Genomic DNA, 57,671 nt, shown 5'->3' with positions numbered 1-57,671 from the left:
GGCACCGCTCCCAATTCATTGCAACTTTATGACGACGACGGTACTTCTTTTGATTATGAAAAAGGGCAGTATTCATTCACAAAATTAGCTGTTACAAAAACGACCGACGGAAAACTTAGAGGAGAAATAGCGACTCCTCCTACGGGCAAACCTTTTGGTTATACCAAAGAAATCAAATGGGAATTTATGACTTCCCCTACTAACTAAATTTTCTCTAAACCTTCTTCATGTTTATAATGAAATCCATTTTTTCTCTCATCTTATGGTGTTTAGTTATCCAACTAAATGCCCAGAATCCGGGCCTTTCACGCTATGACAAATTGGCGACGGTCGATTGGCTAGTGACGCCTATGACCCAAAAAGCCGAAGTCATCACTGAAGGTAAAAACATCATTTTGTATAATGGCTTGGTAAAACGCGTATTCAGAATTGAACCCAACGTAGCATGTATTGACTATAAAAACCTTTCCAATGGACAACAGCTCCTTCGAGGGGTGAAACCCGAAGCACGTATCACTGTCAACGACAAAGAATACAGTATAGGGGGCCTTGTCGGGCAAAAAGAAAACGCTTATCTCCTTCCTGAATGGCTAGATAAAATGACCGTAGGGCCCGAAGATTTTCTATTCGTTTCTCACACAGTGTCAGACATCAAGCCCTTTATCAATTTCAAGGCTAAAACGTGGGGAATCAATCAAAAACAACCTACTGGTAAACACGTTGCCTTTAAATACAAAGCCCAAGCCGATGCCGTCAAAGGTCTTGAAGTCACCGTCAACTATGAATTGTACGACGGTATTCCGTTGATTGTGAAGTGGGTTTCTATCGAAAACAAAAACAACCAAGAACTAAAACTAAGCCGTGTCGTCAATGAGGTTTTGGCATTGGTGGAAGAAGAAAGCGCGGTGGTGGGTAAGCCCGAAGAAATGAAAAAGCAGCAGGGGATTTATGTTGAGACCAATTATGCCTTTAATAATGCCATGCGCTACGACATCAGCGACCAAACGACCCACTGGAAAATAGATCGTACTTATACATCGCAGGTTAATTATAACTACGAAACGCCCTGTTTGCTAGAAGTATATCCCGAAAAAGCACCCGGGATTGACCTTCAACCCAACGAAATTTTCAAATCCGTCAGAACACACGAATTGCTGATGGATAGCTACGACCGTCAACGACGAGGATTGATGATTCGCAAAATGTACCGCACAGTGGCTCCGTGGACTACCCAAAACCCTATTTTCATGCACTTAGTGAGTCGCAACGATGAGCAAGTACGCAGTTGCATCGACCAATGCGCCGCTACGGGTTATGAGGCGGTTATTTTGAGTTTTGGAAGTCACCTCAATATGGAAGATAGTACTGCCAAAAATATCCAACGTTGGAAAGAACTCGCCGACTATGCCCACAGCAAAAACATCTTGTTAGGAGGATATTCGCTTTTTAGTAGCCGACGTATCAGCGACGAAGATGACGTGGTTGACCCTAAAACTGGCAAACCGGGAGGTGCTTTTTTTGGTCATGCACCTTGTTTTGGAAGTAAGTGGGGATTGGCTTATCGCAACAAAATCAAATATTTTTTCGAAAAAACCGGCTTTGACATTTGGGAAAACGACGGCCCTTATCCAGGCGATGTGTGTGGCTCGACCTCTCATCCTGGCCACAAAGGACTAGATGATTCGCAATGGCGACAAATGGAAATCCAAAAAGAACTGTACCGCTGGCTCAACGAACACGGAGTGTATATCAATGCCCCTGACTGGTATTTTTTAGATGGCGCTCACAAAATAGCGATTGGATATCGTGAGGTAAATTTTTCGCTTTCCAGAGAACAACAGCGCATCCTCAATCGTCAAAACATCCACGACGGCACTATCGAAAAAACAGCCTCTATGAGCTGGGGTTTTGTACCTCTGACGCGTTATCAAGGAGGAGGACCTGAGGCTATCTTAGAGCCACTTAGTGAGCACCTCAAAGACTATGAGCAGCTGATGATGCAATATTATGGAGCGGGTGTACAGGCCTGTTATAGAGGACCTCGCCTGTATGACACCGAAACCACAAGACAGCTAGTGTCTAATACCGTAAGTTGGTACAAACAATACCGCGATATTTTGAATGCTGATATGATTCAACTCCGCCGCGCCGACGGTCGCGATTGGGATGGCCTTATCCATGTCAACCCCCAACTCAAACAAAAAGGATTTGTGATGCTCTATAATCCCACAAAAGAGAAAATGACCCGAACTATCAAAGTGCCGCTTTATTATACGGGTTTGACAAGCGCCGCTACTTTTAAAGAAAAAGGGAAAGTTGCTAAAAAATACCAGCTTAACCGAAACTATGAAGTAGAACTCACCTTCACGATTGAACCCGAAAATTACACTTGGTTTACGGTGGAGTAACCAGTGCTAGGTAGTATCTTCCAAAGAGAATATATAGGAAACAGAAGCTCAAAATTTGTAATAAAAAAGGTTAGGGTTTGACTTCTCCGAAGTCTTTGATATAAAACTAACACCTTGTGCTACTACAAAAATTGAGCTTCTCCGAAGCTATTTTTTCATACAAACCTTGCCTCGAAGAGACGTGAGGTTCGGAATAGCTTAGGCGAGCTTCTGCCCCAACAACTGATTGACAACTTTGGGGTCGGCGCTGCCTTTTGATTTTTTCATGACTTCGCCCACAAACAAGCCCATTAAGCCTTTTTTGCCTTTTTTGAATTCTTTCACCTTATCAGGCATCGACGCTAGTACCTCATCTACAATGGTTTCCAAAGCGCCTGCGTCGCTGTTTTGAAGCCAGTTGTTTTGTTGGGCTATCTCAAGCGGTGATAAAGACGGATTTTCGAGTAAAATAGGCAATAGCTTTTGTGAAGCGGTGGTGTGGCTCACTTGGTTGCTTTCTACCAATTTAATCACCTCGGCCAATTGAGCGGGCGAAAGCGGGAACTGTTCGGCCGTTGCGTCGTTGTTTTCATTAAGAAAAGTCTTTACAGGACCTAGCACCCAATTGGCGGCAGCTTGGTAATTGCCACAAGCGGCCCCGAGTGCTTCAAAATAAAAAGCGACATCCTTGGTATCTACCAACGTGGTCGCGTGTCCCGTAGAAAGGCCGTATTGAGCGGTGAATTTTTCCAATAAGACGCGTGGAAGTGGAGGCATTTCGGCTTGGATTCGCTGCATCCATTCGTCCGAAATAAACACAGGAGCCAAATCAGGCTCAGGAAAATAACGATAATCGTTCATGGTTTCTTTCATCCGCATTCCCGACGTTTCACCCGTTTCGGGGTCAAACATGCGCGTTTCTTGCAAAATTGTTTCGCCATTTTCAACAATTTCTACTTGGCGACGAAACTCCGTTTCCACGGCTTTCATTACATTGCGGATAGAGTTCATATTTTTGACCTCTACTTTAGTCCCCAACGTAGTAGCTCCTTTCAAACGGACTGACACGTTCAGATCGCAGCGGAGCGAACCTTCTTCCATATTGCCGTCACAAATGTCAATAAAACGGACTAGCTGACGAACGGCTGTCAAAAATGCTCCTGCTTCTTCGGCTGAACCGATGCAAGGATCAGTAACCATTTCAATCAGCGGCGTTCCTGCGCGGTTGTAGTCAAGCAAGGTATCCGTAGCGGCGCCATCGTGTACCGATTTTCCTGCGTCTTCTTCTAAGTGAATGTGGTGAATTTTCACCGTCCGTTCCACGGTTTTTCCTGCTTTGTCTTTGAACGAAACAGGAATCCCGCCGCCTACGCAGATAGGTGCTTTGTCTTGCGACAATTGGTAGCCTTTGGGCAGGTCGGGATAGAAATAGTTTTTACGGTCAAAAATCGTATGGGGAGTGATTTCACACCCACAGGCAATCCCCATCCGAACAGCGTACTCAACGGCTTTTTTGTTCAATTTGGGAAGCGTACCTGGGTGTGCCAACGTAATGACACTGATATTGGTATTGGGGTCGCTACCAAATTGGTTGGCATCGGCCGCAAAAATCTTGGTTTGGGTCTGTAACTGACAGTGTACTTCTAAGCCAATCACGATTTCGTATTTGGCGAGTACTTCGGGCGATAGTGTAAGCGTTTCGGTCATTTATCTTCAGAATAGCCTCCCGTCACTTTTCGGAAGGCGTCGATGATTTCTACAAAGTGGAGATTATCTGTATGCAAAATTAGAGAGTTTAGATAAACTATATCAGAATAGTCATCAATAGTGGCATCTACTTTAACAAATTGGCCATGTTTAAATTCTTCAAACCATGCCCCAAATTTCCTTGCTCTTGCCCGATGACGAGTGTCGGCAGTGTCACAGATGTAAACTATGATTCGTTGTTTATCTGAAAAAAAATGGTAGAATATTTCCGCAATTGTACGTTTAACCTTCTTGTCGAACGGAACTAGTGTCTTAGAGCTTTTTTCAATTACCTTGATAACTGATTCAAAAACGTTTTCGGCAAAAGGATATGATGTCTCAAATAAATAAGGAGTTGGTCGAAAACTTACTTCATAGATAAAGCCATTACTCGTTTTAAAAAAGTAATAGGTGTATTCCACTGTTTCTGAATAAAAGGCATAGTACTGAGACATAGAAATATTACATTTTACGAATTTGGCTCACCAATTCCCTGACTTTAGGGTTGTTTTTAACATCGTCGTCCATTTTTTTCTCCAATTCTCGTTTGCTTGCCAACATTCTCTTCGCCCAGGCGACTGCCCGCTCTTGGCGCAACTGCTCCTCTGTTTTTGCGATAGTTTCCATGCTCGTTGTTTTTTTTACAAAGATAGTAATTCAGGGTGTAAAAATTTTTAATAGTATGCTTGCATACTATTTTTGTTTCTCCTAATTTTGTTCAACAAGCAGAAACATAACATAATTCCTAAGACCATGATATCCGTAGAAAATCGTGCCAGTATTAAAGGAGGCGAATTCCTGATTAAAGACACTGATGCTTCTCAAGTATTTATACCCGAAGAGTTTACCGAAGAGCAATTGATGATTGCACAGTCGTGCCGTGATTTTTTAGCCACAGAAATTTGGCCGCGTTTGGATGAAATTGACCAAGCAAAATCGCCCGAACTCATGTCATCTTTGATGGACAAAGCAGGTGAATTGGGCTTGCTCGGAACCGCCGTACCTGAAGAATATGGCGGCTTTGGAATGAGTTTCAATACCTCTATGCTGGTCGCGGAGGCTACAGGAGCGGGACATTCTTTTTCGGTAGCGTTGTCGGCTCATACGGGTATCGGTACCTTGCCTATCTTGTATTATGGCAACGAAGCTCAAAAAAACAATTACTTGCCCAAATTGGCTTCAGGCGAATGGAAAGCTGCTTACTGCCTAACCGAGCCTGATTCAGGGTCTGATGCCAATTCAGGAAAAACCAAGGCTATTTTGAGCGAAGATGGAAAAAGCTACATACTCAATGGCCAAAAAATGTGGATTACCAACGGAGGTTTCGCCGATTTATTTATTGTTTTTGCCAAAATCGAAGAAGGCGGAAAAACCGATAAAAACTTAACAGCCTTTATCGTAGAAAAAACCTTTGGCGGAATTACCATGAATGAACCAGAACACAAAATGGGCATCAAAGGATCTGATACGCGTCAGATTTTCTTCAATGACTGCCACGTTCCGGTAGAAAATATGCTCTCTGAGCGAGGAAATGGATTTAAGATTGCCGTCAATATTCTTAACGTCGGTCGTATCAAATTGGCAGTAGCCGCCGTCGGAGGAGCCAAAGAAGTCGCATCCCAAGCCATTCAGTATGCCAATGAGCGCAAGCAATTTGGAGTGGCGATTAGCACTTTTGGAGCTATCAAACATAAGCTAGCCGAGATGGCCGTGAAACTATACGCTTCCGAATCAGCTGCTTATCGTGCTGGTCAGAATATTGATGATGCCATCGAAGACCTAAAAGCCAAAGGATTGAGCGATGCCGAAGCTAAACTCAAAGCCTTAGAACAGTTTGCCATCGAATGTGCTATCATGAAAGTGCATGGCTCAGAGGTACTTGATTATGTGGTAGATGAAGGTGTTCAGGTATATGGAGGAATGGGCTTCTCAGCAGATGCTCCTATGGACCGTGCTTACCGCGATAGCCGCATCAATCGGATTTTTGAAGGAACCAACGAAATCAACCGTATGCTGACGGTCGATATGCTCCTCAAACGTGCCATGAAAGGCGAACTTGATTTGATGGGGCCTGCAATGGCCGTGGCGAAAGAAATCATGTCGATTCCTGATTTTAGCGCTACAGACGATGAAGTACCTTTTGCGGCGGAGAAAAAAGTCATCAAAAACTTGAAAAAAGCGGCCTTAATGGTCGCAGGTGCTGCTGTACAGAAGTTTATGATGAAACTTTCGGACGAGCAAGAAATCCTGATGAATGTAGCCGATATGGCGATTGAGATCTATGCAGCCGAATCGGCGATTTTGCGTACCGAAAAACTAATCGGTATCAAAGGCGAAGCTGCTTGTGCATTACAAAAAGACTTAGCGATGTGCTATTTGCACGAAGCCGTAGAAAAAGTAAACAGCGCAGGCAAATCAGCGATTATGTCGTTTGCCGAAGGCGATGAACTTCGCGTAATGCTCATGGGCTTGAAACGCTTCACGAAGATTGAGCCTTTCAATACCAAAACCGCCCGTCGTCGCGTAGCAGAAGTGATGATTGCCGACAATAAGTATACATTTTAGTTACCACGGATTTGAATTAAGAGTGTCTCTAAAAGTGCTCACTAATCAAGTCTTTGAATATAGGCTAACAACCGTTTAATAAGTAGGAGGTATCGGAAGCCGCTTGTCACTTGGCAAGCGGCTTTTTGTATTGTAATTTTATATTTCTCTTTCTGCCCAGACAAATATGAAATTATTAAAATTTGCCCTTAGTATCGTAGTCATTTTAACTGGGATACAGTCATTTGCTCAAAACTATACGCGACAGCGTGATTGGGTGATAGCACCTATGTATGGTCTTGGGGCTGTGATACCTCCCAGTGTTAGGCTCATCAGTGGCACCGAAGCACCCAAACCCGCTTTTGGGGTTTCTTCTTATCAAGGCGAGTTAGTCAAAAGCGACGGTACGGTTTACACACGCAATTATCGCACAAATTTGTGGGGATTCGAGACCTATTATCGTTGGAAAGAGCGTGGCTCCGAAAACCGATGGGCCATAGGAATAAGTGCGGCTTGGCAACGCCAAGTTTTCAAATTAGAACACCCTTTTAGTTTTTCTTACAAAGGGCATAATTTGGTTTCTACCGTCTGGAATTTTAACTATTTACGAACAGGCCTTATCGTCCGGCGCACTTGGATGAAAGATTGGAGTGGGATTTATGCCCAAGTTGCGGGCTATTATTCAAACCTTTTTTATATGAATACCGCCGAGGGCCGTCAAAAAATCGAAGAACGTACTGGAGGCTACCTAGAAGGTGGCACAGGCTACCGAACCAAAACGTATAACCTCAAAGATGGAGTGCCGCTCATCGTACCCGAAATTGGGATGCAAATAGGAGAAAACAGCGGTGTAGAGCTAAGTTTGGCTTACTATCACCCCTTGACACCTTTGCTCCAAACAGAAAGTACTTTTTATAGAAACAGCCAAGAAGTGGGTGTTAGTCGAATCAATATTACTCAAAATGTGCTGATGCTTAATCTCAAATTACCCATCACTATTAGTCACAATCGAGAAAACATTAGAAAAAATCGGGCTAAATCAGAGCCCAAACCGAAAAAAATCAAAACACCAAAGGTAAAGAAAACCCCACCGCCACCTACTCCTCAACCTGAACCTAAAGTCACGACAACGACCACTCCTTACGATGGCGTAAAACTCAATAACTCAATCGTATTAGAGAATCTATATTTTGAACTTACGAAATCTGATTTATTGGAAAGTTCGTATCGTGAACTTGACCGGGTAGTGGAATGGATGAATGCCAATCAGTCTGTCGAAATCCGGCTTGAAGGACATACCGACAAGATTGGAGATGCCGACAAAAACCTCATTCTTTCGCGCGACCGCGTCAATGCTGTTCGTGAATACCTTATCAAGAAAGGAATAAGACCTATCAGAATTACGACCAAAGGATACGGAGATACCCGTTTGGTATGTAAACCTAGCCCTTGCGAAAAAAATCGCCGCGTAGAAATGGTAATTACGAAGAGGTGAAATAAGACAAGCAGAAGCTCAAAATAAGAATAGGTTTGACTTCTCCGAAGTCCTTTGTTTTTTTGTGGAAACTAGCTACAAACGTTACGCCTCTCCGAAGCAGAAGTAATATACTATTGTGAAAAAATAACTTCGGAGAAGCTTAACCTTTGTAGCACGAGATTTTTATCTTCGTACCGAGGACTTCGGAGAAGTCAAACCCAAGTAGTGTTTAGCTGTAAATCTTAAGCCTGTTATGCTGCTAGCTAATCTTCGGGTTGACTTAGCGCACTCAATGCTTTTTCTATTACTGCTGGATAATGCTTGTGTTCTAAGACCTGCACTTTTTGGGCTACATCTTCTGGAGTATCCGCCGAAACCACGGGGCAAGAAGCTTGGAAAATAATCCCCCCTTCGTCATAATGCTCATTTACAAAATGAATGGTAATACCCGATTCTGTTTCGTGAGCCGCGACTACCGCTTCGTGTACAAAATGCCCATACATTCCTTTACCGCCATATTTGGGAAGCAAAGCAGGATGAATATTGACCATTTTTTGGGGAAATGCCTTTACCATTTCTTCTGGAATTAGCATCATAAAACCCGCCAGTACAATCAAATCAATATGTTGATTTTGAAGCAATTCCGTGATTTTATTGGTTTCATAAAATGTTTTGCGATCAAATAAAACCACTGGTATCTGAAACTTCCGAGCCCGAGCAATTACCCCCGCTTGAGGATTGTTAGAAAGAATCAGACTTACTTCAATCGTAGGATGATTTGTGAAATATTCGGCAATCTTTTCGGCATTAGAGCCTGAGCCTGAAGCAAAAATGGCAATTCGTTTTTTGGTCATTACAGAAAGAATGTTGGGCTTGTAAAGTCACAAAGTTAGTTTTTTATGAAACTGAATACTTCATAATCCCCCAGAAACCTATAATTTCGCTCCTCTTTCATCGCCCATTTTTTGTTGAGCTGCTGCTCAAGACCCAATATTTGATTGATATGCAAATCGTAGAAGTAGGTACCGACCCACATCGACAACGAGAATTTTTGATGCTTCCCGTGAGGCTTTATAAAGAAAATCCTTATTGGATACGCCCCATTGACAAAGATGTGGAAGACACTTTCAATCCCGCCAAAAATAAACACTTCAAGTATGGAGAATGTATACGTTGGATTGCGCTTGATGATTCGGGGCAAACTATCGGTAGAGTGGCCGCTTTTATCAACCAAAATACAATCCATAAAGGCAACGAACAGCCTACTGGCGGGATGGGCTTTTTTGAGTGTATTGAAGACGAGGAAGTAGCTTTTGCACTTTTTGACAACTGCAAACAATGGCTCACTCAACGTGGTATGGAAGCCATGGACGGCCCTATCAACTTTGGTGAACGAGATCGCTTTTGGGGACTACTCACCGATGGATTTGACAAAGAACCTCTCTATGGCATGGGGTATCATTTTGACTACTACAAGCGTTTTTTTGAAAAATACGGTTTTCAGACCTATTTTGAGCAGAAGACTTTTTTCTTGTTTATGGATTATGATAGGTTTATCAAAAATGTAAATCAGCTTTTTTTTGAGCGTGCCGAAAGGGTTTTGAAAATGCCTGAGTATGAGTTTAAACACATCGAGAAGGCACATTTGGACAAATACGCCGAAGATTTCAGGGTCATTTACAATAAAGCTTGGGCCAAAAACTTAGGTGCCGAAGACATGACTCCCGACAAAGCGCGGGGCATCATGCAGCGCATGAAACCTATCCTAGACGAAGAACTAATGTGGTTTGGTTATCATGAAGGAACGCCCATCGCTTTTTTTATCATGCTTCCCGAACTCAATCAAATATTCAAGCACGTCAACGGAAAGCTAAATTTGATTGGTAAACTAAAGTTTTTGTATCACAAACTCCTGAAAACCAATTACAAGGCTTTCGGCGTCATTTTTGGGGTGGTTCCTGAGTTTCAAGGGCGTGGGGTAGAATCAGCGATTGCCTTGGCCTCATCCAAAGTGGCCTGGCGCGCCAATTACCAATACCGAGAACTCGAACTCAATTGGATTGGAGATTTCAACCCTAAAATGATTCGTTTTGCGGAGTTATTGGGAGGAACTCCTCACAAGACTCACATCACTTATCGTTATTTGTTTGACCGCACCAAAGAATTCAAGCGTCACCCCATTATTTAGCGATTTGCCATACGCCGTAGGCACTTACCGCCAGAATCGATACTACGCTTACCCCAAAAAAGAAATTATAGACTGCGGTAGGTTCTAGCGAACGAGGTAATTGTTTATAACGAAATTGAATCGCTACCCACACCACAATAATAAGCAAAATGGAGGTAGCGATGCCACCGAGTAATACCATCAGTACAGGCATTTTGATAATTAGATACAAAGCGCACCAAATGATAGGAAAAGCCCAGGAAAGTGCACCAATCACTTTTTTTTGGGAAGCTGCATCATTAAATTTCACCCATCCCAATTGCCCAAAAGCATCCCCAAAAATCCTTGCCCAACTAGCAGTAGCCGTAAAAAGGGTAGAGTACAAAACAAAAAAAGCACCTATCAAAAAAATGACTTTAGCCCAAGGACCAAGCGTATCCGTAAAGAGCCTTGAGAGGGTTTCTACCATGCCGTAGCCTTCGGGGATTTCGCCTCTTCCATGTAGCAAAGCTGCCCCAAGTAAGTAAAATGCCGCCGTTACTAAAGTATAAACAACCATTGAGCATACAGCATCCAGATACATCACTTGTATCCATCCCTTAGCTCGTTGTGCCCACTCTTCGGTGCCGTCGTTGGGGCCTGCATAGGCGGCATAGCCCTTTTCGATACACCAATAATTATAAAACATGATTTCGTCGCCACCTACACCCGTGATACCAAAAGCCCCAAAAGCTACCGCCACCGCCGCAGGAGGCAACGAAAAACTCAGACCGCTTGCCAGCTGCTCCCAACTGATGGCATAGGGCGTAAATTGAAGGGCTATTAGTGAAAAAAGAACGGTACATGTAAAGAGCATTATCATCACAAGGGCGCCCATTTCTACCGATTTATAATAACCCTGATATACTAGCACTGCGGTCACAAGGCTTGCCACTACTGCCCACGCCGCTGTCGGCAAAATAGGAAATACCATATGGAGAACAATCGCTACTCCCCCCACGATGCCCCCTACTTGGAGTAGCTTGAGTCCTTGCAGTGACAACCACACCCAAATCGTCCAATGGGCTTTGCCAAAATGCTTACCTTCCAGACGATTGATAGATTGCATGGTGGTGATGCCCGTATAAATGGCATTTTTGCCAAATTCGAGTTGAAGGGTAACCTTCACCAAACAACTCACCAAAATCACCCAAAACGTCACAAAACCGGCTTTGGCTCCCAAAGTAGTGGTAGCAATCAACTCGCCTGAGCCGACAATCGCAGCTGACAAAATAAAACCAGGACCTAAGTAGCGGAGTTTTTGGGAGAAAGTTTTGGGAGGAGCAAGCATAAAAAACGAGTTTAGGGAATACACTATGAAAGTGCTAAAACCACCAAAACTCCTCTATTTCATGGCATAGAAAATGCACGATGCTTTGCTTTTATGCTTTTGGGTGCGATTGTTTGAAGATTTTCTTCAGTTTTTCAATAGAATTGTGCGTGTAAACTTGGGTAGCAGCCAAGCTACTGTGGCCGAGCAAATCTTTGATAGAATTGAGGTCAGCTCCTTTGTTGAGCAAGTGAGTCGCAAAAGTATGGCGAAGAATGTGAGGGCTGCGCTTTTGTAAAGAAGTAACGGCTGATAGGTATTTTTTTACAATTCGCTGAATCAACACGGCATAAGCTGCTTCGCCTTTATGAGTGATAATGAGCTGATTGGTAGAGAGAGTTGTAAAATAAGAACGCTTGGCTTCGAGGTAAGTTTTTAGAATATCTGCCAATCCTTTATAAATCGGAATGATACGTTCTTTGTTGCGCTTCCCCAATACTTTGAGTGTTTGGTCATAAAAATTAATATCAGTATCGCGAAGGGTCAACAATTCTGTTAGACGCATCCCTGTCCCATAGAGAAGTTCCAAGACAACCCTGTCACGAATCCCTTCAAAATCAGCACTAAAAGCGATTTCTTCAAACAACAATTCCAAGCTTTTCTCTTCCACAAATTGCGGCAGAGGTTTGTCGGTTTTCAAGGCCGACACCCGCAGCATGGGATTAATGCTAATAGTTTTACATCTTAAAAGATACCCATACAACGAACGCAAAGTAGCTAATTTTCGATTGACACTTCGATGATGTAGCTCTGCTTCAACCAAGCTCACGGCCCAGCCCCGTATCATACGAAAGTCAGCTTTTTCGAGCTCTTTGATTTGATAAGTTTTGTCTAAAAACTCAGCAAATTGCTCTAAATCCTTGGTGTAAGCGGTGATAGTATGCGGGCTAAGACGCTTTTCGTGGGCCAAATAAAGGAAATATTGCTGGAGCATAGAATTGAAACTTTTCTCTTAAATCTTGGAAAGGCTTCAAACCTTTCCAAGATTATATATCGGCTATAAACTTCTGATTTTCATATTTTTGAACCAAGCTTCATCGCCGTGGTCTTGAAGGGCAATTTTACCTTTGGCACGTGGAGTGGCGTAGGTCCATTTGGTAAATTTGCTTTTTGCCAATTGTTCTTTCCATGCCGCACTTCCGTATTCATATTCTACGACTTTTACGCCGTTGAGCCAGTGCTCGATATGGTTGCCTTTCACTAAGATTTTGGCTTTGTTCCATTCACCAGCGGGTTTGGCCACAAACTTACTCGGAGCCTGCATATCATAGTTGGCACCTGTTTTTTGTTTGTCATTGATTTTGACCATTTTGCCATTGTCATTAAACGGCGGATAACCTTCATCATCAATCAACTGATATTCGGGCCCAGAATAGTACGGCGGATGAGCAGCGTCTTCGATTACTTTGTACATCACACCGCTATTGCCTTTAGGTTTGATTTTAAACTCAAACTCAAGCTCAAAATTTTCAAATTCTTCGTCAGTCACCAAATCGCCAGATTTGCCGTGAGTCATGAGAGAGCCACCCATTACCATCCAGCCTTTTACGCCCGTTTTGCCATAGCTATGCCATCCAGTGGTGGTTTTTCCATCAAATAGATTTTTCCAAGGCCCAGGGCCGGCATACGCAAAAACAACAGTACTTGTGAGAGCAAGGCTCATCCAAAAACGCATACTTTTCATGTGTCATTAATTGGTTATAGTTTAACGAAAAAGGGAATGAGTTAGATAAATTTACTTTCCTAAGTTTTATTTTTGATTAGCTACTGCTACTGCAATCTTAGAATCGGCCGTACCATAGTACAAAAACCATTTTCCCCGTAAGGAAGCCAATCCTTCCACAAAACATACCTGATTTACTTGCCCATTGATTTCGTAAGGCTTATCGGGCTTGATAAAATAATTGGCCGAACGGTCTTTGAGTTGGAGAGGATTGTCAGCCTCAAACAAAAACTGCCCTGCGGCGTAGGTACCTTCAGGAAGAGTCGCATCGCCGGTAGTGTTGTAATTCATACCATTGTAAATCAGCAATATACCTTTTCTTGTTAGTATAGCAGGCGGACCAGGTTCAAGCAAGCGTGAATCATGTTTGCCAGTTCTCACGGCAGCGACTGAAATACATCCTACATCCGATACATTGGTAGGTTGATAAGCCGCATCGTAAGCTTTTACTACAGGATACCAATTGATGAGGTCGTCGGAAGTGGCGGCATAAAGCTGCGCTTGGTCGCCCCAATACATCCAATATTGACCGTTGATTTTGGTGGCTATCATTCTATTTCCCACTTTACGACACACAATTGAGCCAGATTTTGACCAAAAATCGCGTTTACTCTTGATAAAATTAGCAAAAGCCAAACCATGCTTCTGCCAATGTAAGAGGTCGGCGGAACTTGCTACGCAGAGACGCGCTTTATCGCCATCATAAGAGGTATAAGTCATGAAGTAGCGTCCGTCTTCTGTTTCTACCACGCGAGGGTCTTCACACCCACCTTCCCATTCATATTTTTTCATGAAGTCGTTGTCAGGATAAAATACGGGCTGAGGCATTCGTTTAAAATGCAAGCCATCGCTGCTTACGGCCAAGCCCAAACGCGACGTACCAGCGTATTTGCCCACTTTATCTTCGGCGCGGTAAATCATATAAATCTTATTGTGACGTACCACCACGGCGGGATTAAACACATCTTTCTCCTCCCATTTTACTGTTTCGCCTCTTACGGGGCACTCAAAAGTAGTAGAAGCATTGGCAGTAAGGATAGGATTAAGCCCATCGGCTTTCTTGAAAGGTCCAATCATCCAATTTTGAGTTAGCTGGGCAAAAGCACAAGGCGAAAGCAGAAGAAGAAAGGCTATCGTTTTCATGTTATCAAAAGGATTTGGAATACATAAAAAAAGGGCCAAAAGCATTGAAAAACAACCCTCTTAACCCTTTTCACAAAGTTTTATTGACACTAATCAAAACATAATGAAGCGGCGCCTAGCAGACCTGCGTCATTGCCAAGCGTGGCACGCTTGATTTCGAGGTCTTTTAGATAGTAAGGCGTAAGCCAATAATTCAATTGCTTGGTCACCGCCGGAATAATATAATCAAAAGAAGCAGCTAAGCCTCCTCCAATCAAGATGAGTTTAATATCCAAAATACGGACCATTGCTACGAGACCATCGCCTAGCATTTCGCCTACTTCATTCCATATTTGTAAAGCAAGCTCATCGCCTTCGGCGGCGGCAGCCACAAGACCCGTGGTAGAAATTGTACCGTCGTCGGGAAGGTGGGTGTCTCCTGTGTATTTGCCTCGCATATGGTTGGCTAAGTCAAGAAGTTCTTTTTTACCGATATTTCTTTCAAGAACCTTGCCGTTGCGAGAAGGAATGTGTCCCGGCTCCATGGCATTTCCGTCTCCACCCACAAAAACCTTACGGTTGATGATCGCCGCTCCGCCTACACCCGTGCCAAGGGTAATAAAAATATAGTTTTCGTTGATTTTTTCGGCAGCAAAATAAAACTCCCCAAGCGCGGCAGCATTTGCGTCATTTTCCAAGAAAAATTGTACACCAGCAAAACGTTTCGACAAATATTCGACCAGAGGAACATTGTCAATTTCAGGAATTGCAGTGATTTCTAAGGGTACGGTACGATTGCGATTAATCATCCCCGGCAAACCTATACCTACTTTTTTAATATTCGGGTATTCATGTAGCTGAACGGAAATAGCGTCGCCTAAATTTTCTTCAAAATGCCCTGATTGTCTCCAGCTAGAAGTATCGTGGCTATAGAAATTTGAAATGCGCCCTGTCTCTGTATCTACGACGCCCATTTTGACGTTGGTTCCCCCCACGTCTATACCCAAATATTGTTCCATTGGTAAATTAAAATCTTATCAGTTGATAGTTAATAGTAAAAGGTTCAATGCAAAATAGCGATTTAACGCGCAAAAATCCTAAACTTAAACAATATCTCCCAACTGTGGACGTATCAAAATTTCTTCAATTACGCTTTCAGGGGATAATTTGGCCGTACTCCACACCATCTCGGCTACGTCTTCTGCTCTGATAAATCGCTCCGAAGGTAGCTCTACTCCTTCCCAGCTTGGGGTCAAAGTAGCACCAGGTAAGACAGCAGTCACCTTGACACCATATTGTTTCATCTCTTGCCTGAGTAGTTTAGTCATGCCATAAAGCGCAAATTTAGAAACTGCATAAGCGCCTCCATTGATATAGGCCGTTGTACTTGCGATAGAGCACATGTTGAAAATATGACCTTTTTTTTGTGCTTTCATGCCTTCTATGAGTTCTCTAGTCAAATAATAAGCGCTGTAAAGATTAGTTTCTATCATTTTTTCTAATGTTCCTTCAGGCTCACTATGAACTTGGCTAGGTGCAAATATGCCAGTATTGTTGACCACGATGTCGACAGGTCGTTTTAAGGCTTTTATAAAAGAAGCAAATGCCCGTACCTCTTCTTTTTGGGATAGGTCGCTTACTTTTATAAAAATTTGGGAATTAGGATATTTGTACTGTAAATCAGCTCGAAGGCTTTCTAAATCATTTTTATTTCGCGAGCAGGTCACCACATCAAAGCCGCCTTCCACAAATCTTTCGATGAGTGCGCGCCCTATGCCTTTGGTACCACCAGTGACAATCAAGAGAGGGTTCATTCTTAAAAAAATGTTATTTTTGTAAAACAAAGGTCAAGATAAAGTTTTACATTTGTTGGCTTTTCTGAAAGAAAAACCAATTTTTAACGTTATCAATGTTTTTTTCTAACCTTAAAAAACTTACACTTTTTCGATGAATGTTTGGCATGTGTGTTTTGCCTTTGTGACAGCTTACTTGTTGGGTTCTATACCCTCAGCCATTTGGTACGGTGAAGCTTATTTTGGAATCGACGTTAGGAAATTTGGAAGTGGAAATGCAGGGGCAACAAATACGTTCCGTGTATTGGGCAAACGAGCTGGCACCATTGTATTACTAATCGACGTACTAAAAGGATGGACGGCTACCATGTTGGCCAATATACTCTATTTTTTGGACGTAATTGACACATCTCAAATCCTCACTTTCAAGCTACTCTTAGGTTCTGCGGCGGTTTTAGGGCATTTGTATCCTATTTTTGTGCGTTTTAAAGGTGGAAAAGGAGTGGCTACTTCTTTAGGAATGATTTTGGCGATTGACCCACCAGTGGCGTCCTTATGCATTGCGATTTTTGTATTGGTATTTTTGGCTTCCAACTATGTCTCTCTAAGTTCTATTGTGGCCGCCTTTGCTTTTCCTATGATACTGGTACTAGGCATATTCGGGCAAGCTAGTACGTTGTTGATTGTATTCGGATTTTTGCTATTTGCCGTAGTAGTCATTACCCACCAAAAAAACATCATTCGTCTCCTGAATGGTAGCGAAAACCGGGTTTATCTACGCTCCAAAAAAAACAAATAAGCCAAAAAAGAGAGTTTTAGAGTACTTCCTGTATGTTTGCATTTGAAATTCAGCTTGTTTAAGACTACAAGCGATTTCGTTGTTTTCAATATAGCGCTATAAACTATACACTTATTCTATGTCTCTTACGCTCATTCTGATAATCATCACAGTAGGTATTAGTTGGTATGGATTTCAAAATCCTTCTTTTCTTGACAAATGGGCAATGAATCCCGTACGGGTTGCGTCTAAAAACGAATATTATCGTTTTATTACATCGGGTTTTATCCATGCCGATTTTGGTCATTTGATTTTCAATATGTTTAGCTTATACTTCTTTGGTGAAGCCATGGAAATGTTTCTGAACAGTATTTTTGGACCTACTGGCACTATTTATTATTTGGCTTTATATTTATTGGGAATCGTCGTTTCGGATATTCCTACTTTTCTCAAACACCGCACCAACAGCCGCTACCTTTCTCTTGGAGCCTCGGGTGGCGTAGCCTCACTTTTATTTGCGTTTATTCTCTTAGCTCCTTTACAAAAAGTTTGTTTATACTTCGCCATTTGTATTCCAGGGTTTATTTTTGGCGCAATTTATATGTTGTATTCATTTTATGAATCCCGAAAATCAGGTGGCTATATCAACCACGACGCCCACTTGTACGGTGCTTTGTTTGGGATTGTTTTTATGGCATTTTTATTACCGGCATCCATTCCAAATTTCTTTGACCAAATCGCCACTTGGCGTTTGTTTTAAAGCTATCCACTTTATTCATCAACCCCATGAATCAAATAAAATTACTAGCCTTGAGCTGTATCTCGCTTTTGTGCCTGACAAACTCAACCGCCTACGCCCAAGACTTATCGCTACAATATTCACAAACAATCACCCCTCAAGATTTAGAACGCCATTTGAGAGTCATTGCTCACGATAGCCTCGAAGGGCGTGATACTGGTTCGAAAGGGCAAAAAAAAGCCGCTAAATATGTCGCTGACTTTTTCAAGTCGGTCGGCCTGCAAGCGATTGTACCCACCGAAGACGGAAGCAAATCGTATTTTCAGCCTTATGCCTTGTATCAGAAAAGTTGGGGAGAAGTGTATCTCGCTACCGAAACTCAACGCTATGAACTACAACATGATTTTTACCTCAGTGGGTTGCTCAATGTGCTTTCAGAAGAAAAAGTGCCGGTTATCTTTGCGGGTTACGGCATCGAATCTGATCGCTATGATGATTATAAAAACATTGATGTTACAGGCAAAGCAGTGGTCATTTTGGAAGGAGAACCCAAAAATAAAAATGGACAATATTTGCTCAGTGGTGACGCTACTGTCTCTAAATGGAGCGACGGCAATCTGGCGTGGCAACGTAAAGCTAATCTTGCGACTCAAAAAGGCGCCAAGTATGTATTTATCGTCTCAGACCTGACTGGCTCGGCCTTCTCCCAACAAATCGCTAAAAGAAGTGCCATGAGTCAGCGTTTCAATCGGCTTTCCACTAAGCCCTATACCGAAAAAATCAATGGTAACGCTGCCTTCACAATTTCGCGTCAAATGGCATTGGATTTGTTGAATATTAAAGAAAAGAAATTAGCAAAAATTCAAAAGAATATTACTCAAAAAGGGATTCCACCCGCAGCAGGTAGTATTGCCGAAAGTACCGTCAAGCTCAAAGCTGAGCGCAAAGACAACATCGTCATGACCGAAAATGTCATGGGCTTTTTGGAAGGCACCGATAAGAAAGACGAAGTGATTGTCATTACGGCTCACCTAGATCATATCGGTATATCAGCTGATGGACAAATCAACAATGGTGCCGACGATGACGGTTCGGGCACAGTCTCCATCCTCGAACTAGCCGAGGCATTTTCGAAAGCCAAAGCCGAAGGTCATGGGCCTCGTCGTAGTATTTTGTTTATGACCGTAACAGGCGAAGAAAAAGGACTTTGGGGGTCGGAATATTATACCGCCAACCCCGTGATTCCGTTGGCAAATACGGTTTGTAACCTCAATATAGACATGATTGGGCGGGTAGATAATGCCCATCAAAAAGACCCCAAATACGTTTATATCATTGGTTCTGACAAATTATCGTCCGAACTTCACGCCATTGGTGAGGCTGCCAACTCCAAATACATCAATTATCAATTAGACTATACCTACAACAACCCCTCCGATCCCAATCGCTTTTATTACCGCTCCGACCATTACAATTTTGCCAAAAACAAAATTCCAGTTATTTTTTATTTCACGGGTGTTCATGAAGATTATCATCGCCCAGGCGACGATGTAGAGAAGATTTTGTTTGATAAACAAAGCAAAATTGTCCAACTCGTGTTTCATACCGCTTGGGAGCTTGCCAACCGCGATGAACGCATCAAAGTCGATAGCAACAAACCTTGAGATTAGATTGGGAACACATCCATAAGAAACGAATCATCCCGAATATAGCTGATTCCAAAAAACCTTCTGATTGGTATTTGAGTAAATGCAAGCTCTCAAATGCAAACAGAAGGTTTTTTGGGTTTATTGTAGCTATCGTTTTTACAAATTCCTTTTGATTCTATCCTTACACAAGGCTTATGTTTGACTTCTACGAAGTCTTTGGGATAAAGCAGAAAATCTCTTGCTACAAAATTTGAGCTTCTCCGAAGCTATTCTTCCCGAAGAGTATTCTCGCATTTTGCCTCGGAGAGGCCCAACGTTTGTAGCCAATAGACCTACACAAAAAACATATGCTAGCTGTTATACGCTCTCTAGCCTTCGGGAGGATTTAGTATTTTACACAAATAGGGAGAAAAACTTTATTTTATTGTACTTTAAAAGAACAAATCTTCGTTTTTTTTGTACTTTAGACATAAACTACTCCCTTTATCTTTTATGCTTATTTTTGCTACACTTTCTGATTTTCGAGCGCACTTAGGAAAAGAATTAGGAACGAGCGATTGGGTTATGATTACCCAAGAGATGATCAATGATTTTGCCAAAGCCACAGGTGATCAGCAGTGGATTCATGTCAACGCCGAAATGGCGGCTCAGTATTCCCCCTTCAAAACCACTATCGCGCATGGTTTTTTAACTCTTTCTTTAGCGCCCAAATTTTTGTATGAACTTTACCGAGTCAAATCAGTAAAAATGGGCTTAAACTACGGGACCAATAAAGTTCGGTTTACCACGCCTGTGCCCACGGGTAGCCGTATCCGAATGAGAGCTACCCTTAAAGAAATCGAAGACCAACAGCCCAATGGTATCAAGACTGTAATAGATGCCTATTTTGAGCTTGAAGGCAGTTCTAAACCTGCTTGCGTAGCCGAATTGATTACCTTGATGTTTGAATAATTATCTCTTTTTTATCATGCGTTTAGAAAACAAAGTTGCTATCATCACAGGCGGAGCCCGAGGTATCGGGAAAGCCACCGCCGAAATTTTTACAAGAGAAGGAGCCAAAGTCGTTATCTGGGATATGCTCGATGCAGGCGAACAAACGGCTCAAGAGCTGCGAGAAAAAGGATTTCAGGCCGAATTTGTTAAGATTAGTGTCACCGATGTACCTGCTATCGAAGCAGCAGCGCGGGATATATTCGAGCGCTATGGCCAAATCGATATTCTGGTCAATAATGCGGGTATTACTCGCGACAAATCTCTCCTCAAAATGTCGTATCAGGAGTGGTCACAAGTGATAGACATCAACCTCAATGGCGTTTTTAATTGTACCAAAACCATTGTTCCGTATATGGTAGAAAAAAAATACGGGCGTATCATTTGTACTTCTTCGGTAGTAGGACAAACGGGCAATTTCGGACAAACCAATTACGTTGCTACCAAAGCTGCCATCATTGGGATGGTCAAAACGTGGGCCAAAGAACTTGGCAAATACAATATCACCGCCAATGCCGTAGCACCGGGTTTTATCAAGACCGAGATGACAGATCTTATTCCTGAAGAAATTAAAAATCAAACTGTTGCTGGTATTCCTGTCAAACGAATGGGGCTGCCCGAAGATATTGCAAATGCCTACTTATATCTTGCCTCGGAAGAGGCGAGTTATGTCAACGGTCATACATTGAGCGTCAATGGAGGAGTCGCTTAATCTCTAATAAGATGTTTTTAGTATGCTTGCATACCTTTTGGATAAACTGTACATTTGAGACATCAAGCCAAGTAAAACATTTCACTTCATAGATTAACTAAACACGATGGTATTGGAAGGTTTAAACTTCAATTTGACAGAAGAGCATCTTGCAGTCAAAGAAGCAGCACGTGATTTTGCCCAAAACGAACTTTTACCGGGCATTCTCGAACGTGATAACGAACAAAAATTCGACCCTAAGCTAGTTAAACGCATGGGGGAATTAGGTTTTTTGGGAATGATGGTATCTCCCGAATACGGTGGAGGCGGCATGGATACTGTTTCGTACGTATTGGCGATGGAAGAAATTTCAAAGATAGACGCTTCAGCTTCTGTGATAATTTCTGTGAACAACTCCCTTGTATGCTATGGATTAGAAGCATATGGCACCGAAGAGCAAAAACAAAAATACCTTACTCGATTAGCCTCTGGCGAAATCGTCGGGGCATTTTGCCTTTCTGAGCCTGAAGCAGGTTCGGATGCTACCTCCCAACACACTACTGCCGAAGAGAAGGAAGATTACTATCTTCTCAATGGAACCAAAAACTGGATTACCAACGGGGGGATATCGTCAGTATGCTTGGTGATTGCTCAGACTCACCCCGAGCTCAAACACCGAGGCATCAACTGCCTTATTGTAGAAAAAGGCTGGGACGGATTTGTGGTAGGAAAAAAAGAAGACAAAATGGGTATTCGTGCATCTGATACCCACTCTTTGATGTTTTCGGATGTAAAAGTCCCCAAAGAAAACCGCATTGGCGCCGATGGTTTTGGGTTTAAGTTTGCAATGAGTACCCTCAATGGCGGCCGTATCGGAATTGCTGCGCAGGCTTTAGGTATTGCGGCAGGTGCCTACGAACTCTCCCTGAAGTATGCCCACGAACGCAAAGCATTTGGAAAACCCATCTTTGAGCACCAAGCGATACAGTTTAAGTTGGCCGAAATGGCCACCAAAATAGAAGCTGCTCGCTTATTGGTATACAAAGCCGCCCGTCTCAAAGACGAACACAAAGATTATGTACAGGCAGCAGCAATGGCCAAATTGTTTGCTTCGGATGTAGCAATGTGGGCTACTACCGAGGCGGTTCAGATACATGGAGGGTATGGCTATGTAAAAGAGTTTCATGTAGAGCGTCTGATGCGTGATGCAAAAATCACCCAAATTTATGAGGGTACTTCGGAGATTCAGAAGTTGGTAATTGCGCGCGAACTCAAAAATTAAGCGTTTCAAATAAAATATTTTTGGATTTTTCTAACACCACCTAAGACCACAAATAGGCTGTTTTGGTAAGGATGTATTTCTAAGCTGAAAGGCTTATTTTCTCCAAAAGTACCTCAGAAATACAAAAAAAGGCGATATTGTAGACTAATGCAAAAGCCCAAAAAGTCCAATTTTACTATTTTTTTTAAAAAAAAGTGTGTGTTTTCTTGCAGGATTCGCGCACTTTTTTTTATATTGAAAAAAATTACACACTTGTATTAGTTTTGTACAATTATTAGTTTTGTACAAATTTTGAAATTTAGTAAATTTGCAGTTTCAAACACTGAGGCACTTAACCCATTGTCCAATGGAAGATTATAATAAAATCATCGAATCACTCGGAGTGAAGTTTATCAAAGCTCGTCATATCCGAATGTTGCAAACTATCACCATTAAGAATTTTTATGACGTCGAAAACTCACTCATGATTTTGTATGATGGGGAAGTGATGTTTGCCAACGAAAAAATTGAAGTTGGTGATATGCTATTCATCCCTGGAGGCAAGCACGCTACAATCACCTACAGCAGTGGAGACAATGTACAACCAAAAGTAGTGAGCAATGAGGAGTTTCTTACCCGTCGTGAACTATACTTCGAAACATTGCGCGATGCCAGCCAAGTAGGCAAAATCCCTCATTCTTTTGGGCTTGTGGCATTTGATGCCAAAGTTTTTGATTCGGTCAATTTCTTTACTTCTTTGGACATCCCTCCTTTTATTATCAAGCAGCACAGCTACATGGGTCGGCTTATTGGTGAAATTCTCCAAGAAGATTTCAACGATACCCCTGGCCGTGGGCGTATTATCAAAATCAAAACCGAAGAATTGGCGATTGAAGTCATTCGGTATATTTTGAAAAATAAACTCTTTGTAGAACAGCTTGTTACCAACAGTACTTATTTCAAAGATCCCCGTTTGATTGATATTTTTGCTTACATCAAAGACAACCTAGGTGGAGACCTTTCTAACAAAGTACTAGCCAACGTAGCCAATGTATCGGAAGACTATGTAGGGCAGTATTTCAAAATGCTGACAGGTATCAATCCACAAGACTATATCGAATATCAACGCATGGAAGAAGCCGTGACACTTCTCCGTACGTCTAAGAAAAGCATCCGTGCTATCGGCTCCGAAGTAGGCTACAAAGACACCGCTTATTTCTGTCGCCGTTTCAAGATGATGTTTGGTATCCCAGCTGGCAAAATGCGCCGTCGCGAATCACTCATGAATGTCTAGTTTTCTTTAATAAAAATTGGTTAATTGATATAATAAAGCAGCCTACTAAGTGGGCTGCTTTATTGTTTATCGGGGTTTTGGTTTAAATTTGCTTTCACAACCACCAATCTTTCACAAACATGAAAAAGACATTATGTTTTTCACTCATCACCCTGTTTAGCTTCATAAGTGTCTCTCAAGCATGGAGCCAAGTCAAAGGAGCATGGAAGCAAACTAGCACCGACGGCAAGACAACGATGTTGATTTGCTCGGATGATTATCTGATGGCTACCAGATATACCGAAAAAGAGTTTTTGTACACCGAAGGAGGTACTTATAGTATTGCCAATGGAACCCTCACTTACAAGAGTGAGTTCAATTCGATGGATACTTCTAGAGTAGGTAAAACGTTGAATTTTAAAATCACTCTTTCGGGCAACAAACTATCTGTGGAAAATTTAGGAGAATGGGAACAAGTAGACAATGCAAACACCCCCGCAGCGGCACTTTATCGGATTACGGGCCGCATGGGCAACGACGGCAACATTTCGCCTATGCAACGCAGCGCCCGTAAAACGCTTAAATTATTAACAGGCACCCGTTTTCAGTGGGCCGCTATTAATCCCGAAACCAAACAATTTTCGGGAACGGGCGGTGGTAGCTATACGATCAAAGACGGAAAATACACCGAAACCATTGATTTTTTTAGCAAAGACAATAGTCGCGTAGGGGCTTCATTGTCTTTTGATTATGAACTCAAAAACAACAAAGACTGGCATCACAGCGGACTCAGCAGCGTAGGGGCTAAAATCTACGAAGTCTGGAGTAAAGAGCAATAATATCATCATCTAATTCTTTAATTCTTAGAATGACAATCCCTCAACTGTACGATTATTTTCTGACTTGCCAAGGCGTTTCGACCGATACCCGCCAAATCACCCAAGATTGCCTCTTTGTAGCCCTTAAAGGCGATAAATTTGACGGAAATGCCTATGCTAAAGATGCGTTGGAAAAAGGGGCTAAATATGCCATTGTGGATAACCCCGCCGTGGCGGTGGATAACCGCTACCTATTAGTAAAAGACAGTTTAGAAGCGCTTCAGCAACTTGCCCACCATCATCGTAGCCTGCTTTCTATCCCTATCGTGGGATTGACTGGTTCAAATGGTAAAACTACGACCAAAGAGCTTATCGCTACGGTTTTGGCAAAAAAATACAAAACCTACGCTACGAAAGGTAATTTCAACAATCACATTGGCGTACCACTTACGCTGTTGGCGATCGACTCAAGCTACGAAATAGCTGTCGTAGAAATGGGTGCCAATCATCAGCAAGAAATCGCTCTTTTGTCTAGTATCGCCGCTCCTACTCACGGTCTTATTACCAATATCGGAAAAGCCCACTTGGAAGGATTTGGCGGTATAGAAGGAGTTCGTAAAGGAAAAGGAGAGTTGTATGATTGGCTTGCAAAATCCGGCGGTACGGTGTTTGTCAATGGCTCCAATACTACGCTTGCCGAAATGGCCCATGAACGTACCTTCAAAACCTGTATCAAATATCTCATTGGCGAGGATGCTTCCCAAATGCTGGAAGACGCTCCGCTAGTGGTGTTTAAAGATGCTGAGGGTACCACCATCCAAACGCATCTTACCGGTAAATACAACTTTGAAAATATCGCAGCCGCCTTGGCGATAGGGAGTTATTTTGGGGTATCTTCTCAAGATGCCAACCAAGCAGTAGCAGATTACAATCCTACCAACAACCGCTCACAGATTGTTCAAAAAGGCTCCAATACGATCATTATGGATGCCTACAATGCCAACCCTTCTTCGATGGCCGCTGCTATCGAAAACTTTGGCAAACTCAAAGCAAAACGTAAAGTAGTAATTTTGGGAGATATGCTGGAGCTAGGTGAAGAATCTCCTCAAGAGCATTTGGCATTAGGAAAACTTATTGCCCAACAAAAATTTGACCTTGTGATTTTGGCGGGTAAGCTTATGCAAGATGCTTTGCCGGCACTTCCCAAAGCCTATTATTTCCCTGACAAATTTTCGTTGCACAACTGGATTGTGGACCATCCTCAGCAAGATACGCACGTACTTATCAAAGGCTCTCGTGGTATGGGGCTTGAGACGGTTGTACCTTATTTGTGAAAAATGTTATGAGCGAAATATTCGGATTTCGCTCATAACATTTTATTCAAAATCCTGCCCTTTTCGGACTTTCTTCAACCAGTCTTCTATACCTTTTCGGATTTGCTTAGCCATTCTTTTGCGAAAATCATCATTGATTAGCCAAGCTTCATCCGCAGGATGACTCATAAAAGCCCCTTCTACCAATACGTTAGGATATTCGGTGGGGCTATTGAGTGCAAAATTGAAACGCCCCACATTGCCATATTCAGCCAAATCCATATCCAAAAGCCGCTTCAAAATGGTTTGGCTCAATGAGCGATAGCCCAGATGCTTATAATAAGTACTAGTGCCACGAGTTTTGGTAGTATCGCCAGCAGCGTTGTTGTGAATACTTACCAACAAATCCGGCTTTTGGGTGCGGAATCTTAATACGCGGTCGTTATTATTGAAAAGAGTATCGCTCACACGACTCATAAGTACTTTAACTCCTTTTCGTTCCAATTCCCTTTGTAAATGCAAAGCAATACTCAAGTTCAAGTCTTTTTCCCATTGTTTTGAACGCAATCCTCTAGCGCCCAAGTTAGTCCCTCCATGACCTGCATCTATCGCAATGGTCAAGGTTTTTAGTTTTAATTTTTCGGGTTGGCGTTTCACCGCTATCACAAGCCGCCGCCCCTCGTATCCTACCCGATAGCCCCAATGCTGAGAATGCCGTAAACAAATGGTAATACGCAACTGCTCATCAGCAATTTGCTCATAGTCCACGCTTTTTATTTCTTTTACTGACCTCAATTGCGTAATCCAGTTGGTGTTGGTAGTCGCCCCAAACACATCCACTATGATTTTGGAAGGATTTACCTCTTGCCAACTTCGATAAGCCAAGCGGTCGGGTAAGGGTATCGAAACATAATCAAAGTGGGTATCTCCCCATACCTTCCACGAACCCGTCAGGTATTGTAAAGGAAGCTTCACAAGGGTATCACGTTTGGTAAGATTTTGGGGTATCCAAGCCGACAAATGCGGCGTCAGTCTTACGCGATAGAGGTTTTTGTATTGACCCGTCACTTTCAATAAAACCAACGAATCAATGGTGCCCATTTTGGCTCCCCCAAGCCGATCTTCCCCCAATCCATAATTAAGATAAGGCATCGGACCTTTGGTACGAATGAAAACGGACGAATCGGGAGGAAAATTAAAAATCGTATCTCGTTGTATCTGAGCAGAAACACTAGAGGCAATAAGCCACACCAATAAGTAAACAAAACGACGCATTCAACAAAGATAAAGAAGTGAAAGAGAGCTTTCGTGTATGAATTTGTAAGCTATTTAATTAAAACTTTAGCTAGACTTGAGCGACGACTCTCTTATCACTAGGCGAGTATCAAGGCGTTTGCTTTCAAAACGAATAGTGGCTTTGGGGCGCTCTATCAAATCAATCAAAAATTCTGTGGCAAGCTGCCCCATTTCATAGGCCGGCTGGGTGACTGCGCTCAGAGCAGGATTGAGCAAATGCGCTGATACCAAATTGGTAAATCCTACAATAGCAATATCGTCAGGAATACGCAAACCTTCTTTTCTAATCAACGACATACAGGAAGTAGTCAGACGGTCGCCTGCTGAAAATATCGCATCTGGCCGGTTGGGATGATGAATCAATTCTAAAACCGCATTTTCTACTTCTTCCGCAATCATTCCTCCATGACTACAATACTTGATGTAAGACTCATCAATCGGAATCCCATGATTTTGTAAGGCCTTTTTATATCCTTCCAAACGCTCATACGTAATCGACAACCACGACGGGCTAGTCAAATGAGCGATACGGCGATAGCCCTGCTGAATCAAGTGCTCGGTACCTTCATAGGCTCCTGCAAAATTGTCGGCAGTGACTTTGTGAGTAATATAATCTTGGGGAACTCGGTCAAAAAACACAATCGGCAAGCCTTTTGACTGAAGTTCTTTAAAGTGCTCTAAATCATTGCTTTCGCCCGACAATGAAACCAACAGGCCGTCTACACGACGCTGAGCTAAGTATTGTGTGCTTACTAATTCTCGCTCATAAGATTCGTGATTTTGGGAAATCACCACATGATAGCCTCGGTTGTAAGCAATAGACTCTATGCCATTAATGGCCTGAGAGAAAAAATTATTAGCGATTTCTGGGATAATTACCCCAATCGAACGACTCCGGTTTTCTTTCAAACTTAGTGCAATAGGATTGGGGCGATAATTCATCCGTTCAGCATATTCCATCACTAGCCGCTTGGTCTCGGCGTTGATTTCATAGCTCCCTCGTAGCGCCCTAGATACGGTGGACGTAGACAAATTAAGGGCTTTTGCTATATCTTTTATCGTAATAATTCCCACTATTGTGATATTGGTTTAGTACAATTTATATATCAGGAAATACAGCTTCCTATTTGGACTGGTGAAAATACCATTTTTTGGGTATAGGTTCAAATATAATCACCATTAACTGAAAAGGCAAGATTTTGGGAACGTTACCGACAACGATTGCATAAAAAAATTCAACAAAATATTTGTTATGTACTAAACAACCTATCTAAACTTGATTATAATATCATTTATACAATAGAGATTGTCTTACTGTATATTCTAAAAAAAATTAAAATTAGTATTGAATGAACATCTTTAATCTAACTGACAAAACCACTTTGGTACTAGACTGCGGCAATAGCTCCAGAATGTGTACGCATATAGCACCATTTTGGCCGTCGACAGAGATTTTATAGCACATTATACCAGCCTCTTAATCTTTAAAAACTACCTATAATGCAAATCAGACACGAAAGCAGCCGTAAAGAAACGGCTCAAATGAATACAGAAGAACTACGCGAAAACTTTCTTATCGAAAGCCTTTTCGTCTCCAACAAAATTGAGTGGGTTTATACTCATTACGACCGTGTATTGGCGGGAGGGGCTATGCCTACTACCACCTCTGTCAGCCTAGATACCCACGATGCTCTCAAAGCTGAGTATTTCTTAGAACGTCGCGAAATAGGAATCATCAATGTCGGAGGTAAAGGCTCGATAAACGCTGATGGCACCCTCTTCAACCTCGAAAAATTGGGGTGTGTTTATCTCGGAAAAGGCACAAAAGAGGTCACTTTTACCAGTGAAGACCCCACAAACCCCGCCCGATTCTTTTTATTGTCTGCCCCCGCGCATCATTCTTATCCCAATCAAACTTTTACCAAAGAGCAAGCTTCCCCCGTCAATTTGGGTGCACTTGAGACTTCCAATCAACGCACCATCTACAAATACATTCACTTAGGAGGTATTCAGAGTTGTCAGTTGGTGATGGGGCTCACTGTTCTTCAACCAGGGAGTGTTTGGAATACGATGCCTTCTCATACTCACGACCGCCGCATGGAGGTATATTGCTATTTTGATATTCCCGAAAATCACGGCGTTTTGCATCTGATGGGAGAGCCTACCCAAACGCGTCATTTGTGGGTTGCCAATCACCAAGCCATCATTTCGCCTCCTTGGTCTATTCACTCAGGATGCGGCACTTGTAGCTATTCGTTTATTTGGGGGATGGCTGGTGAAAACAAAGATTTTACGGATATGGATGCGGTACCGATCCCACAACTCCGCTAATTTTTCCCCTAGCAAGCTTTTCTTTTCTCCCTATTGAGTATGAAAAATTCCGTCGTTTTTTCTTCCTTCTTTATCCAACTTGGAGGTTTGTTTTTTTTTATCTTATCTTCTTGGATAAACCCCAAAAGCTATGCTTACCCTTCGCAGGGGATTCAGCACATGGCTAGTGATTCTGTTGCCGAACGAATGCTATTGTATCAACGTAACAACGGCGGATGGCCTCAACCAAATGGCGACCCTATTAATTACAATAAGGCCATTGAAGAGAATTTAAAGCAGAAACTTCTTTCTGAAAAAAATAACTTAGATGCGACTATCGATGACCAAGCGACTACCAGAGAGATTAAAAGCTTAGTAACAGCTTACAAAAAGACCCAAAATATCCACTATCTCAAGGCAGCCGAAGGGGGCATTAAGTACCTTATCATGGCTCAAAATGCGGCTGGCGGTTGGGGGCAATTTTATCCAGATACTAGTAGCTATCACAAACACATTACCTACAACGACAATGCCATGATAGATGTAATGTGGATTTTGAAATATATCGTAGAAGGTAAAAATGACTTTGAAGTCATAGAACCCTCTCTAATTCCCCTCGCCAAAGTCGCCATGGCAAGGGGAATCGACTGTATTCTTAAAACTCAATTTGTCCAAAACGGAACGCTCACCGCTTGGTGTGCTCAACACGACCGCCAAACTCTACTTCCTGCCAAAGCTCGCGCTTTTGAGCTTCCTTCTTTGAGTGGTAACGAAACGGTCGGAATCGTACAATTCTTGATGAGTATCGACAATCCCACCCCTCTTATCAAACAAGCCATCCAAGCGGCTGTTAACTGGCTCGAAGCATCTAAAATCGTGGGTATTAGAGTGGATACTATCCAGGATTCGACCCAGCCCAAAGGCCGCGACCGTATTGTGGTTGCCGACCCTAGTTCTACGCTTTGGGCTAGATTTTATGACCTTAAAACCAATAAACCCTTTTTTACAGGTCGAAATAGTATACCCAAATCCTCCCTTGCTGAAATCGAAAATGAGCGCCGTGTAGGGTACGCCTATTACGGCAGTTGGCCTGCGAAGTTGTTGTCTACTGACTATGCTGTTTGGTTGAAAAAATGGGGTAAAAATTAACACATTCCTTCCGTTTCTCTTCCTTCGTAACTCTAGACTTTCTTAAAAACACTTTTACAGCACCTACATTTTTCTTTTTTAAATAAAACGAAAGAAAAAGAAAGAATTAACACCCTATTCCAACTTCAAAATCATTAAACACAAAGATTTAACTTTCGATTTCACCCATATTCATTGTCATAGGCCTGCCCAAGCAGACAGTACAGGAGGGTTATTTTCGGAGAAAAAATTATACTTGTATTAACTTTCACACATTTAATTCTCAAAATATCACAAAAAACCCTCTAAAATCGAAAAACAAAGGTTTTTTAATAAAAATAGAAAGAAATCGAAAGAGACAATCAGAAAAAAATAAGCTCATAATCTTATATCCTGAAGATAATGCAAGCTAAATATTTCATTTATTTTTGTTTTTAACATTTTTCTTTTCGTTTATCTAAAATATTTTAAAAATACGTTTATCCAAGTTCTCCAAAATTATCTATGCAATTCATAAAACGCTGCCTATTGGCTTTCTCTTTGGCTTTGTTGACACTGCACACATTCGCCCAATTATCAAAATGGCAGGCGGGTGTTATCGTCGATGAGTTTTTGTTTGAAACGGCTCCTTTTCCCGAAAGCCACGCTTCTACCATCGCCGAAACCCCCAAGGGACTAGTGGCGTCGTGGTTTGGTGGCACCAAAGAACGCAACCCTGATGTATGTATTTGGGTAAGCCGCCGCCTAGATGGCAAGTGGACTGCACCTCAAAACGTAGCCGATGGGATTGTCAACGACAAACTTCGCTATGCGTGTTGGAATCCCGTATTATATCAAGTTCCCAACGGCGGCCCATTGATGCTTTTTTATAAAATCGGCCCCAGTCCTTCTACTTGGAAAGGATGGCTTAAAACTTCTACCGATGGTGGTATTACTTGGTCGGCAGCGCAAGCACTGCCTGAAGGATATTTAGGCCCTATCAAAAACAAGCCTGTTTTGCTATCAAGCGGCAATCTATTTTGCCCTACAAGTACCGAAGGCGACGGTTGGAAGATTCATTTTGAGGTGACATCTGATTTTGGCAAAACTTGGCGCAAAATCGGCCCGATTAACGACGGAAAAACAACCAACGCCATTCAACCAAGCATCTTAGACCACGGCAAAGGCAAACTTCAAATCTTGGCCCGCAGTCGTAACCGCGCCGTGCTGGAATCGTGGTCTTATGACAATGGCGAAACTTGGTCTCCATTAGCAGCGTCAAACCTACCAAACAACAACTCAGGCACCGACGCCGTCACCTTGCGTGACGGCCGTCACGTGTTGGTTTATAATCACGTATTGCCCCCCGGCGACCTGGCAAAAGGCCCTCGCACGCCCCTTAACTTGTCAGTATCCAACAACGGAAAGAACTGGTCGGCAGCCGTTATTTTAGAAGATTCACCCATTAGTCAATACTCCTATCCTTCGGTGATTCAGACTTCTGATGGGATGATTCATGTGATTTATACATGGCGTCGTCAACGCATCAAACATGCTGTAATTGACCCTTCTAAATGGAAGCTTATTCCTATCCAAAATGGCAAATGGCCCGAAATAGAAGGCTATAAGGCTCCTGAAATTACTGAAAACAATAAAGATTAATTCTCTTTACCGCATGGAAGCCTCCTTCATCACAAATCGCCGCCAATTTCTCAAGCGTAGCTGCTTGTTGGCAACGGCCATAGTTAGTGCCCCTTACTGGGCAAGTGCCTCACAGGAAGGTGGGTATAAAATTGCGGTGGTAGATTTGATGATTTTGAAACGCCAAAAACTGGGTGCTTTCCAACTTACCAAAGACATTGGTGCCGATGGCCTTGAGATAGACATGGGGGGGCTAGGCAATCGAGAAACATTTGATAATCAGCTTGCTATTCCAGAAATCAGGCAACAATTTTTGAACAAAGCCAAAGAGCTAAATCTGAAGATTTGCTCTTTGGCCATGACGGGTTTTTATGCGCAGTCTTTTGCTACTCGCCCTACTTATGAGCGTATGGTACAAGACTGTATCGACACCATGAAAGCCATGAATGTCAAAATAGCTTTTTTGCCACTAGGAGTACAGGGTGATTTAGTAAAAAATCCAGAACTCCGCCCCGCCATTGTACAAAGGCTCAAAGTTGTGGGAAAAATGGCCCAAAAAGCAGGGGTAATTATCGGAATTGAAACCTCACTCGATGCCCAGAGAGAAGTAGCGTTGCTCAAAGAAATAGGTTCCAAACACATTCAAATTTATTTCAATTTCTCTAATCCCCTCAAAGCAGGCCGTGATTTGGCCACTGAACTTAAAATCTTGGGTAAAAAACGTATCTGTCAGATTCATTGTACCGACGAAGATGGCGTGTGGCTTGAGCACAATACGCGCCTCGACCTTCAAAAAGTAAAACAAACTTTAGACGAAATGAAATGGACGGGATGGCTGGTGATTGAACGCTCACGCGACGCCAAAGAGCCTCACAATGTAAAGAAAAACTTTGGGGCCAATACATCTTATCTTAAATCTATATTCCAACATTCGTAAGGATATGCGAAAACTGTTTTTCTATATTTTCCTTTTACCGTTGTTGACCTATTCGCAAGAGTACAAGCTATGGTACACTGCCCCTGCCCACAAATGGACAGAGGCCCTACCCATAGGCAATGGCCGAATAGGTGCGATGGTATTTGGAGGAATAGAAAAAGACAGGATTCAATTCAATGAAGAAACCCTCTGGACGGGAGCCCCTCGCAATCCTAATCGAGTCGACGCCTTCGAATATTTACCCAAAATCAGAAGCTTTTTGGCAGAAGGAAAACAAAAAGAAGCCGAACAATTGGCCGAAACGCATTTTATGGGACTAAAAACCCCCGAAGGCGACCAAACCGAATGGCTAGCTGAGGTTTTGGCGTTGAAAGATTTCCCTCTTCATCCGGCCTTACCCCAATACGACGACCAAGCATGGCCTACTATGCCCGTACCTTCCTACGAAGGTTGGGAGGCAATTGGATTTGAGGGGCTCGACGGCGCGGTATGGTTCAGAACTACGGTTGATATTCCCGCCTCTTGGGCTGGTAAAGATTTAATCGTAGACCTCAACCGCATTCGCGATTATGATATGACTTATTTTAACGGAAAATTGATTGGAAACACTCGTAGCCTCGACCCCAGAAAATACCGCATCCCGGCGGAGTTGGTCAAAGTAGGTTCCAATACAATTGCGGTTCAGGTCATCAATTTTTTTGATAAAGGTGGAATTGCTGGATACAAAGACACCGCTCGCGCTATTGGTATTTATCCTGCGACTCAGCCCGACCTTCTGATTTCTTTGAATAGACCTTGGAAATACAAAATCCAAGACAGTAACCCACCCGCTGTGGCGCGCTATCAGGCCGATTATCAACCTTTTGGCGATTTGGAACTTCATTTCGAAAATGTAAATAATGCTACCCACTATCGCCGTGAGTTGAATCTCGCCAATGCCCTTTGTCAAACTTCTTTTAAAGCCAACGGCGTTGACTTCACTCGCACTTACTTTGTGAGCCAACCTCACCAAGTACTGGTCGTAAGACTCGAAGCTACCCAAAAAGCAAGTATCAGTTTTGAAGCTATCTTGAGCAGTCCCCACCAAAACACCACTCTGACACGGCTCGATGCTCATACGCTTTCACTCGCAGTCCAGGTCAAACACGGAGCTTTGAAAGGTACAAGCTATCTGAGGATAGAAACCACTAATGGTAAAGTCGAGACCGAAAATAATCGTATCAAAATCACTGACGCCGACAACGCTACCCTGTACCTAGCTGCCGCCACCAACTATGTCAACTATCGCGATGTTTCGGCCCTCCCCGATGCTCTCTGCAAAACCACTTTGACCGCTCTTCAAGCTTCGACGTATGACCATATCCGTAAGGCGCACCTAAAGGAATATCAATCTTACTATCAGACTTTTGGTATTGATTTAGGGACAGGCCCTGCAGAAGCGCTTCCCACTGACCAACGTTTGGGACAATTTGGTACCGTTTTAGACCCATCACTGATGGCCTTGTATGTACAATATGGCCGCTATTTATTGATTTCTAGCTCACGACCCAACACCCGACCTGCCAATTTGCAAGGTATCTGGAACGACCTCTTGGCTCCTCCGTGGGGAAGTAAGTATACCACCAATATCAACGCCGAAATGAACTATTGGGGAGCAGAAGTGCTCAACCTCTCCCCGCTCCATAGTCCTTTGCTAAAGATGATTGAGGAACTTGCCCAAACGGGTAAAGAAACCGCCCAAAAATACTATCAATCACGAGGGTGGGTATTGCATCACAACACCGACCTCTGGCGAAATACTACCCCTATCAACGCCTCCAATCATGGTATCTGGGTCACGGGTGCCGGCTGGTTGTGCTTGCACCTTTGGGAGCATTATTTGTTTACTCAAAATCAAGCTTTTTTACAAAAAACAGCCTATCCCATTATGAAAGAAGCCGCCTTGTTTTTTGTGGATTTTCTGGTAAAAGACCCCAAAACGGGCTGGTTGATAAGTACTCCTTCCAATTCTCCCGAAAATGGCGGCTTGGTAGCAGGGCCTACGATGGACCATCAAATCATTCGTTCGTTGTTTAAAAACTGCATCGAAGCGGCCAAAATCCTAAAAACAGACGCCGAATTTAGTCTTCTTCTCCAAAACAAGTATGCCCAAATTGCGCCTAATCAAATCGGAAAATTTGGGCAATTGCAAGAATGGCTCGAAGACAAAGATGACACGACCAACAAGCATCGCCACGTATCACACTTGTGGGGAGTACATCCGGGCAATGAAATAAATTGGGACGAAACCCCCGCCTTTACCAAAGCCGCCCGTCAGTCTTTGGTGTATCGTGGCGACGAAGGTACCGGCTGGAGTTTGGCGTGGAAAATCAATTTTTGGGCACGTTTCAAAGACGGAGACCATGCCCTTCAAATGGTCAAAATGCTCTTGAGACCCGCTTCAGGAGCAGGGGGTTCGTATGTAAATCTCTTTGATGCGCACCCTCCATTTCAGATTGATGGTAATTTTGGAGGCTCCGCAGGCATCACCGAAATGCTCCTCCAAAGTCATACCTCATTTATTGATTTACTACCCGCCTTGCCCAGAGATTTGCCACAAGGAAACATCAAAGGTATCAGAGCAAGGGGCGGTTTTGAACTAGACTTTAGCTGGGAAAAAGCCGCCCTCAAAACCCTCAAAATAAAATCCTTAGCTGGTAATGTTTGTCAACTTCGCTACGGAGACAATGTGCTAAAATTCCCGACGCAAAAAGGAAGTATTTATGAGTTTGATGGACAATTACAAAAACAATAAATAACCCAACATAAACACCCAAAGATTACTATTTGGAAGTCAATAGGTGTCTTGTTTTTAAACTCAATCTAAGATGAAAACATTTTTGTTTTTTGGGCTTACTGTATTCGTATGCCTCACAAACGCCCTTGCACAAGCAGAAGACCGCAATTATCAACAAGTCATTGCCCAACGTGCCGACAAGATTGTAGCAGCGCTCGCACTTACGGACTCTACCCAATTCAAAAGAGTAAGCACCCTCGTAGCCCAACAGTATCAAGACCTTAATCATCTTTATGAGCAGCACAAAACAGCCAAAAAAGGCATCTCTGAACCTGACAAAATAAAAGAACTAGAGGCAGAAACCAATCGTCAATTGGGCCAATTACACCTCCAATATTTAGCCCAATTGAGCAAAGAACTCTCGTCGGTTCAGATTGAAAAAATCAAAGATGGCATGACCTACGGCGTATTGCCCAAAACTTACCGTGCTTACCAAGAAATGCTACCAGATTTGACCCAAGTTCAAAAAGCACAAATTCTATCCTACCTTACCGAAGCCCGCGAACACGCCATGGATGCCGAATCATCCGAGAAGAAACATGCTTGGTTTGGCAAATACAAAGGGAAAATCAACAATTACCTATCTGCCCAAGGCATCGACATGAAAAAAGAGAGCCAAGAATGGGAAAAACGTATCAAAGAAGCCCAAGCTGCAAAAAAATAACCCGCTTTCAAACCAGTTTACACTAATCCAAACAAATGCTATGAATTCCTTTTTACTAACCTTCTCATTTCGGGGCAAGAGGCTGAGTAAAGCTTATTTTCCCATAGTAGTTATTCTTTTTCTTTGGGGGTCGTCTTTTGCCCAAAATGGTAAAACCATCACTGGTAATATCAAAGATGCGGCCTCTCAGCCCGTTCCTGGCGCCAATATCATCATCAAAGGCACCAAGTTAGGAACCGTAAGCAACAGTGAAGGCAATTTTAAACTTACGTTGTCGCAAGGAAACGAAACGCTCGTTATCAGTTCGGTAGGCTATCAAAGCCGCGAAGTGGCCGTCAACGGGCAAAACTTTGTGGCCGTCACGCTTGACGACGACGTAGCTTCAATCAGCGAAGTGGTGGTAGTCGGATACGGCACCCAGAAAAAAGTGAGTCTTACAGGAGCCGTTGCAGCAGTAGATATGAAAGCCATTCAAGAGCTTCCTGTGGGTAGCCTTTCGGCGGCTTTGCAGGGGCAAATGCCCGGCGTCAGCGTATCGGGTGGAACAAGTCGCCCTGGCGAAAACGCCCAAATTACCGTACGCAATCCCATTATTTTGTCAAAAGATGGTGGTACTCTTCGTCCACTATACGTGATTGACAATGTAGTCAGAACCGAAGAGGATTTCAACTTACTTGATGCCTCCGAAGTAGAAGCTATTTCGGTCTTGAAAGACGCCGCTGCGGCTATTTATGGCGCAAGATCTAATCAAGGTGTAGTAGTAGTAAGTACCAAACGTGGCAAAGTAGGAGCACCTAAATTCAGCTATAGTGGTTCGTTGGGAATCTCCGATGCCGCTATGCTGCCCAAAATGATGAACGGTTTTGAACACGCCACTTACCTCAACAACCTCAATTTTGCCGCAGGAAGAACTGCCACCGACCCACTCATTTATACCCAAGATGAATTGGAGCATTTCAAACAAAACAACTACAATTGGCTCGAAACCGCTTGGAAACCCTCCAGCGTGATGCGTCATGCCCTCAACGTAAGCGGCGGCAACGACCGCGCTACGTATTTTGCGGGTATTACTTACAATGCTCAAAATGCCAATTTCGACAACATCAACGCCAACAAATGGACATTCCGCGCTAGTACTGATATTACGGTAGCAAAGGGACTTAAAACGGGACTTTCGTTAAGTGGTGACCTTTACGACAAGCGGATGTATTATCTCAAACAAGGTGGAGAAAACCCCGAAAACGACATGAAAGCGTTGCTTTACACTCCTCAATTCAACCCACCCTATGTCAATGGTTTACCTGTACTTCTGTCTAATGCAGGTAATGTCAATACCGTAGATGCTTTTCATTTTTTTGAAGTACAAAACTCTGACAATTATACTCGTACCCGCAATACTGGTCTCAACGTCACGGCCAATATAGATTACGAAATACCTTTTATCAAAGGGCTTAAAGCTCGGGTATTGTTTGCCAAAACCCTCGATAATAGCTTTGGTAAACAGTACGGTACCAAATACAATGTATATAGCTTTTCGATGCTTGGCCAAAACAAGCACATTTATGGAGGCGATATTTTAAGAACGGTTACGCTCAACAACGGCGACCGCGTCCGTATCAATCCTAGCTACAACGACACCTATCAATTCAATGGTTACTTAAACTACGACCGGCAGTTTGGCAAACACCATGTGTCAGCGATTGCCTTTTTTGAGCAATCCGAAACCAATTTCAACAGTGTAGCGGCCATGGCTGAGGGCGTAATCATCGGCGGCCTCGACAATATGCGCTACGCCACTGGTACCCAAACCGCCAATGAGACACAATCAGAATCAGGAAACCTGTCTTATGCAGGTCGTATCAATTACAATTTTGCCAACAAGTACTTGGTCGAAATAGCCGCTCGTTATGACGCTTCTACCAACTTCGCCCCCGAATATCGCTGGGGATTTTTCCCTTCTATCTCTGCGGGTTGGGTGATTTCGGATGAACAATTCTTCAAAAACAATGTCTCTTTTGTGGATTTCCTCAAATTCCGTGGCTCATTGGGCTTTATGGGAGGAGACGCCACCAAAGCTTACAACTGGCTCACTAGCTACTCTATCCAAACCGGTAAAGGAGCCGTATTTGGAGGAAACGCCGACCGTCCTTTGATTGTCTCTCCCAACAATGCCATGTCAAACCGTCAGGCCCGCTGGGACAACAACACCAAATATAACTTTGGGATAGATGCCCAATTCCTCAAAAATCGCCTTTCCTTTGGCTTTGATGCGTTTTATGACCATCGCTACAATATGCTCACGGCTCTTACATCTTCCGTACCTCTGTTAGTAGGTGCCACACTTCCTTCCGAAAACTACGCTTCGGTAGATGGTTTTGGGTATGAAATCTCATTGGGTTGGTCCAACAAAATCACCAGCGATTGGTCTTACAAAATCAATACTTTCTTGTCGTGGAACGACAACAAGCAATTGATAGTTGATGTGGACAAAGGCAAACTTGGTACTTATGAAGACCCTATCGGAAAATCTACCGACATGGGCGTACAAGGCTATCGGTATTTGGGGATGTTTCGTACCCAGCAAGACGTCGATAGCTGGTTGGAGAAAAACCCCAATTACACCATTTTCGGGGCGGCCCCTAAGCCCGGCATGCTTTATTACCAAGACATCAGAGGACCCAAAGACGCTTCTGGTCAATACACCGCCCCTGACGGAAAAATCACCGATGCTGATTTAGATTTTCTGACCAAAAAAGCCAACAATCATTATGGGTTAGGATTTAATGTAAGCACTACTTACAAAAACCTCACGGTTTCGGCCGTAATGGGAGCTTCCTTTGGCGGACAAGCCGTGATTGAATCAAGCGCCCGTTCGCAAGCTACCCTGACCGCCAATCGCCCTCAATTCTGGGCCGACCACTGGACTCCTCAAAACACCCAAGCTGCTTACCCTAGTCCTTACTATCGTGATGCTTACAATGTAGTCTCAGAGTTTTGGTTTGTCAATGCGCTATCGGCAGGGATGCGAAATTTCAATGTTTCTTATAATCTACCCGCCCAAGCTTCTAAAAAACTGGGACTCAACAACCTAAAAGTTTATTTGGTAGCCGTCAATCCTTTCAACTTTTATAACCCCTACAGTTACAAAACCTACTCAGGAAGCTATGATGCATATCCTACGCTTCGCTCGTTTTCATTGGGTCTTAATTTAGGTCTGTAACCAACCGTTGAATCCAACAATTTGAAATCTGATGTCAACCCGATTGACAGATAAAACCATCACAAATAACTGTGCATAAGCACCTAAATCATGAAACTGAGTCATATTTTCACCCTCTGCATACTGGCTTTGCTGGGATTAGCTAGCTGCGAAAAAGTACTCGACAAAACCGACTTAGGCTCGGTCAACGGCAATCTCATTTTCAAAGATTCGATTTTGGCTCGTATGAACCTCGACTATATCTACGACCAAAACCTTCCCAACTGGGGAGGCACTTGGGGCACTCGCCCCGACTTGTCGGATGAGTCTTTTGGCGAAAGCAAGTTTTTTGAAGGGACTTTGGTAGTAAACGACGTGACCGACTTCGGAACCGCCCTCAACGCCACCAACAACTACGGAAAAATTCGAGTTATCAACATGTTTATCAACGATGTCAACAGTGGGCCTATCGCCCAAGCCACCAAAAACCGTTTGAATGCCCAAGCCCTTTTCTTCAGAGCTTGGCGTTATTTTGATTTGGTGCGTTTGTATGGTGGAGTGCCTTTGGTCACAAAACCACTCCAAGCCGTAGGAGTAGAAGCCCGAGACCTTGCATTTTTGCCCCGCAATACCACCACCGAAAGTTATAAGCAAATCGTCAGCGACCTTGATTCGGCCATTTTGTTTTTGCCGGGCAAATGGGGCAGTTCTGATTGGGGGCGTATTACCAAAGGCGCTGCCGCCGCACTCAAAGGTCGCGTGCTACTCTTTGCAGCTAGTCCTCAGTTCAACCCGTCGGGTGATGCTGCCAAATGGCAAGCCGCCTACACCGCCAACAAGCAAGCCTACGATTTATTGGTCGCAAGCGGCTACGGCCTTCATGCGTCTTTTGACCAACTATGGTTTCAGGAAGTCAACAATCCCGAAGCTGTTTTCTTGACAGGATTCAATACTTCTACGGGCGACCAAGTCAGAAAAAATAATGGGTACGACAATAGCACTCGCCCTTCTTATACGGGTACGGGCGGCGGCTCCAATCAGCCATCATGGGAAATGGTAAAGGCTTTTCCGATGAAAGACGGCAAAAAAATAGGAGAATCGACCAAATACCCTTATACAGACCAATTGTTTTACAAAAATCGTGACCCGCGTTTTGATAAAACTATCGCTTACAACGGTGCCAATTGGCCTTTGAATGGCAACACGTCTTTCAAGGTTTGGACTTATTTTGTAAACAACAAAACCGTAGAAGCGCGCGCGTCCAATACGGGTTTTTATACGCGCAAAGCCATCAACCCTACCGTAGGAGTAAGTGATGTGCAGTTTTCGGGAACCGACTGGATTGAAATCCGTTTTGCCGAAGTACTACTCAACCTCGCCGAAAGTGCTTGCGGTATCAACAACCTCGACGAAGCCTATACACAGCTCAAAGCCATTCGCAAGCGGGCAGGGATTGAAGCAGGCTCCGACGGTATGTATGGACTCAAAGCCAATATGAGTCGTGACGAAATGTTTGAGGCTATTCTGTTTGAACGTCAAATCGAATTTGCATTTGAAGGCAAACGCTTTTGGGATTTACGCCGTTGGAAACTCATCGAAAAAACCTTGAATGGAAAACGTAGAACAGGCGTAACCATAAATCTCAACACGACAGGCGTACCGGCGGATTTTGCCACCACTCGCGACAATGTGGATTTGGATCTTGCTTATTCTAAATACTTTACGATTGTCACCAAACAATTAGACACCAAGTACGCTATCAAGTGGAAACCCGAATATTACTTTTTTGCGATTCCCCAATCAGCACTAGACAATAACCCCAAACTCATCCAAAACAATACTTGGGGAGGCGGATTTGACCCTTTGCAATAAATCTCCAACCTTTCCTTGTTGCTTGATTGAAACAAGGAAAGGTTAAATTTTGAACTTAATAAAACATGAAAAAACACTTTCTCACACCACTGATAGTTGTAAGCCTCCTGTCGCTTCCGGCATGGGCTCAGTACCCCCAAGTACCTCAGGACGTCCAAAAAGCCAGCGATGACATGCTCAAAGAAGCCTATCATCAATCAAATATTGCTTGGCAAAAAGCACTACCTATTATTCAAAAAGAAGCGCGCGAAGGCAAACCTTACATCCCTTGGGCAGGGCGACCGGTAGACTTACCGCAGGCTTCTATTCCTGCTTTTCCGGGAGCAGAGGGCGGCGGTGCTTTCTCTTTTGGAGGGCGTGGCGGAAAAGTGTATGTGGTAAGTAGTCTGGCCGACAGCGGTCCGGGTACGCTCCGCGAAGCTTGCGAACAAGGCGGTGCTCGTACTGTGGTGTTCAATGTAGCGGGTATTATCCGCCTCAAATCTCCGCTTATCATTCGGGCACCTTATATCACCATAGCGGGTCAAACCGCCCCCGGAGATGGTGTTTGCGTGGCAGGCGAATCTGTCTGGATCAATACCCACGATGTAGTGATTCGTTATATGCGTTTTAGAAGGGGCGAAACCAACGTAGGCCGCCGTGACGATTCTATCGGTGGCAACCCCATCGGAAACATCATCATCGACCACGTTTCGGCGAGTTGGGGACTAGACGAAAATATGTCGATGTACCGACATATGTACAACGACAGCACAGGAGCGATTGAGCAAAAACTCCCCACCGTCAATATTACCATCCAAAACTCTATTTTTTCGGAAGCACTTGATACCTGGAACCACGCCTTTGGAAGTACACTTGGCGGCGAAAACTGTAGTTTTATGCGCAATCTATGGGCCGACAATGCTGGCCGAAATCCTTCTATTGGCTGGTATGGGGTCTTTAATTTTGTCAACAATGTCGTTTTCAATTGGGTACACCGCTCCGTAGATGGTGGGGATTATCGGGCTATGTACAATATTGTCAATAACTATTTCAAACCCGGCCCGCTTACTCCCAAAGACTCTCCTATCGGCTATCGTATCTTAAAACCAGAGTCGGGCAGAAGCAAATTAGGCTATCTTACTTTTGGCAGAGCCTACGTCGTAGGCAATGTAGTAGAAGGAAATGAGACTGTCACCAAAGACAATTGGAACGGTGGTGTACAAGTTGAAAATTTCAAAAATGCGGACAAATATACCGCCGATATCAAAGTAAATCAGCCACTTCCAATGCCCGAAATGACGATTTTGCCTACTCAAAAAGCCCACGATTATGTACTGGCCCATGCAGGAGCCACTCTCCCCAAAAGAGACGCGGTGGATATGCGAGTAGTAGAACAAGTACGTACTGGAAAAATCATGTATCGCGATGATGTAAAACTCCCCGAAACACAGTTTAAGCATCGTCGTTTACCCATTGATTCCTACAAACAGGGAATTATTACCGATATTGCTCAAGTAGGAGGCTATCCCGAATATAAAGGTACTCCTTACAAAGACTCCGACAACGACGGTATGCCCGACGTCTGGGAAACCAAAAATGGCCTCGACCCTCGCAATCCTGCCGATGCAAGTTTGGACAAAAACAAAGACGGCTATACCAACATCGAGGAGTATCTCAACAGCGTTGTGCCAGTGAAAGAAGTAAAACCCTAGCAGGAAAGAGACCCGTCTCGTTTCACCCACTTAAATACGATATTCTAACCCCACGCCTTTAGGCTGAGGCTAAAAAAGGAAAAAATCACAAGGGCTTCAGCCCTGAATTTTTCAAGCATATTGGTTAAAATTAAGGGCTGAAGCCCTTGCAGATAACTATTAACTATGTATAAGCACTTAATCATCGATCCAATATGAAATTGGATTAAAACCACCACTAACGATTAATAATGTTTTAGTCCTTAAATCATACAAGTATTTTGTTAGTTGCCGATATTCATAAAACCTTATTCTTGTTCTTAGGCGTATTTCTGAGTTTTGGTTCTAAAAACTTGGCTCAGAAACCTCCTAAAAAACAGCCCCCTGTATATCAAACTGAGCAAGGGACTTTGGCCTATACCCCCGATTCGTTGGGCAATCGGATACCCGATTTTTCGTATTGCGGCTACCAAGCAGGTACAGCGGCAATTCCCGATGTAGCGATTCAAGTCTTAGTAAAATCACAAAAAGGCGATGCCACCCATCGTATTCAATCGGCCATTGACTATGTATCTACCTTACCACTTGATGCAAATGGTTTTCGCGGGACGGTATTGTTGGACAAAGGCGTTTTTGAAGTTTCTGGGCAGCTGCTTTTGCATACTTCTGGGGTGGTGTTAAGAGGGAGTGGAACCAATGAAACCATCATTGTCGGTACGGGTACATCTCGTGCGCATTTGGTTAGAATTTCTGGAAAAACTTCTTCAACAAGTAAAGCCAAAATCCGCATCACCACCCCCTACATACCTGTAAATGCACAGACTTTCAAAGTAGAAAGTACAGCACAGTTGAAAGTGGGAGGAGCCGTCCAGATACACCGCCCTTCTACCAAAGAATGGATTCAACGCCTCCGTACCGATCATTTTGGCGGTGGCGTAACGGCCTTGGGTTGGAAACCCAATCAGCGCGATATTTTCTGGGACCGAACCATTGTGAGTATCTCCGACAACGAAATCACCCTTGATGCTCCCCTCACGACTGCTTTAGACACGACTTTTGGAGGTGGTTCCGTAATCCCAATTATCGAAAAGTCTAACATCGCTCAGGTAGGAATCGAAAACCTCAGCCTTGTTTCAACTTTTGACAAAACCCTACCCAAAGATGAAGACCATCGTTGGGTAGGTATTTCGTTTGAAAATGTGCAAGATGCGTGGGCGCGCCGTATCGTTTTTAAGCATTTTGCTGGCTCTGCTGTCAGCGTATTGGCCAATGCCCGCCGTATCACGGTAGAAGATTGCCAAGCGTTAGCTCCTGTTTCTGAAATCGGTGGCGAGCGTCGTTATACTTTTTTTACCCAAGGCCAACAATGCCTGTTTCAGCGCCTCTATGCCGAAAATGGCTATCATGATTTTGCGGTAGGCTACTGTGCCGCAGGCCCCAATGCTTTCGTTCAGTGCGAGTCTCATTTACCACACAGTTTTAGTGGTACGATTGATAGCTGGGCGTCAGGTGTACTTTTTGATATTGTAAATATAGACGGTCATGCCCTACGTTTTAGCAATCTTGGGCAAGACGGCCAAGGGGCAGGCTGGACGGCGGCCAACAGCATTTTTTGGCAATGTACCGCCGCCAAAGTAGAATGTTATAGCCCACCCACGGCTCAAAACTGGGCTTTCGGAACGTGGGCGCAGTTTGCAGGCGATGGCTACTGGAATATGTCAAACGAGCATATCAAACCCCGTAGTCTGTACTACGCCCAGCTCCAAGACCGACTAGGCGCAGCTATCTCTTCCCGTACGATTTTGATGCCTACTCCTACCGAAGCTTCTAGTAGTCCCAAAGTAGAAGTAGCCGCTGCCCTTACCCAATCGGCCCAAGTGCCTGCTCTCAGTTTGCCCGAATTCATCCAAAAAGCATCTGAAAGACAAGCTTTAACGATACACTCAAACGCCAAAACCATCGACGAAATCGGCCTAAAGTCCCCTGTGGCGTCGCCGCTGTCGTCTATTTTACAAATACAAAATGGTTGGTTGACCCGAAACCAAGCCCTTCTTACGGGCAAAAAGCATGAGGTTTCGTGGTGGAATGGCAGCGCACGGCCTTATGGCCTAGCCAATGCCAAGCCACACATTACGCGTTTTGTACCCCGAATGACTGGAAATGGCCTTACGGATGATTTGGAAGAAGTAAGCAACTGGATGAAAACCAACAATATCGTCACGTTGGATCACAACTATGGTCTATGGTACGACCGTCGCCGCGACGACCACGAGCGTATCCGACGCATGGATGGAGACGTTTGGGCTCCTTTTTACGAATTACCCTTTGCACGTAGTGGCCACGAAACCGCTTGGGACGGCCTTAGCAAATATGATTTGACCAAATACAACAAATGGTATTGGAGTAGGCTAAAAGAATTTGCAACCTTGGCCGACCAAAAAAACTTGGTACTGCTCCATCAACATTATTTCCAACACAATATCATCGAGGCAGGCGCACATTATGCGGATTTCCCGTGGCGACCCGCCAACAATATCAACCAAACCGGTTTTCCCGAACCTGTACCCTATGCGGGCGACAAGCGTATTTTTATGGCCGAGCAGTTTTATGATGTTTCGCACCCCGTGCGCAAAAAATTACACCGCGCTTACATTCGTCAGTGTCTCGACAACTTCGCATCCCAAGCAGGAGTCATTCATGCTATCAGTGCTGAGTTTACAGGGTCATTGTCTTTTGTTCAGTTTTGGCTAGATGTCATCAAAGAATGGGAACAAGAGAAGAAAAAAAATGTCTGGATTGCCCTTAGTACCACCAAAGATGTGCAAGATGCGATTTTGAGCGATGGCCCACGCGCTGCCGTCGTGGATGTGATAGACATTCGATATTGGCATTATCAGGCCAATGGAAGCCTCTATGCCCCCGCAGGTGGCCAAAACCTTGCCCCTCGCCAACACGCCCGCCTTACTCCCCCAAAACGCAGCTCTTTTGACCAAGTATACCGCGCCGTAAATGAGTACCGCCAAAAATACCCCCAAAAAGCAGTCATCTATTCAGCAGATAGTTTCGATACCCTAGGCTGGGCAGTTTTGATGGCGGGTGGTTCGCTAGCCAGTATTCCGATGATTAATGATGCTCATTTTGCCAAAGACGTCGCACTTATGACACCTTTGGTCTCCTTATACCCTCATCAGTGGACACTTGGTAATCCTGAAGTTGGATTTGTAGTTTACAATGAGATTTCTGACGAAATTCAAATAGACCTGCGCACTACTAAAAATTCCTTCTTGGTATATTTTATAAACCCTAAAACGGGCCAATCTATCCTTCAAGAACAAATGATTAGGGGTGGAGAAATGGTAAAAATCCAAACCACTTCCACAACCCCACAGGTAGTTTGGCTCAAAAAAACAAACCCTTGATTTTTAAAATCCCACCTTCTATGAAACAGTGGCTACTCGTTTTACTTTCTACTTTACTACTAAGTTCTTGTCAAAAAAAAGCTTGGATTTTTACTTCTTTTCACGAACCCGCCAACGAAGGTCTGCGGCTGCTTTATAGCTACGACGGCTATCATTGGAACGACCTAAAAAAGACTTTTTTGGCACCCCAAATCGGTAATCAAAAAGTAATGCGCGACCCTTCGATGGCACAAGGCAAAGACGGGACATTTCATTTGGTATGGACTACGAGTTGGAAAGGCGACAAGGGGTTTGGCTATGCCTATTCCAAAGATTTGGTTCATTGGTCAGACCAACAGCTCCTGCCTGTCATGGCTCACGAGCCTTCTACCGTCAATGTATGGGCACCTGAGCTATTTTATGACGATGAGGCCGATCAATTCATCATTATCTGGGCCTCGACGATTCCGTTTCGTTTTCCCAAAGGCGTAGAAGACGAAGAAAATAACCACCGAATGTATTATACCACTACCAAAGATTTCAAGACTTTTTCGCCTACCAAGCTCTTTTTTGACCCGGCCTTCAGTGTGATTGATGCCGTGATAGTAAAACGTCAGAAAAATGACTACGTACTTGTGCTAAAAGACAACACTCGTCCTGAACGAAATCTTAAAGTTGCTTTTGGCAAAACACCCCTAGGTCCTTTTGAAAATGTTTCGACTCCTTTTACCAAAAAATTTACGGAAGGTCCCTCGGTCACTAAAGTGGGAAAAGAGTGGCTGATTTATTTTGACACTTATCAAGACAAATGTTACGACGCCATTAAAACCACTGATTTTAAGTCTTTTACCAATGCATCTCCTCAAATCTCAATTCCAGAAGGACACAAGCACGGCACTATTTTGGAGGTAAAGCCACAAGTAATTAAAAAACTTATCCAAGCCCCATAGAAAGATGACACCTACTTTTTATAACATAAACAAACATATATTGTCCTTCAAAAGAACGTGTTTCACCCTGTCGATAATAGGGTGGGGGCTGCTAGCAAATGCCCAAAATACGATTCGATATGTGGGCCAAACCCTCTCCAATGTGGATTATCATCACGGCCAATTAAGTCCCGCCGTGGGTGTTCATAACATTCAGGTTTTTAGAGCCAATCGTGACAACAAAGAAGGTTTAGCCCTCAACTGGACCTACAACCACGCGCCAATGTTGGCTTATTGGAACGGCACTTTTTATTTACACTATCTCAGCAATCCCGTAGGCGAACATGTACCTCCCGGGGCGACGCTCTTGGCGACTTCCAAAGACGGATACCAATGGACGCGACCTACGGTCATCTTCCCTCCTTATCGAATTCCTGATGGCTGGCAAAAACAAGGTTATGAAGGGGTAGCCAAAAACTTAGACGCGGTGATGCATCAACGTATGGGCTTTTTTGTGTCTAAAAAAAATCGCCTGTTAGCTTTGGGTTATTATGGGATTGCATTGGACGCCAAAGACGACCCCAACGATGGCAAAGGCATAGGCCGGGTAGTACGCGAAATCTACAGCGATGGCAAACTGGGCGACATCTTTTTTATCCGTCACAATTCTTCTTGGGAAAAAAGTAAATCTGCTTATCCTTTTTACACCACTTCCAAAGACGCCGGTTTTGTAGACGCTTGCAACGAGCTACTTTCCAATACGCTGATGATGCAACAGTGGCTCGAAGAAGCCGACCGCAACGACCCGCTCATTCCGCTCAAAGGAGAACTGAAGGCTTTTAGTTACTATCATTTAGCCAATGGCAACGTAGTAGGTTTATGGAAACACGCCCTTACGTCTGTCAGCCGCGACAATGGTAAAACTTGGCTTTATGCGCCCCTACGTGCGCCAGGATTTATCAACAGCAATGCCAAAATCTGGGGACAACGCACCACCGACGGCAAATATGCTACAGTTTATAATCCCGCCGAATTTCGCTGGCCACTTGCCGTTTCGACCAGTACCAACGGCCTTACTTATACCAACCTATTGCTTATCAATGGCGAAATCACTTCGATGAGGTACGGAGGCAATTATAAATCATATGGCCCCCAGTACGTAAGGGGCATCGAAGAAGGCAATGGCACTCCTGCCGACAAAAACCTCTGGGTCACTTATAGCATGAATAAAGAAGATATTTGGGTATCTAAGATTCCTGTGCCCATCACTGACGAAGTAAAAACCCACGTAAAAGAATCTTTCAACGAAATACCCTCCAATACTGCCCTCACCTATTGGAATATTTACAGTCCACTGCAAGCATCGGTCAAAATTGAATCCACTATTGACGGGACACGGGCTTTGGTACTCCGCGACAGTGATAAATTTGATTATGCCAAAGCGGAAAGAATCATTCCTGAATCTAAAAAACTTACCGTTGCTTTTTCCATAACAGCCCAACAAACCTCCCATGGTAAATTGCACATTGAGATGCAAGATGCCAAAGGCACGGCTGCCACTCGCCTAATTTTTGACAGTGATGGTGAACTCAAAGTAAAAGTAGGTTATCGAAATTCCAACATCATGAAATATGAAGCAGGAAAAACCTATGACATTCGCCTTGAACTTGACCAAAGTAAGCGCATTTTCAATGTTTTTATAAATGGTCAAAGCAAGGGTGCCAAGGTATTTTTTGCACCTATAGCGTCGTTCAAACGGGTGGTGTTTCGGACGGGCGAGGTACGTCGTTTTCCTGATGCCGATACCCCCACCGACCAAAACTACGATTTGCCCAACGCCGATGCCCACGATACAGAAGCGGTATTTTTTATAAAATCTTTACAAACCAGCTCCTTCTAATGGTTTTAGCTCCTAATCCTCCATTTCTGATGAAAAAGATAGTTTATTGTTTGACGATTATACTATGGGCGATAAACGAGGGATATGCCCAATCCCCTCCCCCAAAATCGCTCCAAATAGTACTCACCGAATCGCATCCACGTATTGTTTTTGGGGTCGAAAAATTAAGCAAAGCCCTGAACGACGCAGGTTATAAAACCACTGTAACTAAAACCATCAGCAAAAGTGCGTCTCAAATCATCGTCGGAACGCTCACCCAAAAAGGCATTCAAATCACCGCCCAAAACCATCATCTTGCTCTTTCGGACCAAAAACCCAAGGAAGGATTTCAATTACACAAATCTCAAAATACGCCTTTAATTATCGTTGGAAGCGACGCATCGGGGGCTTTGTATGGGTGTTTGGAACTAGCAGAAAGAATCAAAAAAGAAGGTGTTCTACCATCAGAAATTTCGATAAAAGACCAGCCCGAAATGGTACTACGCGGTACTTGCATAGGGGTGCAGAAACCTTACTATTTGCCTGGTCGTGAGGTGTACGAATACCCTTATACACCCGAAACTTTCCCTTGGCTTTATGACAAAGCACTTTGGCTTCAGTACCTTGATATGATGGTCGAAAACCGATACAATTCTCTTTATCTCTGGAACGGGCATCCTTTCGCGTCATTGGTTAAGCTCAAGGATTATCCATATGCTGTAGAGGTAGACGAAACCACTTTTAAGAAAAACGAAGATATGTTTCGTTTTCTGACTTCCGAAGCTGATAAGCGGGGCATTTGGGTGATTCAGATGTTTTATAACATCATCGTATCTAAACCATTTGCCGAAAAACACGGCATCAAAACCCAAGACCGCAATCGCCCTATTTTACCGCTTATTGCTGACTATACCCGCAAATCTATTGCCGCTTTTGTTGAAAAATACCCCAATGTTGGCCTTCTTATTACCCTAGGAGAAGCCATGGAAGGCCAAGGTCAAGATGATGTGGATTGGTTCACAAAAACCATTATCCCCGGCGTACAAGACGGGCTCAAAGCCTTAGGGAAAACCACCGAACCACCCATAGTGCTACGCGCTCATGATACCGACGCTCCCCGTGTGATGAAGGCCGCTTTGCCGCTTTACAAAAATCTTTATACCATGGCCAAATACAACGGCGAAGCACTTACCACCTATACCCCCCGTGGCAAATGGGCCGACCTGCACCGTAGTTTGAGCCGTATTGGTACTGTACACGTCGAAAACGTACACATTCTGGCCAACTTAGAGCCTTTTCGCTACGGTTCTCCCGATTTTGTTCAGAAATCAGTCCAAGCCATGCATTCGGTATATGAGGCCAATGCGCTGCATCTGTATCCTCAAGCCTCCTACTGGGATTGGCCCTACACCGCCGACAAAGCCCCGCAACGTCTCCTTCAACTAGACCGTGACTGGATTTGGTACAAAACATGGGCACGCTATGCATGGAACGCCAATCGTGACCGCTCCCTCGAAACCAATTACTGGAGCAGCCAACTAGCCGAAAAGTACGGCCTTCCACTCGACAAAGGCAAAGAGGTGCTGGAAGCTTATGAGCAAACTGGCGAAATCTCGCCTAAGCTTCTTCGTCGCTATGGTATTACGGATGGCAATCGCCAAACCCTCACCCTTGGTATGCTAATGACGCAACTCATCAATCCTTTTCGCTATGGGCTTTTTACGCTTATGTACGAATCAGAAGCACCCGAAGGAGAGATGATTGTGGAGTATACCGAAAAAGAGTGGAATCAACAAAAACACCTTGGCGAAACACCCCTCATGGTAGCCGATGAGGTAGTACAACACGGACAAAAAGCAGTGAGTGCCATCAACCGCGCCACTGGTAGTGTAACCAAAAACCAAGAAGAGTTTAACCGCCTCAAAAACGATGTTTATTGTCAAGATGCGATGGCAAACTTCTACGCCGAAAAAGCGCGTGCAGCCTTAGCCACGCTCCGCTTCAAATACTCCAACGATATCCAAGACTTGGAGAAAGCTTTGCCACATTTAGAGAAAAGCGTAGCCTATTATACTAAGCTTGTGGCCTTGACCAAAGACACCTATTTGTATGCCAACAGTATGCAGACCCAACAGCGTAAAATTCCGATGCGAGGCGCCAATGGCAACTATAAGACCTGGAGCGAAATGCTCCCTGTTTATGAAAAAGAACTAAATACTTTCAAACGAAAAATCGACTCCCTCAAAACACATACCAATCAAGGGATTAAGCAATTAATCGTACTAAAACCTGCAATAGTAAAAATCCAAAGCCCCACCATTGGCGAATATGCAATCGTCAAAGGCCAAAGCGTATTTTCAGACACTACCACCCTCATCAGCGGTGTAGCACCTGAGCTTAAAGAGCTGAAGGGATTGCAGTTTACTAAAAAAGTACAACAGCAAAACCGTACTTCTATCACTTTTACGGCACAAGAACCCGTCAAACTCTTGGTTGGTTTTTTCAACGAAAAAAATCCGGCCTATCATCCCGCTCCTGAACTCGAAACCGATGCAAGTGCCAATGATTATGGACAAGCTGAAATCAAAATTTCCAACGCAATTTTGGTCAATGGTTTTCCTCCTGCCAACATTCATACTTACTCTTTTGGGGCAGGTACTCATACCCTTCAATTGGGGCGTGGGCTTTGTCTCATTTTAGGTTTTGTCAAAAGCTCCCAAGAAATCCCCGCTTTTGACGCAGGCATGGCAGGAAATAAAAAAAATATAGATTGGCTATTTGAATAAGGTTTTATCCCATGATTCACCTAAAAAATGACGACTTTCAAAACTTGGAAGGGTTAAATTCACATCATTCTACCCCCACATCTAATATGATGACTCACAAACATTGGAAAATAGGTGCTTTATTTTTGGTCATTTGCCTTTGGTCGGTGAAGATTTGTTATGGACAAAAAGCAGCCGTTTTAAGCACTACTCAACTCAAAAAAGACGTCGAATATTTCAATGCTATCGATGATGAAGCCGTCAAAAACTACGTTTCCAATGCCCAATCTTTTGAATGGCTTTCCAACAATATTCCTCTTTTTGACTGCCCTGATTCAGTCATTCGGACAGTGTATAACTATCGTTGGTGGTCGCTACGAAAACACCTCAAACAAACGCCCGATGGCTTTATTTTTACGGAATTTATAACGAAAGTGAATCACGCCGGTAAACACAATGCCATCAGCAGTGCCCTTGGGCATCACATCTACGAAGGGCGTTGGCTGCATCAATCACAATTTATTGACGATTACATTTCATTTTGGCTGTATGTTGACCCAAAACACACAGCACCGCGTTTTCATGCCTTTAGTAGTTGGGTACACGATGCTGTCTATCAGCGATATTTGGTCAATTTAGATAAAACATTTCTTCAAAAACACCTCCTTGCCTTAGAAGCTGACTACCGCAAATGGGAACAAGAGCGCCAATTGCCCAATCAACTTTTTTGGCAATTTGATGTGCGCGATGCTATGGAAGAATCTATTAGTGGCTCTCGCAAGGAAAAAAATATTCGGCCTACTATCAACAGCTATATGTATGGCAACGCCGTCGCACTCAGTCAAATGGCGGCACTTTTGGGCAACGATACCCTCCAACAAAAATACCAACAGAAAGCTGAGGTGTTGAGGCGACTAGTACACGAAAACCTGTGGGATAAAGAAGCTGCTTTTTTTAAAGTAAAACTAGAAAAAGGGGCGTTTGCCAATGCCCGAGAAGCGATTGGGTTTATTCCGTGGTATTTCAATCTTCCCGACGATTCGCCCCTTTATGCGCGTCAGTGGAACCAACTCACTGACACGACGGGCTTTCGAGCCAAGTGGGGCATCACTACTGCCGAGAGGCGCCATCCTCTCTTTCGCACCCACGGCTCTGGACACGGCTGCGAATGGGACGGCCCAGTATGGCCTTTTGCCACTACTCAAACCTTACGTGCATTGTCCAACTTACTCAACAACTACAAACACCACGGTACCATGACAAAGGAGGTGTTTTATGAAGAACTTTACAAGTATGCCCAATCACACCAAATGAATGGAAAGCTGTATTTGGGCGAATATCAAGATGAAAAAAATGGCGAATGGCTCAAAGGAGATATTCCTCGAAGTAAATTCTATAACCATTCAGGCTTTGCAGATTTAATCATTTCTGACTTGATTGGCCTAAAACCTAGAAGCGATAACACCCTACAAATCAAACCCTTACTTAGTCCGCAACAATGGGATTGGTTTTGTTTGGACAAAGTGCTATATCATGGCAAGTCTGTTACGATTCTTTGGGATAAAACAGGGAAGCACTATCACAAAGGCAAAGGGATGCGGATTTTTGTGGAGGGAAAAGAAGTATTCAAATCAAAAAAAATGAGATCCACTTCCATCACATTGTAAGTTGGCCTTAGGTCGGCTTTTCCTGACTCAGGCGTTAGATTTTGTATCCGAGATTTCTTCCCTAAACCATGAACAACGCTTTGGAATGACGAAGTTCAGGTTTATAAATCTGAATTTTAATGCAATTAGTGCTAAAAGTCATTTGTTAAGTACGAAAAAAAAACAGTAATCCACAAAATATACTAAAAGATGTTTTAATTTCGTGTTTTTACATCGAAATGAAAACTCACCAAACCGCTTTTCAAGAAGGAACTTGGGTACAAATATCCGAAACCCCTTCATTTTCTGCTTCTAATGCTCAATTAGTGCTGGTTTTTGGAGAACGAATGTGCTTGGAGAAGGTCCAGCCTTACGAATATTTACGAAGTCTTTATCCTATTGCCGATATTGTTATCAATTCTACTTCAGGCGAAATCTACGGCGACTCCGTACATAGCGGAACGATCATATCCACTGCGATTGAGTTTGAAAAAACCCAAGTGCGTACCACTAAAGTAGATATTGAAAACCACTTTCAAAGTGCGGAGGCAGGCGAAAAAATCGCAGAAAATTTACAAAGAGAAGATTTAAAAGCGATACTTATCATTTCGGACGGAGGAAGAGTAAATGGCAGTGAGCTTATCGCCGCCCTCAACCTCAAGACCGACAACAAAATTTCTATTTCGGGTGGGCTTGCCGGCGACGAGGCCCGCTTCGAAAAAACATTAGTGGGACTCAATGACAATCCTAAAGAGGGAAAAATTGTGGGCATAGGCCTTTATGGGGATGCCCTCAAAGTAGGTCATGGTAGTATGGGAGGCTGGGATGTATTTGGCCCCGAACGGGAAGTAACTTCTTCTGAATACAATGTATTGTACAAAATTGGGGATAAAGCCGCCTTAGATTTGTACAAAGAATACCTAGGCAAATACGCCGATAAACTCCCCGGAGCAGCGCTATTGTTTCCCTTATCTATGCGAGCTACCCCTGATTCGGAGCCTGTAGTTCGTACTATTTTATCCATTGACGAAACGACCAAAAGCATGACTTTTGCGGGTTCATTGCCAGAGGGAGCTTTGGTGCGATTCATGAAAGCCAATTTCGACCGCTTGGTAGATGCTTCTGGTAAGGCAGCCCAAAGCTCTATTAAGACTTTTTCAAACCCGCCAGAATTTGCCTTGCTAGTGAGCTGTGTAGGGCGCAAGCTTGTGCTGGGCCAACGTACCGAAGAAGAAGTAGAAGTAGCTCGTGAAATACTGGGTCCCAAACCTACTATTACGGGTTTTTATTCTTACGGCGAAATTTCCCCGCTGAATCCTACCGCTCATTGCGACCTTCACAACCAAACGATGACCATTACCACCTTAGCTGAAGCCTAAACTTTACATGGATACTTCTACCTTTCATCAATTACTAAAACGACAAATCAACAGGCATCTGACGGAAGAATGCATGCAGCATGTTCCCTTTCAGAATTTTATCAAATCAGTCAATGAATCGTACCTAAGTTTTGACAGAGATAAAGAACTCTTTGAACATTCGGCCTCGCTCAATGAAAAAGAGTATGGTGAAATCAACAATAAACTCAAAGAAGAAATCGCCCAAAGAAAACTTTCGGTCGAAAAACTCATTGAAGCGATTTATTCTTTAGAAATCAAAGAAGGATTAGAAAGTAAAGCCCTCGACTCCAACAATCTCTTGAGTTTGGTAGATTTTCTTCAAGTTCAGATTGAAAATCGCAAGCAAATGGAGGCGGAGCTACGTCAAGCCAAGGAAGCCGCCGAGCGTGCCACCCAAGCCAAGTCGGAGTTTTTGTCGATGATGAGTCACGAAATCCGAACCCCCCTTAATGCCATCGTAGGGCTTACCTATCTCATGCAACAAGAGGAAGTCCCTCCCGTAATAGCCGAAAACCTTAAAATACTCAAATTTTCGACCGATAATCTTTACGTTCTCATCAACGACATCTTAGATTTTAGCAAAATCGAAGCTGGCAAAATCGAACTCGAACAAAACCCCTTTGACCTCAAACAACTCATCTCCAACATCAAAAAAGCCAATCAAATCAAAGCTGAAGAGAATGGCAATAAAATCAAATTGATGATTGATGATGATGTACCCGATATACTTATAGGCGACGCGTTGCGTTTGGGCCAAGTGATTTCCAATTTGGTTTCTAATGCCGTTAAGTTTACCAAAAAAGGAAGCGTCACTGTAGAGCTTTCGCTACAGAAAAAAGTAGACCAAACGGCTTTTTTGGACATTTCTGTAACGGATACGGGTATTGGTATCGCCCCCGAAAAACAGAGTCTCATCTTCGACAAATTTACCCAAGCCAACTCTGCCACTACACGGCAGTTTGGGGGTACAGGATTAGGATTGGTCATCACAAAACTCTTACTTCAACTCCACGACAGTGATATTTCGATTGAAAGTGAACTCGGAAAAGGCTCTAAATTTTATTTTACACTCGCCCTGCCCATTGGCACTTCTCTCCTAAAAACCACTACTATCGAAGACCCTACGGAGGTGATCAATGATCAGACTCTGAAAGGCGTACGGATATTTTTAGTGGAAGATTATGCGGTCAATATCAAAATAGCAACGAAGTTTTTCCAGAAATGGCAAGTAGAGGTCGACATCGCCGAAAACGGCCAAATTGCAGTAGATAAGTTTGAAAAAGATAAATATGATATTATTCTGATGGATATTCAGATGCCTATCATGGACGGCTATACTGCTACTCAAAAAATCAGGGAAGTCGATACTGATATTCCTATTGTGGCCCTGACGGCTTCTGCTTCTTTGGGCAATCAAGACCAGGCATTTGCGGTAGGTATCAACGACTATGTTACAAAACCCTTTAATCCCAAAGAGCTTTTTTTAAAAATCGCTCGTTATACGGGTCGAAATTAGGCTAAAATTTAGTCATTGTATCTCGTAAAATTATTACGGCTTTTTCTAAATCCCCTTGAGCCGATTGCCAAAGTGCCTCTATCTGAGAAGCGTTAGGATTGGTTTTAGCCCTCATTTCAATCTCGTTCAGTTGCTCTTCTAAATCACTCAAGCCAACCATTCCAAGAGAAGGCTTAACTTTATGAATCAATTGTGCTAAACTGCCCCAATCTTGGCGTACTATAAAGTCAGGAATCAAGCCAAAATCGGGAAGGGCATCTTGTAGAAAAGTTTCAAACATTTCGGCAATGTATGACTTATCATCTCCATAAATCTGCTGTAAGCGATTATAATCTATCATAAAAGAAAACTAAGTGTAGGTTAAGGTGGGGTTTTAGCTGTGCAATATTACTTCAATACTTGTATTAGGTTTGGTCAATATCTTTTCTCAATTTCTCCGATACGCCACTTTTACTTATCCTAAAATTATGTTTTCTAACAGACGATATATAAAACTATTTACTGTGTAATCTCTATCAGAGATGAAAGCTTTTTACCAAAAAATCTAACCATAAAGGTATATAAAATTTATAATTATTTATCTATTTCAGAGACGTTAGGGGATGGTATCGGTGCTATTCCGCCCCTTATGAAACATATAAGCTAAAGAACTATCATAAAAGAAGAGACTTGGCATGAATCAAGCCAAGTCTCTTCTTTATTATAAAACATACGTTGTTGCCAATATATAGGCTTTGGTAAGCTCTACTTGACTACTATGAGT

General features: G+C 43.4%; 44 protein-coding genes (2 of these 44 only partly in view). 30 read left to right on the top strand and 14 right to left on the bottom strand.

Translation table 11 applies throughout. The annotated features are described in order from the left end of the window. A protein-coding gene (locus tag G563_RS0123980; RefSeq protein WP_028667570.1) for a glycoside hydrolase family 31 protein crosses the window boundary here: on the top strand, positions 1 to 207 show its final stretch. Its footprint begins 1,947 nt before the window's first position; only the last 207 of its 2,154 coding nucleotides appear in the window; its start codon lies off the left edge, out of view; it ends in the stop codon at positions 205 to 207. A gap of 29 nt (positions 208 to 236) precedes the next feature. After that, complete coding sequence (locus G563_RS0123975; protein ID WP_028667569.1) at positions 237 to 2,408, top strand: alpha-galactosidase; 2,172 nt, start codon at positions 237 to 239, stop codon at positions 2,406 to 2,408. A gap of 198 nt (positions 2,409 to 2,606) precedes the next feature. On the opposite strand, the gene gatB is transcribed toward G563_RS0123975, so the two are convergent. From gatB to G563_RS38225, 3 genes are read right to left on the bottom strand one after another with little or no spacing between them, the layout of a single operon-like run. Continuing rightward, complete coding sequence (gatB, locus tag G563_RS0123970; protein ID WP_028667568.1) at positions 2,607 to 4,094, bottom strand: Asp-tRNA(Asn)/Glu-tRNA(Gln) amidotransferase subunit GatB; 1,488 nt, start codon at positions 4,092 to 4,094, stop codon at positions 2,607 to 2,609. Next, on the bottom strand, positions 4,091 to 4,588 hold the full coding sequence (locus tag G563_RS0123965) for a DUF6169 family protein (protein ID WP_028667567.1): 498 nt from the start codon (positions 4,586 to 4,588) through the stop codon (positions 4,091 to 4,093). Before G563_RS0123965 ends, gatB begins: the two co-directional genes overlap by 4 nt. Before the next feature lie 7 nt (positions 4,589 to 4,595). Then, positions 4,596 to 4,760, bottom strand: a complete 165-nt coding sequence (locus G563_RS38225) for a hypothetical protein (RefSeq protein ID WP_157585573.1) — start codon at positions 4,758 to 4,760, stop codon at positions 4,596 to 4,598. A 126-nt stretch (positions 4,761 to 4,886) separates the two neighbouring features. Between G563_RS38225 and G563_RS0123955 the strand changes: the two genes are divergently transcribed. Together G563_RS0123955 and G563_RS0123950 are read left to right on the top strand one after the other, a co-directional pair. Further along, positions 4,887 to 6,698, top strand: coding sequence for an acyl-CoA dehydrogenase FadE (locus G563_RS0123955; RefSeq protein ID WP_028667566.1), 1,812 nt, complete (start codon positions 4,887 to 4,889; stop codon positions 6,696 to 6,698). 166 nt (positions 6,699 to 6,864) lie between these two features. Beyond that, complete coding sequence (locus G563_RS0123950; protein ID WP_028667565.1) at positions 6,865 to 8,172, top strand: OmpA family protein; 1,308 nt, start codon at positions 6,865 to 6,867, stop codon at positions 8,170 to 8,172. 245 nt (positions 8,173 to 8,417) lie between these two features. On the opposite strand, the gene purN is transcribed toward G563_RS0123950, so the two are convergent. After that, positions 8,418 to 9,008: a phosphoribosylglycinamide formyltransferase gene (gene purN, locus G563_RS0123945; RefSeq protein WP_028667564.1), complete on the bottom strand. Its 591-nt coding sequence runs from the start codon at positions 9,006 to 9,008 to the stop codon at positions 8,418 to 8,420. Positions 9,009 to 9,157: 149 nt separating this feature from the next. Between purN and G563_RS0123940 the strand changes: the two genes are divergently transcribed. Beyond that, on the top strand, positions 9,158 to 10,342 hold the full coding sequence (locus G563_RS0123940) for a hypothetical protein (RefSeq protein WP_028667563.1): 1,185 nt from the start codon (positions 9,158 to 9,160) through the stop codon (positions 10,340 to 10,342). Here the strand turns inward: G563_RS0123940 and G563_RS0123935 are convergent. The 6 genes from G563_RS0123935 to G563_RS0123910 form a co-directional block, all read right to left on the bottom strand. Then, positions 10,335 to 11,651: an Nramp family divalent metal transporter gene (locus G563_RS0123935; protein ID WP_037327986.1), complete on the bottom strand. Its 1,317-nt coding sequence runs from the start codon at positions 11,649 to 11,651 to the stop codon at positions 10,335 to 10,337. The genes G563_RS0123940 and G563_RS0123935 overlap by 8 nt on opposite strands. 91 nt (positions 11,652 to 11,742) lie before the next feature. Then, positions 11,743 to 12,624, bottom strand: a complete 882-nt coding sequence (locus G563_RS0123930; protein ID WP_028667561.1) for a tyrosine-type recombinase/integrase — start codon at positions 12,622 to 12,624, stop codon at positions 11,743 to 11,745. A gap of 63 nt (positions 12,625 to 12,687) precedes the next feature. Next, positions 12,688 to 13,374: a 3-keto-disaccharide hydrolase gene (locus G563_RS0123925; protein WP_310586566.1), complete on the bottom strand. Its 687-nt coding sequence runs from the start codon at positions 13,372 to 13,374 to the stop codon at positions 12,688 to 12,690. Between the two features lie 66 nt (positions 13,375 to 13,440). After that, positions 13,441 to 14,556, bottom strand: a complete 1,116-nt coding sequence (locus tag G563_RS0123920) for a glycoside hydrolase family 130 protein (RefSeq protein WP_051211187.1) — start codon at positions 14,554 to 14,556, stop codon at positions 13,441 to 13,443. Between the two features lie 89 nt (positions 14,557 to 14,645). After that, positions 14,646 to 15,554: an ROK family protein gene (locus G563_RS0123915; protein ID WP_028667558.1), complete on the bottom strand. Its 909-nt coding sequence runs from the start codon at positions 15,552 to 15,554 to the stop codon at positions 14,646 to 14,648. An 84-nt stretch (positions 15,555 to 15,638) separates the two neighbouring features. Further along, the gene (locus G563_RS0123910; RefSeq protein WP_028667557.1) at positions 15,639 to 16,349 is read right to left on the bottom strand and encodes an SDR family oxidoreductase; all 711 of its coding nucleotides are present in this window, start codon (positions 16,347 to 16,349) and stop codon (positions 15,639 to 15,641) included. Positions 16,350 to 16,482: 133 nt separating this feature from the next. Between G563_RS0123910 and plsY the strand changes: the two genes are divergently transcribed. The 9 genes from plsY to G563_RS0123865 all read left to right on the top strand — a co-directional run bounded on the left by plsY (position 16,483) and on the right by G563_RS0123865 (position 25,861). Further along, a complete protein-coding gene (plsY, locus tag G563_RS0123905) occupies positions 16,483 to 17,127 on the top strand; it encodes a glycerol-3-phosphate 1-O-acyltransferase PlsY (protein ID WP_028667556.1) in 645 nt (214 codons plus the stop codon). A 118-nt stretch (positions 17,128 to 17,245) separates the two neighbouring features. Continuing rightward, positions 17,246 to 17,866: a rhomboid family intramembrane serine protease gene (locus tag G563_RS0123900; protein WP_028667555.1), complete on the top strand. Its 621-nt coding sequence runs from the start codon at positions 17,246 to 17,248 to the stop codon at positions 17,864 to 17,866. A 26-nt stretch (positions 17,867 to 17,892) separates the two neighbouring features. Continuing rightward, a complete protein-coding gene (locus G563_RS0123895) occupies positions 17,893 to 19,509 on the top strand; it encodes a M28 family peptidase (RefSeq protein WP_037327983.1) in 1,617 nt (538 codons plus the stop codon). A gap of 477 nt (positions 19,510 to 19,986) precedes the next feature. After that, the gene (locus G563_RS0123890) at positions 19,987 to 20,445 is read left to right on the top strand and encodes a MaoC family dehydratase (protein ID WP_028667553.1); all 459 of its coding nucleotides are present in this window, start codon (positions 19,987 to 19,989) and stop codon (positions 20,443 to 20,445) included. 16 nt (positions 20,446 to 20,461) lie between these two features. Further along, entirely contained in the window at positions 20,462 to 21,196 is a 735-nt protein-coding gene (fabG, locus tag G563_RS0123885; RefSeq protein ID WP_028667552.1) for a 3-oxoacyl-ACP reductase FabG, read from the top strand. 112 nt (positions 21,197 to 21,308) lie between these two features. Next, positions 21,309 to 22,457 carry an acyl-CoA dehydrogenase gene (locus tag G563_RS0123880; RefSeq protein WP_510186887.1) on the top strand — a complete coding sequence of 383 codons (1,149 nt, stop codon included), beginning with the start codon at positions 21,309 to 21,311 and terminating at the stop codon, positions 22,455 to 22,457. Between the two features lie 346 nt (positions 22,458 to 22,803). Next, entirely contained in the window at positions 22,804 to 23,730 is a 927-nt protein-coding gene (locus G563_RS0123875) for an AraC family transcriptional regulator (protein WP_028667550.1), read from the top strand. Positions 23,731 to 23,849: 119 nt separating this feature from the next. Further along, positions 23,850 to 24,548: a hypothetical protein gene (locus tag G563_RS0123870; protein WP_028667549.1), complete on the top strand. Its 699-nt coding sequence runs from the start codon at positions 23,850 to 23,852 to the stop codon at positions 24,546 to 24,548. Between the two features lie 29 nt (positions 24,549 to 24,577). Beyond that, entirely contained in the window at positions 24,578 to 25,861 is a 1,284-nt protein-coding gene (locus tag G563_RS0123865) for a UDP-N-acetylmuramoyl-tripeptide--D-alanyl-D-alanine ligase (protein ID WP_037327980.1), read from the top strand. Between the two features lie 42 nt (positions 25,862 to 25,903). Here the strand turns inward: G563_RS0123865 and G563_RS0123860 are convergent, their stop codons facing one another. Further along, positions 25,904 to 27,115 carry an N-acetylmuramoyl-L-alanine amidase family protein gene (locus tag G563_RS0123860; RefSeq protein WP_028667547.1) on the bottom strand — a complete coding sequence of 404 codons (1,212 nt, stop codon included), beginning with the start codon at positions 27,113 to 27,115 and terminating at the stop codon, positions 25,904 to 25,906. 66 nt (positions 27,116 to 27,181) lie between these two features. Continuing rightward, positions 27,182 to 28,210, bottom strand: coding sequence for a LacI family DNA-binding transcriptional regulator (locus G563_RS0123855; RefSeq protein WP_028667546.1), 1,029 nt, complete (start codon positions 28,208 to 28,210; stop codon positions 27,182 to 27,184). 426 nt (positions 28,211 to 28,636) lie between these two features. Between G563_RS0123855 and kduI the strand changes: the two genes are divergently transcribed. The 16 genes from kduI (at position 28,637) to G563_RS0123770 (ending at position 56,908) form a co-directional block, all read left to right on the top strand. Next, on the top strand, positions 28,637 to 29,467 hold the full coding sequence (gene kduI / locus G563_RS0123850) for a 5-dehydro-4-deoxy-D-glucuronate isomerase (RefSeq protein WP_028667545.1): 831 nt from the start codon (positions 28,637 to 28,639) through the stop codon (positions 29,465 to 29,467). 39 nt (positions 29,468 to 29,506) lie between these two features. Continuing rightward, positions 29,507 to 30,595: a pectate lyase gene (gene pelA / locus G563_RS0123845; protein ID WP_084650961.1), complete on the top strand. Its 1,089-nt coding sequence runs from the start codon at positions 29,507 to 29,509 to the stop codon at positions 30,593 to 30,595. Positions 30,596 to 31,078: 483 nt separating this feature from the next. Next, positions 31,079 to 32,215 (top strand): sialidase family protein, encoded by a 1,137-nt coding sequence (locus G563_RS35690; RefSeq protein ID WP_051211162.1) that lies wholly within the window; start codon positions 31,079 to 31,081, stop codon positions 32,213 to 32,215. Positions 32,216 to 32,228: 13 nt separating this feature from the next. Beyond that, a complete protein-coding gene (locus G563_RS0123835; protein ID WP_028667543.1) occupies positions 32,229 to 33,131 on the top strand; it encodes a sugar phosphate isomerase/epimerase family protein in 903 nt (300 codons plus the stop codon). Positions 33,132 to 33,135: 4 nt separating this feature from the next. After that, on the top strand, positions 33,136 to 35,925 hold the full coding sequence (locus G563_RS0123830) for a glycoside hydrolase family 95 protein (protein WP_028667542.1): 2,790 nt from the start codon (positions 33,136 to 33,138) through the stop codon (positions 35,923 to 35,925). 73 nt (positions 35,926 to 35,998) lie between these two features. Continuing rightward, on the top strand, positions 35,999 to 36,631 hold the full coding sequence (locus G563_RS35685) for a DUF3826 domain-containing protein (protein ID WP_037327978.1): 633 nt from the start codon (positions 35,999 to 36,001) through the stop codon (positions 36,629 to 36,631). Between the two features lie 40 nt (positions 36,632 to 36,671). Then, positions 36,672 to 39,851 carry a SusC/RagA family TonB-linked outer membrane protein gene (locus G563_RS0123820; protein WP_084650960.1) on the top strand — a complete coding sequence of 1,060 codons (3,180 nt, stop codon included), beginning with the start codon at positions 36,672 to 36,674 and terminating at the stop codon, positions 39,849 to 39,851. A 90-nt stretch (positions 39,852 to 39,941) separates the two neighbouring features. After that, the gene (locus tag G563_RS0123815) at positions 39,942 to 41,702 is read left to right on the top strand and encodes a RagB/SusD family nutrient uptake outer membrane protein (RefSeq protein WP_028667540.1); all 1,761 of its coding nucleotides are present in this window, start codon (positions 39,942 to 39,944) and stop codon (positions 41,700 to 41,702) included. 65 nt (positions 41,703 to 41,767) lie between these two features. Continuing rightward, on the top strand, positions 41,768 to 43,396 hold the full coding sequence (locus tag G563_RS0123810) for a pectate lyase family protein (RefSeq protein ID WP_028667539.1): 1,629 nt from the start codon (positions 41,768 to 41,770) through the stop codon (positions 43,394 to 43,396). A gap of 332 nt (positions 43,397 to 43,728) precedes the next feature. After that, complete coding sequence (locus G563_RS35680) at positions 43,729 to 46,794, top strand: DUF6298 domain-containing protein (RefSeq protein WP_169579803.1); 3,066 nt, start codon at positions 43,729 to 43,731, stop codon at positions 46,792 to 46,794. 20 nt (positions 46,795 to 46,814) lie between these two features. Continuing rightward, a complete protein-coding gene (locus G563_RS0123795; protein WP_028667538.1) occupies positions 46,815 to 47,723 on the top strand; it encodes a glycoside hydrolase family 43 protein in 909 nt (302 codons plus the stop codon). Between the two features lie 40 nt (positions 47,724 to 47,763). Next, positions 47,764 to 49,602, top strand: coding sequence for a sialidase family protein (locus G563_RS0123790; RefSeq protein WP_229598557.1), 1,839 nt, complete (start codon positions 47,764 to 47,766; stop codon positions 49,600 to 49,602). A 29-nt stretch (positions 49,603 to 49,631) separates the two neighbouring features. After that, positions 49,632 to 52,367 (top strand): alpha-d-galacturonidase, encoded by a 2,736-nt coding sequence (locus G563_RS0123785; RefSeq protein WP_028667536.1) that lies wholly within the window; start codon positions 49,632 to 49,634, stop codon positions 52,365 to 52,367. Between the two features lie 86 nt (positions 52,368 to 52,453). Further along, on the top strand, positions 52,454 to 54,013 hold the full coding sequence (locus tag G563_RS35675) for an MGH1-like glycoside hydrolase domain-containing protein (RefSeq protein WP_037328052.1): 1,560 nt from the start codon (positions 52,454 to 52,456) through the stop codon (positions 54,011 to 54,013). Positions 54,014 to 54,231: 218 nt separating this feature from the next. Beyond that, positions 54,232 to 55,371 (top strand): FIST signal transduction protein, encoded by a 1,140-nt coding sequence (locus G563_RS0123775; protein ID WP_028667535.1) that lies wholly within the window; start codon positions 54,232 to 54,234, stop codon positions 55,369 to 55,371. A 7-nt stretch (positions 55,372 to 55,378) separates the two neighbouring features. Beyond that, on the top strand, positions 55,379 to 56,908 hold the full coding sequence (locus G563_RS0123770) for an ATP-binding protein (protein WP_028667534.1): 1,530 nt from the start codon (positions 55,379 to 55,381) through the stop codon (positions 56,906 to 56,908). A 1-nt stretch (position 56,909) separates the two neighbouring features. Here the strand turns inward: G563_RS0123770 and G563_RS0123765 are convergent, their stop codons facing one another. After that, complete coding sequence (locus G563_RS0123765) at positions 56,910 to 57,248, bottom strand: Hpt domain-containing protein (RefSeq protein WP_028667533.1); 339 nt, start codon at positions 57,246 to 57,248, stop codon at positions 56,910 to 56,912. Between the two features lie 404 nt (positions 57,249 to 57,652). Continuing rightward, positions 57,653 to 57,671: the 3' end of a M12 family metallo-peptidase gene (locus G563_RS0123760; protein WP_028667532.1), read on the bottom strand. The gene runs 3,728 nt beyond the window's last position; 19 of the gene's 3,747 nt are visible here — the last part of the coding sequence; the start codon falls outside the window, past its right edge — the gene reads right to left on this strand; its stop codon occupies positions 57,653 to 57,655.

Source organism: Runella zeae DSM 19591 (genome assembly GCF_000423565.1).
Classification (GTDB): domain Bacteria; phylum Bacteroidota; class Bacteroidia; order Cytophagales; family Spirosomataceae; genus Runella; species Runella zeae.
This window is presented reverse-complemented; position numbering and strand designations above follow the sequence as displayed.

What these genes read in the sequence shown, in the direction of transcription:
- G563_RS0123940 (WP_028667563.1), top strand. Translation starts at nt 9,158, where the DNA reads ATGCAAATCGTAGAAGTAGGTACCGACCCACATCGACAACGAGAATTT.
- gatB (WP_028667568.1), bottom strand. Translation starts at nt 4,094, where the DNA reads ATGACCGAAACGCTTACACTATCGCCCGAAGTACTCGCCAAATACGAA.
- G563_RS0123895 (WP_037327983.1), top strand. Translation starts at nt 17,893, where the DNA reads ATGAATCAAATAAAATTACTAGCCTTGAGCTGTATCTCGCTTTTGTGC.
- G563_RS0123770 (WP_028667534.1), top strand. Translation starts at nt 55,379, where the DNA reads ATGGATACTTCTACCTTTCATCAATTACTAAAACGACAAATCAACAGG.
- G563_RS0123915 (WP_028667558.1), bottom strand. Translation starts at nt 15,554, where the DNA reads ATGGAACAATATTTGGGTATAGACGTGGGGGGAACCAACGTCAAAATG.
- G563_RS0123810 (WP_028667539.1), top strand. Translation starts at nt 41,768, where the DNA reads ATGAAAAAACACTTTCTCACACCACTGATAGTTGTAAGCCTCCTGTCG.
- G563_RS0123785 (WP_028667536.1), top strand. Translation starts at nt 49,632, where the DNA reads ATGAAAAAGATAGTTTATTGTTTGACGATTATACTATGGGCGATAAAC.
- G563_RS0123935 (WP_037327986.1), bottom strand. Translation starts at nt 11,651, where the DNA reads ATGCTTGCTCCTCCCAAAACTTTCTCCCAAAAACTCCGCTACTTAGGT.
- G563_RS0123955 (WP_028667566.1), top strand. Translation starts at nt 4,887, where the DNA reads ATGATATCCGTAGAAAATCGTGCCAGTATTAAAGGAGGCGAATTCCTG.
- G563_RS0123965 (WP_028667567.1), bottom strand. Translation starts at nt 4,588, where the DNA reads ATGTCTCAGTACTATGCCTTTTATTCAGAAACAGTGGAATACACCTAT.
- G563_RS0123870 (WP_028667549.1), top strand. Translation starts at nt 23,850, where the DNA reads ATGAAAAAGACATTATGTTTTTCACTCATCACCCTGTTTAGCTTCATA.
- fabG (WP_028667552.1), top strand. Translation starts at nt 20,462, where the DNA reads ATGCGTTTAGAAAACAAAGTTGCTATCATCACAGGCGGAGCCCGAGGT.
- G563_RS0123830 (WP_028667542.1), top strand. Translation starts at nt 33,136, where the DNA reads ATGCGAAAACTGTTTTTCTATATTTTCCTTTTACCGTTGTTGACCTAT.
- G563_RS0123910 (WP_028667557.1), bottom strand. Translation starts at nt 16,349, where the DNA reads ATGAACCCTCTCTTGATTGTCACTGGTGGTACCAAAGGCATAGGGCGC.
- G563_RS35685 (WP_037327978.1), top strand. Translation starts at nt 35,999, where the DNA reads ATGAAAACATTTTTGTTTTTTGGGCTTACTGTATTCGTATGCCTCACA.
- G563_RS0123920 (WP_051211187.1), bottom strand. Translation starts at nt 14,556, where the DNA reads ATGAAAACGATAGCCTTTCTTCTTCTGCTTTCGCCTTGTGCTTTTGCC.
- G563_RS0123835 (WP_028667543.1), top strand. Translation starts at nt 32,229, where the DNA reads ATGGAAGCCTCCTTCATCACAAATCGCCGCCAATTTCTCAAGCGTAGC.
- G563_RS0123950 (WP_028667565.1), top strand. Translation starts at nt 6,865, where the DNA reads ATGAAATTATTAAAATTTGCCCTTAGTATCGTAGTCATTTTAACTGGG.
- G563_RS0123900 (WP_028667555.1), top strand. Translation starts at nt 17,246, where the DNA reads ATGTCTCTTACGCTCATTCTGATAATCATCACAGTAGGTATTAGTTGG.
- G563_RS0123865 (WP_037327980.1), top strand. Translation starts at nt 24,578, where the DNA reads ATGACAATCCCTCAACTGTACGATTATTTTCTGACTTGCCAAGGCGTT.
- G563_RS35690 (WP_051211162.1), top strand. Translation starts at nt 31,079, where the DNA reads ATGCAATTCATAAAACGCTGCCTATTGGCTTTCTCTTTGGCTTTGTTG.
- G563_RS0123765 (WP_028667533.1), bottom strand. Translation starts at nt 57,248, where the DNA reads ATGATAGATTATAATCGCTTACAGCAGATTTATGGAGATGATAAGTCA.
- G563_RS0123975 (WP_028667569.1), top strand. Translation starts at nt 237, where the DNA reads ATGAAATCCATTTTTTCTCTCATCTTATGGTGTTTAGTTATCCAACTA.
- kduI (WP_028667545.1), top strand. Translation starts at nt 28,637, where the DNA reads ATGCAAATCAGACACGAAAGCAGCCGTAAAGAAACGGCTCAAATGAAT.
- purN (WP_028667564.1), bottom strand. Translation starts at nt 9,008, where the DNA reads ATGACCAAAAAACGAATTGCCATTTTTGCTTCAGGCTCAGGCTCTAAT.
- G563_RS0123815 (WP_028667540.1), top strand. Translation starts at nt 39,942, where the DNA reads ATGAAACTGAGTCATATTTTCACCCTCTGCATACTGGCTTTGCTGGGA.
- G563_RS0123860 (WP_028667547.1), bottom strand. Translation starts at nt 27,115, where the DNA reads ATGCGTCGTTTTGTTTACTTATTGGTGTGGCTTATTGCCTCTAGTGTT.
- G563_RS0123890 (WP_028667553.1), top strand. Translation starts at nt 19,987, where the DNA reads ATGCTTATTTTTGCTACACTTTCTGATTTTCGAGCGCACTTAGGAAAA.
- plsY (WP_028667556.1), top strand. Translation starts at nt 16,483, where the DNA reads ATGAATGTTTGGCATGTGTGTTTTGCCTTTGTGACAGCTTACTTGTTG.
- G563_RS0123820 (WP_084650960.1), top strand. Translation starts at nt 36,672, where the DNA reads ATGAATTCCTTTTTACTAACCTTCTCATTTCGGGGCAAGAGGCTGAGT.
- G563_RS0123775 (WP_028667535.1), top strand. Translation starts at nt 54,232, where the DNA reads ATGAAAACTCACCAAACCGCTTTTCAAGAAGGAACTTGGGTACAAATA.
- G563_RS0123925 (WP_310586566.1), bottom strand. Translation starts at nt 13,374, where the DNA reads ATGAAAAGTATGCGTTTTTGGATGAGCCTTGCTCTCACAAGTACTGTT.
- G563_RS0123875 (WP_028667550.1), top strand. Translation starts at nt 22,804, where the DNA reads ATGGAAGATTATAATAAAATCATCGAATCACTCGGAGTGAAGTTTATC.
- G563_RS38225 (WP_157585573.1), bottom strand. Translation starts at nt 4,760, where the DNA reads ATGGAAACTATCGCAAAAACAGAGGAGCAGTTGCGCCAAGAGCGGGCA.
- G563_RS0123795 (WP_028667538.1), top strand. Translation starts at nt 46,815, where the DNA reads ATGAAACAGTGGCTACTCGTTTTACTTTCTACTTTACTACTAAGTTCT.
- G563_RS35675 (WP_037328052.1), top strand. Translation starts at nt 52,454, where the DNA reads ATGATGACTCACAAACATTGGAAAATAGGTGCTTTATTTTTGGTCATT.
- G563_RS0123930 (WP_028667561.1), bottom strand. Translation starts at nt 12,624, where the DNA reads ATGCTCCAGCAATATTTCCTTTATTTGGCCCACGAAAAGCGTCTTAGC.
- pelA (WP_084650961.1), top strand. Translation starts at nt 29,507, where the DNA reads ATGAAAAATTCCGTCGTTTTTTCTTCCTTCTTTATCCAACTTGGAGGT.